The organism is Paenibacillus puldeungensis (assembly GCF_042678945.1).
Taxonomy (GTDB): domain Bacteria; phylum Bacillota; class Bacilli; order Paenibacillales; family Paenibacillaceae; genus Fontibacillus; species Fontibacillus puldeungensis.
Genome location: NZ_JBHTLM010000008.1, coordinates 56,820 through 114,490 on the forward strand (window position 1 = coordinate 56,820; position 57,671 = coordinate 114,490).

Below are 57,671 nucleotides of genomic sequence, written 5' to 3' on the forward strand. Positions count from 1 at the left end.
TATTTCCGGCATGATCGATCATACACTGCTGAAGCCTGAGGCAAGACGGGAAGCGATTGTAAAGCTGGCCGAGGAAGCGAAGCAGTACGGTTTTGCTTCCGTTTGCGTTAACCCGGTGTGGGTGGAAACGGCGGCAGAAGTACTTAAGGGGACCGAGGTTAAGGTATGTACTGTCATCGGTTTTCCGCTCGGCGCCTCGGCGCCCGAGGTAAAGGCCTTTGAAGCGGCGCACGCCATCTCTCAAGGAGCTGGCGAAGTCGATATGGTCATTAACATCGGCGCACTGAAGGATGGAAACGACGAACTGGTCGCTAACGATATCAAGGGAGTCGTTGAAGCGGCTTCCGGCAAAGCGCTAGTGAAGGTTATTCTGGAAACCTGTCTGCTTACGGAGGATGAAATTGTGCGTGCTTGCAAGCTGTCGGTTTCGGCCGGGGCTGATTTCGTCAAGACTTCAACCGGTTTTTCAAGCGGCGGGGCTACTGTAGAAGTGGTGGCACTTATGGCCAAAACGGTAGGCCCAGGCACCGGGGTAAAAGCCTCCGGCGGAGTTCGGACACTGGCGGATGCCGAAGCGATGATCCAGGCTGGAGCAACGCGTCTTGGCACGAGCGCAGGTGTTGCGATTGCCAAAGGCCAAAGCGGGCAAAACGATTATTAAGCGAATGAGCTAAACATAGGTTAGCAATGATCAAAGGACCATTCAGGCGTAAAGCGCGGAGTGGTCTTTTTTTGCATATGAAATAGTAAAAATAGTTTTCACCCGAAACTAAACTTTTTAGCTGCCGGTTCCGTTACAGGTACAGAAGCAACCGCGCGGGTAGCTCTAAAAAATCGGGAAAGAGGAAGCTTATGATTCAAATCGATCATTTATCCAAAAAATATACGCGTGGAGGCCTTGCCCTTGACGATGTGACGCTGACTCTTCAGGAGGGGATGGTCGGATTGCTCGGGCCGAACGGGGCCGGCAAGTCATCGCTCATGAGAATCTTGGCGACGCTCACTGCACCCACTTCGGGCGGAGCATCCATCTTTGGAGTTCCGTTAAAGAATGCAGAGGAGATTCGGCGAATGATCGGATATTTGCCGCAGCAATTCCAAGTCTATCCCCAGCTTACCGCGACGGAGTTTCTAGATTATGTAGGAGTCATGAAAGGGATTAAGGATGCAAAAAAACGCAAATCGGAGATTAGCTCTCTGCTAGAAGAAGTGAATTTACAGGATAAAGCTAATAAACGTGTTCGCACGTATTCCGGCGGCATGAAGCGGCGTCTAGGGATTGCTCAGGCGCTGCTTGGATCGCCGCAGGTATTAATCGTAGATGAACCGACTGCAGGTTTAGACCCTGAGGAGCGGGTTCGATTTCGCAATCTGCTGACCCGGTTCAGCCTTGGTCGTATCGTTCTGCTGTCGACGCATATCGTGGCTGATATCGAGAGCAACTGCCGGCAAATCGCCGTGCTGGATAAAGGCAAGGTAAGAATGTCCGGCGAGCTGTCCGAACTGCAAAAATGCGGGCGGGGCAAAGTGTGGGAGGCTCACCTGAGCGAAGCGGAATTTGCCTCCCTCGATCCGATGGCCGTTGTCTCTACGCGCCGTACCGAGGAAGGACTGCTGTGCCGGGTCATCGGCGACAGGCCTCTCTCGGGGGCAGCGCTTGTTCAGCCAACGCTGGAAGACGGCTATTTAGCGCTGCTGAGATCGGAACACGCGAAGGGAGTGGCCAAGTCATGAGCAAATGGCTTCGCCAATTCAGCTTTGAGCTGCGGCTGATTTTTCGGAATCCGTGGTATATGGCTTTACCCGTTCTATATGGATTGATGTACGCTTGGGTGTCCAGGGAGCCCGAGAAGCAAGTAGATTTTTATCAGAATAGTTACATTTTTCTTTCAATCGTTCACACGATGACATTAGGCATCGTCATGCTGCTCGGCACTTTGACGATTCGCAGGGATATTCGCCGTTCCTCATATGAATGGAATGCAGCCCTGCCCGTGCCGTACACAACAAAAATTTCGGCAAAATATATCGCAGGACTGCTGTACTTCATGATGTTCACCGTTCTCGCGGGAGTCATTTTTGCCTGGTCTTCCTCGAAAACGGGTGTGGACGCTTCATTGACCTGGGAGAATACACGGTATTATGTCATCAATTACGAAGTCTCTTATATGGTGACACTCGCGCTAGCCATGCTGCTTGCGATTTCCATACCTAATCGAATCGTCTACTTAATCGCTTTTTGTGCATGGATGTTCGGCACATTTTTTATGGACTTGTTCATCTTGGACCGGTTCCATTTGTACTTTCTCCGTACGTTTCACCTCAGTCAGTTATATATCACCAGCGATATGGACTTGAATACCTGGGGGTTTCGTCTCATTGCGGATGAGATGATGTACTCTCACCTGTTTGTGCTGGCATTTGCTATATTGCTGCTGGCAGCTGGGGTGCTGATCTTGAACAGCTTACGGCCTACTCGGCGTAAAGCGGCTACCTGGATGGCCGGTGGACTCGCCTTGCTGCTCGCGGTGGGTACCTTTACGCCATACGGCTTGATTTGGCAGGAGCGGTACGCCAAGTATCATGAGAAGCTTCGGGATCCCTCTATTGTAAAGCTGGATGCCTTAGAGAAACATCAGATTAAGGATTTTAAAGTGACAAGTTACGACATCAACTTGGCCAAAGAAAGCAATGATACGCTTCAAATCAAGGTTGGCATGCAAGTACCGACTGAATCGATAAAAGGGGAAACCAAGCTTCCTTTCACGTTGAACCGAGCTTTCCGCATCGACGGGATTACGATTGACGGGGTCCCTGCAAAATATACCCGGCAAGGCGATGAGTTAACCGTGGCGTTGGCTGATTTGACGTCTGCTTCACTGCGGGTGCAGATCGATTATAACGGAAAGATCATGGACTACGAACCGACGGCTCAGGGACAGGGAGCCTTTCGTGCCTTTGTCAAAGACAAGAACGTGTATTTGCCCAGCAAAATCGCTTGGTACCCGATGCCCGGGCATCGTTTCGTATACGTTAAGGAGATAGATGGAAAAAGCCTGTATCCATATTCGGCGAATCAAGAATGGTTTTTTCGCTACCCCTCAGATATTCATTTAGCGGTCAGCGGATTTGATACACCATTGTATACGAGTTTGAATGAGACAGGTCATGCGGCAGGTAAACAAACTTTTGAAAGCAAGTCGTCCGGGGCAATCAGTCTATATGCCGGTACATTTACACAGCTTGAGCATACAGGCTTTCCGGTTGGGCTTGTTACAACCCCATACAATGCTCGCTCAGGTAATGAACTGCTAACGGGCCTTACAGAGATGTATGCTTACTTTGATTCCTGGATCGAAGATTTTCAGCCTAAGGTAGACCAGGTTTTACTTCTGCCGATGACGAACTACCTCGGCACAAACATGGAGAATCAAACGTATATGATGTCTTGGATTGAAATGAATATGGATTATACGGTGCAGATGATTATGCACTCGGCACTGTTTGGATCGGATAGAAACATATGGATTAAGAGTACGAAAGAGGATGTTAAGCCGCAGATCCGGAGTCTGATATGGTATGTGTATTACCGTGAGAAAAAGGGCTTAACGGATGAAAATTGGGTAGAGGGAGCAAGCAGCAACATGCTTTATGATCTGTCCAAGACTGCAGAAGACGACCCGGGTCGTTTGGGACCACGTATGGTGAAGCAGGTAGAGAAAGCGCTGGATGACGGCAAAATACAGCAGGTGAAGCGAGTGCTAAGTTATTTTTACAGTCAAGGCCTCGATATAAGCGAATTTCCTATTGTAGCCGACTCTCTCAAACCGATAACTTATGAGCAATGGGAGCAGCAATGGAAGAAGGTGATGGCGGATGAATAATGTAATCGACCGCTCAATCCGGGGGCTTTCCTTCGATGTAAAACTACACAAGCAGCCGATGATGTTCATCGCTCTGGTGTTGTTCGGGCTGTACCTGCTTAACATTGTGACCGGGGACCCTGCTAGACCACGAACGGTGTACTATCTTTCCGAAATGGGCATGTTCCCGCTTGTCATCATTGTTACGCTTCTGATGTACCAGCGCGAAATCGGAGGAGGGGGCATGGAAATTATCGCGACGTATCCTATATCGCTGCGTGTTATGGTCGTTCGCAAATGGGTGATTGCTATCCTTATTTCAGTGCTTTTTAGCTTGGGCTGGATGACTGCTTACCTGTTGAAGTATGGGGAAATCATAACAACTCACTTTTTATGGAGTGGGGCAACACCGATAAAGGGTAAGCCGATTGGCGTCGTTCCGCTGCTGCTGCAAACATTGCCGGCTTATCTGTTATTCGCTTCGTTAACCGTGACAGGGATTATTGTTTTTCGTAAAATTTACGGCGGGCTCATCCTCGGATTTAGCGTTTGGGTGCTGGATACGATCAGTGGCGGCAGTGTGTTTAATAGCTGGACGTTATACACCGCTTATTTAGGAAAAGAGGATTCGTTTCCTGCGAACCGCATCGTCCTTTTGATAGCCTCCATATTGCTGCTGATGTTTTCGGTGTGGCTCGTTGGAAAGAGGGAACGCTGGATTGCCGTGGAAGAAGAATAGCGATAACTTGTGCGATATTGAAGAAAAACCGATTGATGATAGGGGAGGGGGGATGAGATGATTTCGGATCAGCAATTGGCGGATAGAATGGCCCAAGGGGACCAGGAGGCTTTTGAAATGCTTATAACCAGATATCATGGACCGCTGCTTAGCTATGTAACTACTCAGCTCAGGGACCGTGGAAAAGCAGAGGATATTGTTCAGGAAACCTTCGTACGGTTGATTCGGCATCTAAAGCGGTACGGCGAATTGGAGCAGTTGCGTCCATGGCTGTACAAGGTTGCGCTGAATTTATGCCGGGATTACTGGAGGAGTGCCTCCTATCGGTCAGAGCTCACGCCCGCCGATGAGCTGCCCGACGATGCCGATCCCTCTCCCCAAGCGGAGGAACTGCTTGAAAGGCAGGAAACGGTGGAGCAGCTCAAAGAGTCGCTGGCTTGGCTGCCGGAGATTCAGCAGGAGGTCGTCCGCATGCGATTTTTTCATGAGCTTAAGCTACAGGAAATCGCCGATGTTCTGGATCTTCCACTGAGCTCGGTTAAATCGAACCTTTACGGAGCTCTGCGCAAATTGAAAAGGGTGCTTGCCAAAACAGCGGAATTTTCATCCTTTGTAACTGGAAATCGTCCGAAATCACAACAGGAAAGTGAGGTGCCGATTCATGAAACCGTCCATTGACCAAGAGTTGGAGCAGCTGGAGCAAGAGCTCCGAAAGCCGCTTCGGCAAGCGCTGCAGCCGCCGCCTGCGCCTTCGGAAACCGCGGCACTGATTGAGGCACTGCAGTCTGAGTTTAATGCACTCCAAGCTCAAAATGCGCTTCAAACGCTTGATTTTAATCCTCAGGTCGAAACACCTTCGCTTCGCAGGCTGATGTGGAGCCAGTTTCGGCTGAACCGCAAATCGCTCATATTGGCGGGAGCCGCTGTGTTTCTGATGCTAATTTTTCTGGTGGATCCAAAGCGTCCATTTACCAATATCGTGGAGGGGGATTCGGTGATGAGTTTATTTCCCGTCATCACACCGCTCATGCTCGTTGCCTCGATGCTGTTTAGTTATCGCTCCTGGGATCCTGGGATGAGAGCCGTAGAGAGCATCACTCCTTATCCTCCAGCGTTGGTGATTTACTGCCGAATGCTGATGGTTGTCGCTCTCATTATAGGATGGGCACTTATCAGTTCAGTCGTGGTCGATATCAGGGTATCCTCCGCTGGCGAAACGAATCTTCCGTTCATCCCCTTTCTACTGCAATGGCTGGGGATTTCTCTGTTAACCGGGGGAGCGGCAATGTATATGTTGTTTCGAAAAGGAATGAAGGTAGCACTGGTGTCCGCTTCTCTGATCTATATACTTTGGTTTATTTTCCAAAACCAGATTTTTGTTTCTAGCTTGTCACCTAGCTATAGAGTTACCATTGATGGCGTGCTGTTCGTGATTGGGGCGGTACTGGTTCTGCGTTCATATTATCGAAGTCGGAGCCTTAAAGTTCGCAGCGCGGGAGCGGGGAACGACCATGATTACCATTGACAACCTGCAGCATCCGATGGGTAGTTTCTCTTTACTAGTTGGCTCACTTCGTCTGAAGCCGGGGCTTACATTGCTTGTAGGCCCTAACGGGGCGGGGAAAACGACGCTTCTGGAGCTTCTTGCCACGGTTCAGATGCCAAAGAGAGGAACGATTATGTATCAGCATCGTTCCTCGGCCGAAGACCTGCCGCTTATTAGAAGCCAAATCGGCTATTTGCCTGCTGAAATTGAGCTGTATGAGGACATGACTCCATTGAAGCTGTTGGCTTATTTGTCTGAACTCAAAGGTGTGTTCCGCCTGGATCGGGCCAAGGGGCTTCTGCATGATTTCCGTTTGGACGATTGGCAAAAGACGCGAATCAGTCATTTATCGCAAGGCATTCGCCGGAGGCTCGCAATTGCTCAGGCTTTGCTTGCGGCACCGGTTTTTCTGTTTCTCGATGAGCCGCTGAACGGAATGGATTCCGGCGAGCGGAAGCTCGCGATCTCCTATTTGAATCGGTATGCTGCGGGTCGAACCGTCATAGCGGCCGTTCACGAGATGAATGAATGGGAGGGGGCGGCTGATCGCGTGATTTGGCTTGATGGCGGAAAAATTAATTTTGAGGGCAGAACCTCGCTTTGGACGGCAGATTTGCCGCATCGAATTTGGGAAGGAACGATCACCATAGAGCAGTTTAAGAGCTATCCTTCGCAAGGGTTGATCGTGTTCAGAGAGGTCGAAGAAGGGATTTACGTCAAACTGGTAGCGGATACGCCTCCGTTCTCCGGTTTGACAGAGGTCTCTCCAATGCTGGAGGATGCTTACTTTGTTCGAAAGTACAACAGCTTACCAGGAGTGCCAGCAGGATATGAAACAGACCGCAGATAAGCGAATATTCGGCATTTTATATAATTCATATAAAATTTATCGGATTTCCTATTTTCAAATCACGCGAGATGTGAGAGAATATGAAAAATACATTCATAAGTCTCTTAATGATTTTAACATCTCATACGATTGAAGGAGGAGTTATCCATGTCTGAAGAGCGTCAATACGCCCCGGAAACCCTGGCCGTTCATGCGGGGCAGGAAATCGATCCCACTACATATTCCCGGGCGGTACCGTTGTATCAAACGACATCCTATGGCTTCCGCGATACCGAGCATGCTGCGAATTTGTTTGGACTGAAAGAGTTCGGCAACATTTATTCCCGCATTATGAACCCAACGAATGATGTGTTTGAGAAACGGGTTGCGGCGCTTGAAGGAGGAGTCGGCGCACTGGCGACAGCTTCCGGCCAGGCGGCGATAACTTTCTCCATCTTGAACATAGCCGGAGCGGGCGATGAAGTCGTATCCTCCTCCACGTTGTATGGGGGAACCTATAACCTGTTTTCTACGACGTTGCCCAAGCTCGGTATTCATGTGAAATTCGTCGATGCGGCAAATCCGGAGAGCTTCCGGGCAGCGATTACTGATAAGACCAAAGCGCTTTATGCTGAAACGATCGGCAACCCGAAGGGAGATGTTCTGGACATCGAGGCTGTGGCTGCCATTGCACACGAACATGGCATCCCGCTCATCGTCGACAACACCTTCCCAAGCCCTTACCTGCTCCGTCCGATTGAATTCGGGGCTGACATCGTTGTCCATTCGGCTACGAAGTTTATCGGAGGCCACGGTACCTCCATCGCCGGTGTAATTGTAGACGGTGGCAAGTTCGACTGGAAAGCAAGCGGGAAGTTCCCAGGACTGACAGAACCCGATCCGAGTTATCACGGCGTGGTGTATACCGATGCGGTCGGGCCACAGGCATACATCACCAAGGCTCGCGTGCAACTTCAGCGAGATCTCGGCGCGGCTCTATCTCCATTTAATGCCTGGCTGCTGATCCAGGGGCTTGAGACACTGCACTTAAGGGTAGAGCGCCACAGCCAAAATGCGCTGAAGGTTGCGCAGTACTTGGAGGCTCATGATAAGGTGGAATGGGTAAGCTATGCAGGTCTGCCAAGCCATGCATCCTATAAACTGGCGCAGAAATATTTGCCGAAAGGGCAGGGTGCTATTTTGACTTTTGGCATCAAAGGCGGCGTTGAAGCTGGGCGCAAGCTGATAGAAAACGTGAAGCTGTTCTCCCACCTGGCGAATGTCGGGGATTCTAAATCGCTTATTATCCACCCGGCCAGCACAACGCATCTGCAGCTGACGGAAGAGGAGCAGCTCGCCGCAGGCGTGAATCCGGAATTGATTCGCTTGTCCGTGGGCACGGAAAATATCGATGATATCATTTACGACCTGGAGCAGGCCATTGCGGCCAGCCAGGCCTAACCAATAAGGTAGCTTATATAAAAAACGCTGTTCAGGCCAAGATGGTAAACCGGCCCGGACAGCGTTTTTTTAAGTGCTGATTACTGAATGCTGAAGTCCCCTGTCGTTGTGTTCGCTTTGATTTCATATTTGCCGTTTCCGGTTTGTCCGATGATTTCTTGATCCTCATGTTTGCTGAATTTCATCCCGGGGAGCTCTACTTGTCCTTCTCCGGTTACGGTATCAAATTTCAGCGAAACAGCCTGACCTTCTTTGAGGGTTATCCCGACATCGCCAACAGTAGATTTCACGTTCATATCGCCGTTCAAATTAATGGTATGCTGGTCGATTTTGACGTCACCTGCGGCTGAGGTTGCGGTGACGTCCCCTTGAATCGCGGATGCTTCTATGCTTCCACTGCTGCTACGCAAGTCGATTTCGGCTGCCTTGGCGCCGTCCAGCTTCATATCGCCGTCTGAGTTATGCAGTTCAATGCGATCCTTGGCCGTAAGGTGGGAAGCCATAATGTCTCCGACACTCGTCGACACGGACAGCTTATCGAACGTTACATTAGGAATATGAACCGTTAGTGTCAGGTCTAAGCGAATGTTGGGCATATTTAATTTTTTTTCTGCCTCGATGTAGAGGATATTGCCTTTCTTTTTCAGCAGCGGAGTCAAATCTTTATCATTGATATTTTTACTAACCTTGCCCATTAGATTCACGCTAATCTTATCTGAGTCGCTTGGTACGATGTTAATGTCAGAAACTGCTGTCCGAATAACAATTTGGCCGATTCCGCTTACCTGGGCACTGTCTGTTAAAGAGAGGCTTCTTGCACCTTTGTCCGGCCAACTCGAGTCTAGTCCGTCATCAGTGTCAAATTCACCGTTTTCTATGTTTAGGCCCATATCAGGGATTTCGCTGGATATTTCATCCAGAATTCCGCCGACCATGTTGGAGGTGCCCTCCATGATGTCGGTTTCAAAGTCGTCGATGGCTTCTCCGAAATCGTGACGTTCTTCCTTTGGTTCAGCTGTACTGTGGCTGTTGTCTGGAGCTTCCTCCGGTTTATCCTGGAACATGCCGATCGCTTCCAGGGTATTCGTTTTTGGAACGGTGATGGCTGTGCCGATCAAGCCGACGACCAGCAGCACTGCGGCAAACATTACGATTTTTTTCACAATAGCACTCTCCCTTGGAATCCCGCTTTATTTTTTACCAATTGCAAAATAACGCCGTAGAACCGCTCTACGAGCCGCTTCAAACCGATTCCGAGCAGCAATCCCAAACTAAATAGCGTCATAGTCGCAAACAAATGGAAGAAGAAAAGTTCGAAGCCTTGCTGAACGAGCCCTACAATTATTAGTAGCGGACTAAGCAGCAGAGCGACGCAAATCACGCATAGGGATGCCAAAAGCAAAAGTAAAAGGAGGACGGGGAGGGCGACCAGCACCATGTTAAGAAAATTCATGCCGGCAACCTTCAGAACGGCGCGCATCATGTTGCTAAAGCTCTTTTTATTTTCAGCCTCCGTTATGCTGTAGTCTAGTAGCAGGTCTTTAGCCAAGAGAGCAGGGCTTCCTAATTTCTCAATGATCTCTTCCTCCATTTTTCCGGCGCTTTGACCCGCTTCGAAATGCTCCTCGAAATCGTACAATATTTCCTTTCTTTCCTCATAGGGTATTGTTGCAAGCAAGTTGTCCAGATCAAGCAAAAATTCAGTTCTCCCCATCTATACTCGTCCCTTCCTCAATAAAATCATTAACGGCACTGGCAAAAGGTACCCATTGCGCGATGAGTTCCTCAAGTTGCTGTCGCCCTGAATCGGTAATGGAATAATATTTACGCGGCGGACCCTCCGACGAATCAGAGAGATAACAGGTCAAAAACTTATCTTTTGTTAATCTTCTGAGGATTGGATAGAGTGTACCTTCTGCAAGCTCAATTTTTTCGGTTATTTTTTGGGCCAGTTCATACCCGTAGCGGTCTTTTTTGGATATTAAAACTAGAACACAAAGCTCAAGAGCGCCTTTCTTCAACTGCACATTCATTCGCATCACCTCACTGGATAAAGTCGTATCAATCTAAGGGGGTAGGTGTTATTCAGTACTGTACATTAACCACTAGATAATCAAAGTATAATGTTCTGTACTGGATAATGCAACATAGTGTTTACATGCTCAAATTTTTAGATTAAAATGAAGGTAAAGTTTACCATGACCAACAATATTGTCCTAATACAACATTGATTATCGTTCTCACTGCATGCTGCTCCGGGGGCTTACCCCAGAGCAGCATGTGCCATTTTCAGGAGAATAACAACAATATTCATTCTCAGGATGAGTGTAATCAAAGAGGAGGAGATCTCATGGAAGCGATTCAGAAAACTCGGCCTGCCGCACCTAAGCAGGCTAACCTACCGGATCCGGGAGGACGTCGTCGTTTTTCATTGCTTCGGATGCTGCGCCATCAAGAGATGCTGCTCGCTTTATGCAGCGGAGTACTAATGTTGGCTGCTTGGGGGATTAACTTCTGGCTCCCATGGCTTTCGGTACTTCTCTATGTAGGGGCTTACGTTGTAGGGGGATATATGAAGGCTCGGGAAGGTCTGATCACTTTATGGAAAGAGCGGGACCTGGATGTCAATCTGCTGATGATCGCCGCCGCTCTGGGAGCCGCTTGTATCGGTTATTGGAATGAAGGAGCTATGCTGATTTTCATATTCTCGTTTAGCGGTGCGTTGGAGTCGTTTGCCAGCGAGCGAAGCCGCAAAGATATTTCCGAGCTGATTGCGCTGAAGCCGGAAACCGCCTTGAAAATAGACGGTGGTACCGTTAAAGAAGTAGGAGTGGAGACACTTGTTGTCGGCGATTTATTACTCGTTAAGCCTGGAGGGATCATCCCGGTTGACGGGCAGATCCGCAGCGGGTCCTCCGCAGTGAATCAAGCGAACATCACTGGGGAGTCGATACCGGTGGATAAGCAAATGGGCGATGATGTTTATGCTGGAACTGTAAATGGTGAGGGTGCTCTTTATGTCGAGGCAACCAGCCCGGCGGAGGGGACATTGTTTGCCAAGATTGTTAATCTGGTGGAGCAGGCTCAGGTAGAAGTACCGGAAACACAGCGATTTATCAAGCGGGTAGAGGGCTTGTACGCGAAGACTGTTGTTGCAGCTACCATTTTGCTCATTGTAATGTTTCCCTTGCTTTTTAGCTGGAGCTGGGAGGATGCCTTTTACAAGGCGATGGTATTCCTCGTTGTTGCGTCACCCTGTGCTATAGTGGCTTCGGTTATGCCGGCGATGTTGTCGGCGATGTCGAAAAGCGCTAGGGTCGGTGTACTATTTAAGGGCGGGGCCCATATGGACAATATGGGGGGCACGAAAATGGTGGCTTTCGACAAGACCGGGACGTTAACGGAGGGCTCTCCGGTTGTAACAGAGCTGCTCGTAGCCGAGGGCTTCGAACGTCTTGAGGTGCTTTCCGCCTGTGCGGCTGCAGAGAGCCTATCGGAGCATCCCCTCGCCCGGGCTATCGTAAGCAAGGCGGAGAACGAAGGAATAGTGGTCCGCAGCGCCGATGAATTGCGGGCTTTGCCGGGTTGGGGAATTGAGGCTGTGATCGAAGGCAGGGTATGGCGAGTTGGTAAGGTGAATGAAAATGATCCGAGTCTGCCTGAAACATTGGCCAGCCATGTTCGTTTGTTGATTGAGGAAGGCCATACCGTATCCATGGTTCAATGCGACGAAAGTTACGCCGGGATTATTGCGCTGCGTGATGAAATCCGCACGGAGGCCAAAACGGTGATCGAGCAGTTGCATAAGCTTGGCATTAAGGCGGCGATGCTGACCGGGGATCGCAGCGGGACGGCGTGGGCCGTTGCCAATGAAGCGGGGATTGATCTTGTATTCGGTGACCTTCTTCCCCAGGATAAGGTCGAGCATGTCAAGGCGCTGCGGGCCCAATACGGAGATGTTGTGATGGTTGGCGACGGAGTTAACGATGCCCCGGCGCTCGCTGCCGCTTCGGTAGGAGTCGCGATGGGGGCAGGCGGAAGCGGAGCGGCGCTGGAGGTGGCGGACGTTGTACTGATGAACGACAGCCTGGAGCGAATATCGAGCACTCTACAGCTGGCCCGGCGAGCACGGCGGATTGTGAAGGAGAACCTCATTTTTGCTGGTGCCGTGATACTGCTGCTCATAACCAGCAACTTCGTGCAAGGGTTACCGCTACCGCTCGGCGTCGTATGGCATGAAGGGAGTACTCTGCTCGTCATTCTGAACGGTTTGCGGCTTCTGCGATAATGTACTGAAGGTAAACGCGAGGCTTCATCATTCCTTCATTTAAACTTCACAGAACCTCGCCGATACGATTGTTGACACGATGCTGTCAAATTAACATAATTAAAGCAGATAAGAAAATTATATTTTGCGCTATCAAATCATATAAACTTTAATGCTCACGATGTAAGTTTTATACGAAGCAAATTCGTAGAAGTAATGCTCACAAAAACTAAGCGGATGCTTACGATGTAAGTTTTGTACGAAGCAAATTTGTAGAAGTAACGCTCACAAAACTTTTAGGAGGACTAATCATATGTATAAATCAATCATTATCGGCACAGGACCGGCGGGACTGACGGCAGCGATTTACTTGGCGCGGGCCAATCTGAACCCATTAATCATTGAAGGGCCTCAGCCTGGCGGACAGCTTACAACAACGACGGAAGTTGAGAATTTTCCAGGCTTCCCTGAAGGGATCATGGGACCGGAATTGATGGACAATATGCGCAAGCAAGCGGAGCGCTTTGGGGCGGAATTCCGTACCGGCTGGGTCAACAGTGTCGATTTGAGCAATCGCCCGTTCAAGCTGCAAGTTGAAGGGCTCGGTGAACTTGTTACCGAAACCCTCGTGTTGTCTACCGGTGCTTCGGCCAAATACCTAGGCATTCCGGGCGAACAGGACAATGTTGGCCGCGGGGTGAGCACATGCGCTACTTGCGACGGATTCTTTTTCCGCGGTAAAGAAATCATCGTGATCGGCGGAGGAGACTCTGCCTTGGAGGAAGCTGGCTTCCTGACTAGATTCGCTTCGAAGGTAACGCTGGTGCATCGTCGCGATGAGCTTAGAGCATCGAAGATTATGCAGGATCGCGTTCATCAAAATGAGAAGGTTGCGTGGGCACTGAATAAAACACCGCTTGAAGTCGTTGCAGGAGAAAACGGCGTGACTGGTCTCAAGGTACGAAACAATGCTACGGGTGAGGAGGAAGTCATTCCTGCAAATGGTGTGTTCGTGGCTATCGGCCATCATCCGAATACTGGCTTCCTTGGCGGTCAAATCGAAACTGATGCGAACGGCTACATCGTGGTGAAACCGGGGACATCAGAAACAAACGTACCGGGCGTGTTCGCCTGCGGTGACGTACAGGATACACGTTACCGTCAAGCGATTACTGCTGCAGGAAGTGGCTGCATGGCAGCATTAGACTGCGAGAAATATATTGAAAACCTCGAGCATGAGGCTTCGGTATCTGCTGCAAAATAAACGGGAAGGCCTTCGGGCCTTCCCTGAATTTTTTTAAGTGGCATATAAGAGGGGAACGACTTATCATGAATAATATTATCGTCTATACAACAACCAATTGTTCGCATTGCCGCCAAGTTAAAAAATTCCTTTCCGAGAAAGGAATCGCTTTTGAAGAGCGCAACATCGAGCAAAACAACGAGTATGCAAAGCAGGTATGGGATTTGGGGGCGCGTGCCGTTCCGGTAACGCTGATCGGGGGGCACCGGATCATGGGCATGAACAGAATGCAATTCGACAAAGTCCTTGCGGAGCTGGCTTAACGGCTTGAAGTGTACTGGAGTAGGTTCAATAGATTGTACGGAGATTGGGCATATAGCAGAGGGGAGAACGGATGAGATTGTCCGGTCTCCCTTTTTTGCGGTCAGAAATGCCTACCGTCCATGCTCTATTAAATGTATCTTTTACTTTGTAACAACCACCATCAATCAGTTTATCAACTTGATAACAAGCTGGAAAACAAAGTACCCTATGACCCCTCCGCCGATCAATGAGAAGCCGGACTTTTTTCGCCCCTGGAACAAGCGAAGCACCCCTAAACTTAATAAGGGGGTTATTATCAGTAAGAAAAACATCACGGCAACAAAGACTTGAACGGAAATATCCGAAAGATCCACAATGGTCATATGTTGTCTTCCCCGTTTCTAAAAATTATACGCGTATGTATGCGCAATGACATAAGTCACAATCAAGTATTTTTATTATACCGAAGCCATCAGTTGTTTTGTAGAAGAAGTTTGGAAAAAATAAGTCGATTTTATTTCATTTTAGCGAACATAATAGCTTCTCTCTTTTTGCTTGATCGTTCGCTAAAATGATCTATGATATTCGACAAAACTAGAATCCTTTTGCGGCCAAGCCTGTGTTACAATGGGCTTGAAGAGCGCTAAAGGTCTCTAACACTAACCTCGCTCACGAGTCTATGGGAAACTGAGAGATGGCATAACTAGCAGAAAGGCTCGGACATGTAGGCAGTTAGCGGATGTGCACCAAATAGGATGTTGCCGAAGCTTAGGTGGTCTACGATAAGGGAGGAAGCCATATGGGAAAGAAACTGGAACTTTCTAAACGATGGCTAGTTACAGGGATGGTTTGCGTTCTCATTCTGGGAGCAGAATCGTCCGGTTGGGGAACCGTTCATGTCAATGCTGCGTCTGATCGGACCACTGTGAGCTCCCTTCAGGAAATCCAGCAAAGATTTGCGGAAGGTTTGGCTGCTCGAAAGTTAATGATCGCTCTCAAATACAAAGGGACGACATTAAACTTGGAACAGTTGCTGAAAAAAGCGCTAAATAATGCACTTGATGGAGACCCCTATACCAAATACGTTGTTGATCGTTACGTGTACAGCTGGCGGGGAACGACGGGTTCCGCTAAGATTACCCTGCGGGTCAATTACCGGGAGTCGGCGGAGCAGTCTGCTTATGTCCGTTCAAAGGCAACGGGTATTTTAAAGCGGATTATCAAACCGGATATGAGTGGGCACGAGAAGATTAAGGCGATCCACGACTATATTGTTACGAATTTGCGCTACGACACCGATTTTCACAACTATACCGCCTATGAAGGTTTACGTACGGGGGAGGCAGTGTGTCAGGGATATACACTACTGGCCTACCAGCTCTTAAAGGGAGCGGGCCTTGAGAATCTAATCGTTGAAGGAAAGGCGGGCGGACAGCTCCATGCCTGGAATCTCGTGCGGATCGACGGATTATGGTACCATCTGGATACGACCTGGGACGATCCTCAGCCGAACTATTCAGGTGGGATAAAATATACGTATTATCTACGGTCTGATACACAAATGAGGAAGGACCACATATGGCAGGAGAGCCGTTACCCTAAGGCTGCAGTTCCTTACTTAACGACGCTGCGAGCGCTAATTGATCAAGGGGGCGTTAAATCGAGCGTTTTTCAAAGCCTGAAAATGCAGCTTGGCTACCAGCTGTACGACGCCGGATCAGCAGTAACGGATAACAAGGGACTTACAGAGAGCGTGAAGGGAGCACTCCAGGAGGATAAGCCCATGATCACGGTGCGATATGCAGGGACGGAACGAAAACTGCTTAGGGACCTGAGTTCTTTGTATGATCTCGGCATTCAAAATGTCCGTTATACGCTGGAGCCTTTGGAAGCAACCAAGGACCTCAAGGTACAAATTTTTTGGGATTCCAAAAAATAATATAAAAAAGCAGGGACTTAGAGGTGAGCCTTCAAGTCCCTGCTTAGCATTTACGGCGATAATACGAGTAAAATTGGTCAGAAATGCTTTACTTTTGATTTGCGTGCGGAACATCAAGTTCGCATTCTTCCAGCGGGATGAGCTTCGACTTTTTCGCCCATTTGTAGCCGAGCCAAATGGCCAGGAACAGCGGAATGGTGATATAAGAAACGACGAGGCCGTACCAGTCAATTTTGTCACCCGCAAAGGCGGACAAATTTTGCCCCAAAATGACGATCGTGCAGAGAACGAATGCAAAAATCGGACCGAACGGGAACCAGCGGGCTTTGTATGGCAGGTCGTTTAGATCACGGCCTTGCGCTACATAAGCGCGGCGGAAACGATAGTGGCTGATGGCAATGCCGAGCCAGGTAATGAAGCCGCACATACCGGAAGCGTTAAGCAGCCAGGTGTACACGACACCGTCACCGAACAGTGAGGCGAAAAATGCCAACATTCCGACCAGCGTCGTCAGAAGCAGCGCATTCATCGGAATGCCGCGACGGTTAAGTCTCGCCAGGAATTTAGGCGCTTTGCCGCGTTTGGCAAGAGAATAGAGCACCCGCGAGGAGGCGTACATTCCAGAGTTGCCGGCGGATAGAACCGATGTCAAAATGACAGCATTCATAGCAGAGGCTGCAAAGGCAAGCCCTGCTTTTTCAAATACGAGCGTGAAGGGGCTGACGCCGATGCTGTCGATGCCGCTTTCGAGCAGGTTAGGATTAGTGTATGGAATAAGCAAGCCGATTACGAGAATCGCCAAAATGTAAAATACGAGAATACGCCAGAACACTTGGCGGATAGCCTTAGGCACATGTTCACGCGGATTGTGGCTTTCGCCAGCGGCTACACCGACCATCTCCGTTCCTTGGAATGAGAACCCGGCAGCCATAAATACGCCGAGGAAGGTGAAGAAGCCGCCGTGGAATGGAGCGTCACCGATCGTGAAATTGGAGAAGCCAACGGCTTTGCCGCCCATAATACCGAAAATCATCAACACGCCGACGATAAGAAAAATGATAACAACAGCTATTTTTATAGCGGCGAACCAATATTCAGACTCCCCGTAGCCTTTAACCGACAAAATGTTGAGCGCGACGATCAAGGCTAGGAACAGCATGCTCCAAAGCAGTGAGGAGGTATCCGGGAACCAGTATTTAATGATTAGCGTCGCAGCAGACAGCTCGGCTGCAATCGTGATTGCCCAGTTGTACCAGAAGTTCCAGCCCATGGCGAAGCCGAGCGAAGGGTCGACGAAACGGGATGCATAGGTTTCGAAGGAACCGGAGTCCGGCATGTAGGTAGCCAGCTCGCCCAAGCTTGTCATAAGAAAATAAACCATAATGCCGACGGCCACGTAGGCAAGAATTGCGCCACCCGGTCCGGCGGAAGCAATCGCACCACCACTTGCTAGAAAAAGACCAGTTCCAATGGAACCGCCGAGAGCGATCATCGTCATGTGGCGAGCTTTTAGGCCAGGTTTGAGGTGATCCTCCGTGACTCTATTGTTGTTGCTGCTCATGTATATTTCACTCCTTCTTTTCTGTTTACCCGAGATGCAATGAAAATCTGTAAGGCCGGAGCTACGCATAAAAATAGGCCGCGGAAAGGACTCCGCGGCCATATATATACCGTGAATCCCACCATTTCATGAAGATAGCTCAACACGTGTTTCTCGGGTTTGAAACAACGTGACAGTTCTGTCCCTTTCGGAAACAGCCCCAGCCTGCCTGCCAATAGAAGCTGGCATACAAGCTTCGGCGACGGTGCCTTTTCACCGGAATCTGCGGCGGCTTCTAGCGCCTCCTCCGGTGTACTCATCACAATCGCGACCTCTACCTCACCGTAATGATGAGGTTCAAATATTCACTTTAGTTACATGCAGCTTTAATACATTTTCATAGTATAGCTTATGCAGTTAGGGTGAGCAATGTCAAAAAATTGACAACTGGTTCGTAAAAAGTCCATACAGGGTGGACAAAGCACAGCTAGCTGCGGTTCCGGTTGGCCATCTGCTGCCAGACAGTGCCCGCGGCCTGCTCACCAGATTCGATGCGCTCTACGGCCATTCTGGCCTGCAGGCTGACTTCAAATTCAGGATCGTCGGCCGCCTTCCGCAGCGCTTCGAGCGCTTCATCGGTGCCTACCTCGTACAAGAACCGGGCGGTACGCCAACGGACCAGCTTGCTGGTATCCTGCAGTGCCTGAATCATTGGACCCGTCGCGGCGGGATCGCCGATGTCGGAGAGGGTGTCGCCGGCCGTGCGGCGCACCGCCGGCGAAGCATCGCGCAAGGCCTCGTACAGCAGCTCCATCGCTTCCGGCGTGCGAAGATCGCCAAGGTAGACGACCGCGAGCCGGCGGAGCTGCATCTGACGATCGCGCAGCGCTTCCGCCAACAGCTGCAGCAGCTCTGGTCCTGGCTGCTGCAGTGCCTCGAGCGCGGCGTAGCGCACATGCCAATCCTCATGCTGCAGCATCTCGCGGATTTCGTCCAAGCTAAGCTTCCGCCGCTGCTCGACAAATTCGGATTCATTGCGGCCGTGTGCGATCGCTTGAGAGACAATCGCCTTTAGCCGCTCCGGCGGATAAGCAGCCCCCAGCTCCTGCTCGACTTCGCGAGCAATGTCGGCCAGCTCGCCATAACGGACGCCGTAATCGGTCAGCTTCCGCTCCTTAATTAACGTAGCGCTGGCGACCTCTGTCACCGCAGAAACGAAACGTTCGGACAAGGAGATCCGCTCCTCGCGGCCGCCTGCTTTGACCCGGATTTGCATCGGGATGCCTCGGAACACCTGTACGAACACTTGCGCTTCTCCGTATCCGGCTGCCTCCCCGTTATCTGGCTGCCATGCCGATTCAACGTCTTCTTGTCCAAATTGCTGCTGTACCTCGGAAAGGATAGCCGCCCAGTCGGCATTCCCTTTCCGGTCCAGCGCTACAAAATCGGCGGTGTGGAACACGCTTTTTACTCCGGATATATGGAGCAGCCCGCGGATCCAGGCTGGGGCGGACCGTTCATTGTCTAGCGTATATGTTTTGCGAATGCCGGGTTCCAGGCTCTCGTCCAAATGAAGCTTCATCGTATTAGGGCTTGGGGTTGGTTCGATAAATACGAGTTTCATAAAAAGTTCACAACTCCTTTCGTATTCATTTTACCTCAACGATCGCAATTTGCCCAAGCTTTATAGTAGAAGCCAATAAGTACATTTGGAGAAATAAGGCATATTCAAAGTGCAATGCGGAATAAAAAGGAAACTGTTGTGGAAACCTATCTTCGAAGGGGGGCGCATATTTTTTTGCATCAGGGCAACCGCCTTTTTTTCATGAAACAGCTAAACTTCGGGCCTTTCATTCATAAGCTGAATGTGTCTATGATTGTTTTGCCGAATTTGGAATTGCCGGGACTAATGTTTTAAAATATAAGAAAAGCTGGAGAGGAGCACCTCGAGAATGCCGAGAACGCGCTACAACAATATTGATAATGTGACCACAGACAAAACGTTGAAGCAGTTCAGACAGTGGCGGGAGGAGCGTCGCAGAAAAAATAAGGATTATTCCTTTGTAATTCCTCATTCGCCGCCGCAGCTCGATTATTTGCGAAAAAATCGCCGGGAGACCTCGATAACCTGGGTCGGACATTCGACTTTTTTGATTCAGTATAAGGGTCTGAATATCGTAACGGACCCGGTTTGGGCCTTACGATTGGGCGTTCAGCGGCGGATTACGGCACCGGGAATCCCTATTGAGGACATACCTAACATAGACGTCATACTAATTTCGCACTCTCATTATGATCATATGCATATCTCATCCATCCGGCGTTTATACGGGCAAGATACACAGATTTTCGTTCCTGTTGGCCTTGGTCAGAAGCTGATCCGTAAAGGATTCAGGCGGACCCATGAACTAAGCTGGTGGGAGCATACACAAATCGGAAGTGTAAAAGTTTCGTTCGTACCGACCCAGCATTGGACGCGCAGAACCTTGTTTGATACGAACACATCCCATTGGGGCGGATATGTGTTGGAGCCGGCGCATGCCAAGGAGGGCGAAAAGCCGCAGGTGATTTATTTTGCCGGGGATAGCGGCTATTTTCGCGGGTTTGCGGAAATTGGCGAGCGTTTCGATATCGATGTAGCGCTGCTGCCAATCGGTGCCTACGAACCTGAGTGGTTCATGACCTCTCAGCATACAACCCCGGAAGAGGCGCTTCAGGCGTTCGTTGATGTCAAAGGAAAGCTCATGGTTCCGATGCATTTCGGTACTTTCCGGCTGGCCGATGACACGGCTCGGGAGGCGTTGGACCGTCTGGAGGCGGAGCGAAAGCGCCGCGGCATTTCCATGGATGCCATACGGGTGCTTCATCATGGGGAGACGCTGCGTCTGCCAAGCTTGCAGGAAGCTCGCAGCCGGGTATAATTAATCTCTCTAACTGATCATCGAGCCAAAACCAGGCGCTGCTAATCAATATGATTGAGCATTCTCCGAAGAATCGTCTCGGCAAACTTCCTTTACCTAGATGATTTTTCGGGGAATTTCGTTTTGCCTCCCACTAGTTTCTACTTCTACCATATAAATAAAGCCTGCCAATGGGTAAAACTAGAGAAAATTCAGTTATCAACTTACAGTGCATTATATGTTATAATGTTTAGCCAGTGATGCGATTTAATAATAAAGGATGGTATGCCTTATATGATTAGTACAAACGGTGTAACGCTCCGCTATGGAAAACGGCCACTATTCGAGGATGTTAATATAAAATTCACGCCCGGCAACTGCTATGGTTTGATCGGTGCGAACGGAGCCGGAAAATCGACGTTTCTGAAAATATTGTCCGGTGAAATCGAGCCGAACCAGGGCGAGGTATTCATGACTCCCGGCGAAAGAATGGCTGTGCTCAAGCAGAACCATTTTGAATATGACGAGTATCCGGTTCTGGAGACCGTTATTATGGGCCACATCAGACTCTACTCTATTATGAAAGAGAAGGATGCTCTTTACGCGAAAGCAGATTTCTCCGAGGAGGACGGCATGCGGGCTGGGGAACTCGAGGGCGAGTTTGCCGAGCTTAACGGCTGGGATGCTGAGCCGGACGCAGCTGCACTCCTGATCGGTCTTGGAATTCCGCGCGATTTGCACGATAAGAAGATGGCGGAGCTTAGCGGCAACGAGAAAGTCCGTGTGCTCTTGGCACAGGCTTTGTTCGGGCGCCCGAACAATTTGCTGCTTGACGAACCTACCAACCACTTGGACTTGGAATCGATTGGGTGGTTGGAAAACTTCCTGATGGATTACGAAGGCACTGTCATCGTGGTATCCCATGACCGGCACTTCCTGAACAAAGTATGTACGCATATTGCGGATATCGATTTCGGAAAAATCCAAATGTATGTCGGCAACTACGACTTCTGGTATGAGTCCAGCCAGCTCGCGTTGCAACTACAACGGGATGCCAACAAGAAGAAGGAAGAGAAAATCAAAGAACTTCAGGCGTTTATTCAACGGTTTTCTGCCAACGCTTCGAAATCGAAGCAGGCGACTTCCCGGAAGAAGCAGCTTGATAAAATCACGCTGGAGGATATTCGTCCATCCAACCGGAAATATCCGTTCCTGCACTTTAAGGCGGAGCGCGAAGCCGGCAAGCAGCTGCTGACGGTCGACGGGTTAACTAAATCGATCGATGGCGATAAAGTGCTGGATAATGTAAGCTTTGTCGTGAACAAAGGGGATAAAATCGCGTTTGTCGGCCCGAACGGATTGCCGAAGACGACGTTATACCAATTGGTGATGGGTGAACTTGAGGCGGATGCAGGAGAATACAGCTGGGGCGTGACGACGTCACAGGCTTATTTTCCAAAAGATAACTCGAGCTACTTCGATGGCGTTGAATTGAATCTGGTCGACTGGCTGCGCCAATATTCAAACGATCAGGATGAGACGTTCCTGCGCGGTTTTTTAGGACGGATGCTGTTCTCCGGAGAGGAAGCCCTGAAGAAAGCGAGCGTGTTGTCCGGGGGCGAGAAGGTGCGCTGCATGCTGGCTAAAATGATGCTTAACGGCGCTAACGTGCTGGTATTAGACGAGCCGACTAACCATCTGGATTTGGAGTCGATTACGGCATTGAACAACGGGTTGATCGATTTTGACGGTACGATTCTGTTCACGTCGCATGACCATCAGTTTATCCAGACGATCGCGAACCGCATTATCGAGATCACGCCGAATGGCATTATCGATCGTGTCATGACTTATGACGAATATCTCGAGAGCGAAGAGATCCAAAACCTGCGGAAGTCGATGTATCCGGAGGAAGACCTCGCTTAGGCATTCGGGATGTCTTTTGGAACAAGGAGCCCTTATTTGCTCGCTTACCTTGAAGCTGGTTAAGGCAAGTAAGTGCAAAAAGTGCAGCTACTCATGCCAAATGCACCGAAACTCAGGCTGCACCCTAACGTGCTGCTCCATAAAAAGGGGGCCTCTCAAAGTCATAACATGACTTTGAGAGGCCCCTTGTTTTTGCGTTTTACGTGTGTGTTCTACGATCCGCCGGTCCGGCGACGTTGATTGTTCGGTTTTTTGTTATTCTGGCTTTTGAGCGCTTTGGTTTGAAGGCTATCCTTCATTCCTGGTTTGCCGGCAGCCTGCTGCTGTTGTTTTTTTTGCTGCAGTTTCTGCCGCATGGCCTCAGCCAAATCGATTTTTCGAGGTTCATTATTATCAGTCACCGATATCATCTCCTTTGGGTGAAAAAAGGGGCTGTCCCTATTTTAAACGTTTTTAAAAGAGCGTACAACGGGAATAATGATAAAGCTGCTTTTGCCACGGGCAACACTGTTTCTCTAGACTTACATGGAGTTTGTTTGCTACGATGAGTAAACGGTTTGAAATTGTTTGTAACACATAGATACATGGGGGAGAAGTCTGGAGGTGCGTGACTTGAATGTTTACGACAACATACGCAAAGGGGAGCGCGGAGCGTGGGTTAGCATTTCCGCTTATTTGCTGCTGTCTGCGTTTAAATTAATTAGCGGCTATTATTTTGCATCGAGCGCTCTATTGGCGGACGGGTTCAACAACTTAACGGATATTGTGGCGTCAGTGGCGGTATTGATCGGCTTGAAAATTTCTCGAAAGCCACCGGATTCCGATCATGCCTACGGACATTTCCGGGCGGAGACGATTGCTGCACTGGTCGCATCGTTTATCATGGCAATGGTGGGTATCCAGGTTATCATCGGAGCAGTTCGTTCTCTGATGGAGGGAGCAAAGAGCGAGCCGGACATTATCTCAGCGGCAATCGCAAGCGTGTGCGCGGTAGCGATGTGGGGAGTCTACTGGTATAATCAGAGATTGGCCAAGCAGATTAACAATCGTGCGCTCATGGCTGCGGCGAAAGATAATTTGTCGGACGCCATGGTCAGCGTGGGGGCAGCAATTGGTATTATCGGAGCTCAGTTCGGCTTGCCGTGGCTGGATATCGTAGCCGCCATTGCGGTTGGTTTATTGATTTGCAAGACAGCCTGGGAAATCTTCCGCGAGTCAACGCATAATTTGACGGACGGGTTCGATGAGAAAGACCTGCGCGATCTTCGCAGCTCCATCGCTCGCATATCCGGTGTTGAGGGAATTAAAGATTTAAAGGCTCGGGTCCACGGAAACCACGTTCTTGTTGACGTTGTTATCGAAGTTAACCCGCATCTGACGGTTACGGAAGGGCATGACATTAGCGACCGGGTTGAGGAACAGATGCGACGGGTGCAAAATGTCATGCATGTTCAAGTTCACGTTGAACCGAAAGAGGAAATTTGATCTCTCCTACAAGTTCAGAATAAGACTTCATTTTTAAAGACCAAAGTTGTTGGATCGAAGTATTGCATCCAGCGACTTTGGTTTTTTTTCTCAATTTATCGGGTGTCGGCAAAATGCAGTTTTTAATTATATAGGAAATAAGACCTTTGTTTGGTGCTTTTTCTAGGTAAATGGATCGAAGAAAAACCTTGTACATATGTGAGAATCGACCGATTTAGACATATTTCGACAAAAGCTATAATGGAGCTAAGTCCTAAGAAAGGAGAATTGAACCAACCATAGGCGGATGACACCAAGAACACCTACAAGGAGGCAACACCTATGAAAAAAAGCATAGTTATAGCATTACTCGGCGCCATTCTTCTCTCTTCCTATACAGCATTGCCAAATCAAGCGGCTGCATCTGCTACAACTGCAGTTCAGTCTGAAACAAAAGGTTTTATTGAAAGCGGAGTTAATTTCCGTGATAAGCCATCTCTTTCGGGTAGGGTCATCGGCTTTTTGAAGAAAGGGTCCGAAGTGATAGTGCTCGCTGAGAGCAATCCTTATTTTTATAAAGTGAAAACTCAAAATGGAACGATCGGATACGTTAGCTCAGCGGACAATTATATATCTGTTACGGCCAGTACCGACGCGCCTGCCGCCCCTGGACAGAGCTTGCCGGCAACTGTCATTTATGGGGTGAATCTGCGCAATTTGCCTTCGACTTCCGGCGATGTCGTGGCTATGCTGCGTCAGGGAACACAGCTGACGATCCTAGAAAAGAGTAATGCCTATTTCTACAAAGTACGAACGACGGACGGTAAGCTGGGATACGTCACTACCGCAGACAAGTACTTGGAGATAGGTGGGCAAGCTGCCGCACCAGCACCTGTACCGGTTCCATCGCCAGCACCTGCGCCCGAAGCAACGCCTGTAAGTCAGCAAATCGAGCAAGTCATTCAAACGGGCATGAAGTATTTGGGTACGCCGTATGAATACAGCTCTGATCGAAATACGACAGCGACGTTCGACTGTTCGGATTTCGTAAGACAAGCCTTTAAAGAAGCTGTGAATTTGGTTCTGCCTGCTGATTCACGTGGACAAGGCGACTGGATAAAAAATAAGGGAACAGCCGTGTACAGCATCAGCAGTCTCAAGCGGGGAGATCTGGTTTTCTTTATGAGCTATAAAGGTTCCTCCGCCTCCGCATATGCAGGAATCGACAAAGCAAATGAACGTATAACGCATGTCGCGATATATTTAGGCAACGGACAACTGTTGCACACGTATTCGACCCAATCCGGAGGAGTTAAAATTTCAAAGCTGGAAGGATCCTGGGTAAACCGCTTCCTGTTTGGGGGCAGTGTTATTCAATAAGATAGGTAGTGAAACCAAGGCGGGAGCGAAAGCTCCCGCCTTTTTGAAGCTATTTACCTTTACCCCGCATCGGCTTGGGTGACCCGTAAGTGGCAAAGTAGCGTCATAGGGGTCCGTTAGGTTGGGAAATACTCGGAGCGAAGTATTCCTCGTTGTTTAATGATGTAGTAAAGTGGGGGGATTCTCGAAGTAGAACAGAAGAGGGAATGGGTATGGGGTGGAAAGTTTACGGCCCGCCTTTAAAGTCGTGTTCTGACCCTATATCCATTCCATAAGAACACGACTTTAACAGCGGGTGGAACCCCATACCCATCCCTCCCATTGCTCCAATGTAGAAGTCAAAGCCGTATCAGAGGACGCCGTCAGGCGTTTTTCTTGCGAGAATCTGAATTATTCACCCGTTCACCATCCCGTAATATTTCGATAAAAACTTAAGCAATCAAGCTGATTAACCATGATGATTAACTTTTTTTCATAGTAAATTAGTGTATAGTTAGGTAAGAAGAAAATGTTACCTTTCAGGGATGCATACAGAAGTACATAAGGACAGAAAGAGAGGAACTTAGATGATCTGGGAGATCAGTGTTGCTTGCATTGCCATAGCCTTTATTGTGCTAGTCATTTTTGTCGTGAAGACGCTTAAGGCGGCAGAACAATCACTGCACAAAACGACGGAAACGCTGCAGGACGTCCAAAAGACCATTGAGGAGCTAAGCTCGGAGGTTAAACAGGTCGTGAGGCAAACGAGTGAGCTTACGGGGGATTTACAGCACAAAATGAAACAAATCGATCCGGTGCTGGAATCCGTTAAAAATGCCGGGGAAATCATCAATGAAGTGACGCTGGCAGCCAAGCAGGTATCCACTGCGCTTGCCGGGAGAATCAAGGGCCGACAGAAAGCGGTCAAAGCCTATCGCTTGAAGTCTAAGCAGGAAGTGCAGAAGGTAGAGGAAGAAGCGCCGGTGGAGCGAAGCGAATCGCAAGGGAGCAGAAAACCGGTAAGATGGGTCAAATGGGTTGATATGGCCGCAGATATGTGGCTTAAGTACCGCGGTTAATTATCGGGCCTTATCATAGGGAATGGGGATTTCTTCCTCATTCCTTTTTGTTGTTTTTAGAGGATTGCTTGGTTGCTTGTCGAAATAAAAAGTGGATGTATTTGCCATAGTCCTATTTTAAGGAGAATTTTATGAGAATCCTAATCGTGGACGATAATCCTACGAATACAATTATTGTTCGGGAGATTTTAAAAAAGGAAAATTACCGCAATACCGTAGTGGTATCTTCGGCCAAGGATATGCTGGAAAGGCTGGGGATCAATAATACAGAGGAGCTGGCGGAAGTCGGTCCCTCCGATATCGATCTGATATTACTGGACATGATGATGCCAGAGATTGACGGCATAGAAGCCTGCCGTATTCTACAGCGCTACGAACAACTAAAGGATATTCCGGTAATCATGGTCACTGCTGTCGGGGACTCCAAGAAGCTTGCTGAGGCGCTCGACGCCGGGGCGGTCGATTATGTAACGAAGCCGATCAATAAAGTAGAGCTGATGGCCAGAATTCGTTTGGCGCTTCGCTTAAAGCTCGAGAAGGACTGGCACCGGAAAAGGGATCAGCGGATTCAGGAGGAATTGAAACTGGCAGCACTGGTCCAAAATGCTGTACTGAGCGCCCCGATCCGTGATCCTCATTTTGAAATTGACGCGATTTATAAACCTTCCTTTGAATTAGCCGGGGATTTGTATTCCTGGTACTCACTCGGTGAGGGGAGATACGGCATCATATTGCTGGATATGATGGGCCATGGCATCTCCTCCTCTTTGTTCTGCATGTTTATTTCCTCTGTTTTGAAGGACACAGTCAACACCTATGTCGAGCCGGAGAAGGTCATTCAGGAATTGAACCGCCGCTTTAACCAGCTGCATATCGAAAGTAAACTGATTCAATACTATTTTACGGCTATTTATTTGGTTGTAGATACGGCATGCAAAAAAATAGATTATGTCAACGCTGGACACCCTCCTGCACTCTTTTACCAGAGCGATGGTTCCATGGTGAAGCTGGACAGGATCAGCCCGCCTGTAGGGGTGTTTGATCAAATCGAGGTTGAGACGCAAACGCTGTACTACAAAGGTGAAGGACATCTTGTCCTTTACACAGACGGTTTAATTGATGCGGCAGAAGGGACATTGACATTGGAGGAACGGCAGGCTTGGCTTATGGCACAACTTCAAGGGTGTGACCATCATTTTGATAAAGAGAAGCTGAGACGACTCTTTTTTGACAAGCACGCTCCCCGTGAGCGAGAGGATGACAAGTGCCTCGTTTGGATCGCTTTGTCCTAGGCAAGCATTGATTCATTGCTGGATATCATGGGTTATGTATTAAGAAAACAAATTTCAGGAGAGAGTATCTATGAATACGAGAAAAAGTGAGAAATTTGTAGCAATTCCTGAGTTGGAAAATGGAGTCCGCACCGTTTATTTGCGCGGGGAACTCGATTTATCCGTAGCGCCTGACTTTCGTCAGGTGATGGAGCCGCTCGCTCTAAACAACGAAACTGATTTAGTAATAAATTTGAAAGAGCTTAAATATATCGACAGCACCGGTATCGGAATTCTGCTGTCCATCCTAAAGGCGAGACAGGGAATGAGCGCTGGTTTTTACGTCAGTGAAGTGCCGGATCAAATCCGAAAATTGTTTGAAATGACCGGGATTGCGAAATTTTTTGCAGAACAGGAGAATTCCCAATAGGAAAGGATCGAATTTCAATGATTGAGGGAGTAGAAAAAATCGTCATCAACTTGCCAGCAACCGCGGAATATGTGGATATAGTAAGGTTGAATTTATATGGCATTGCCTCCAAAATGGGTTTTTCTTATGAGGAAATCGAGGATATGAAGGTAGCCGTTTCCGAAGCCTGCAACAATTCCGTTCTATATGCTTATAAAGAGCCGGGCATGATCGAGGTGACGTTTGAAATATTAAATGATGCTTTGTCCATTACGGTCAGAGATGAAGGGGAGAGCTTTGAACCGTGGGGGGCGTCCGGAGAGCGCGTTACATTGCATGAGAAGGAGCTAAGTGAAGCTCCTATCGGAGGATTGGGATTCTATCTGATGCAGGCGCTGATGGATGATGTGAGTGTGGAGAGTGATGCTGGGCGGGGAACGAAGGTGATGATGACCCGTCGGCTTCAAAATAGCGGGGAGAACGTATGACCGATCAAGTGACTCCCCCCGAGTCCTCTCAAGATTCCATGGAGCTCATAAAGCAGTACCAGCAAACCAATGATAATGAAATCGCGACACAGCTCATACTTAAATATGATCCGATGGTTAAGGTAGCTGCGGCGAAAATAGCCCGAAATCGGCCTGATCTGTACGAGGATCTGTATCAAGTTGGTGAAATGGCCTTAATCCGGCTGCTGCAGCAATATGATTTCGGCATGGGCATTCCATTTGAGCCCTATGCGATGAAAAGCATGATTGGCCATATGAAGAATTATTTACGGGACAAGTCCTGGTACATTCAGGTTCCACGCAGAATAAAAGAAAAAGGCGGATTAGTACAGCAGGCGATAGATGAACTAACCGTGAGACTGGAACGCTCGCCGGATGTCAAGGAGATTGCCGCTTACTTGGAGCTTTCAATTGAGGAGACGGTAGAAGTGCTCGCCGGGCGGGAATGCTACCATTATGTATCGTTGGACTCGCCGTTGTCCCAGGATGAAAGCGCCGCTACCTTAGGTGAATTGATTAGTTCGGAAGATAATGATTATGAGCTTATTGAGAAACGAATGGACCTGCAGCAGGCTCTTCAGCAGCTTCAGTTACAGGAGCAGCAAGTTTTGCTGTTAGCCTTTCAGGAGGGACAGTCCCAGAGAGCTATTGCACAAAAGCTTGGGATGTCGCAGATGAGCGTTTCACGGATTCAAAAGCGGGCGACCCAAAAATTGAAACAGATTATGAATCAGTTGAATTCAAATTAAATTATAAAGAAACGCTGCCTTGTTGGGTTGAGGCAGCGTTTTTTGTCTGGACAGTCGTTAGTTAAGCGTGAAGCAAGCTGCTCATTCTAAGGGGTCTGGCTTAAATCCGTCGTCCAGTTCCTCCGGCTTTATAGCAAGCTCCTCCATGTCCTCTCCTAGGTGAATTAGGTCCTCCATATCGTTCACCATTGAACCGTTTTCCGCCTCAGCGATGTCTTTATGCTTAGGAGCTCTTTGAGCGGCGCGTATCTGTTTGGCGACATAAAGCTCCTGCTTCTCTTCGGGCGTAGACATTCGGCAAAAACCTCCCTTCTCGAAAGAATCAGGGCTAGTTTGCCGTGAATAGTCTGATATCATGTAAAGAGTTCTCAAATAACACAGCGATTAATAGGATATCTAGCGGGTTCTATAGCCTTTACTCGGCCACTGTACTATACTTTAGTGATGGAATCCGGATGAAGGGAAGTAGTAAAAAATGGATAATATGCTGGTTAAGGAATTCCGCGGGGGGTTACTGGAATGTGCTCACTTCGGACATATTTGCATCGTCAATGAGGAAGGAAAGATCGTGAAGCAGGTAGGTGATCCGCATACGGTTATCTTCACGCGTTCTTCAGCTAAACCGTTTCAGGCGATTCCGGGAATTCGGGCGGGAATTAAGGAGGCATACGGGTTAAGTGATGCAGAAATTGCTGTCATGGTTGCCTCGCATCGAGCTGAAGAGGACCATGTGGGAGCTTTGGAGCATCTACTGCAAAAGGCTGGCCTCATGGAGGATAGCCTGGTTTGTGCGCCAAGTCTGCCGCTCAACGAAGCAGCGAAAGAAAACCTGCTGCGCAGAGGGGGAATGCCCAGACGGCTGTATCATAACTGTGCCGGCAAGCATTTAGGGGTGCAGGCCTACTGTAAATTAAAAGGGTATCCGTTAGCGAGCTACAATCATCCCGAGCACCCTGTGCAGCAAGAGATACTCTCCACCTTATCCACGCTTGCGGATTATCCGCAGGATAAAATTTCACTTGGAACGGACGGCTGTGGTTTCCCTGTTTTTGCTTTGCCTTTGTCCGCTTTAGCGACGGCGTATGTAAAGCTGGCTTGTCCGGATCTGATCAAAGACCCTGCTACAACTCAAGCGGTAACAACGATTACAAGCGCGATGAACAGCTACCCTCACTTGGTCGCAGGCACTGGAATCGTGGATTCTATTTTGCTGGGAGATTCCAATATTGTGGCCAAAGGTGGCTTTAAAGGAGTATATGCGTTTGCTTTACGGAAGGAACGCCTGGCGATCACCTTTAAAGTGCTGGATGGATCGGAAGAAGAGTGGGGTATGATTGTACTTGCGATTTTAGAGCAGCTGGGGTACGAAAATGAAGAAACGCTCCGTAAGCTCCGGAGCGCATTTCCAATGACGATAACAAATGATGAGGGCTGGAATGTAGGAAGCTCTGAAACAGTCTTCACCCTTGAAGCTCCACAAAACGCCTAAGGGCGGATTATGATTTGGTCCGTAATCTACCAAGCTCCTGGGCCAGTGCTTCGACTTCCGATATACTGAGGCGCTCCTTGCTCATCACGATATCGTATACGTCGCGGATATCATCATACTGATCAATATGGAAGGCAGAAGCCGACATGGCGGCACCGGAGGCCATTCTTAGTTTTGTTTTAATCGCTTCAATCATATATTCTACATTGGCTTGGCTCTTTATTGATAAATCCATAGCTTTCATCCTTCCCGGGATTGTTTGTAGCTATTGTACCATGCTTAGGGGTTGTTCATGAAGTTTTGCGGACGGCAGGCGGGATGCGTTACAATCAGGTTACATAAATCTGGAGGGGGGCGATCGATGTTAATGGAAGATGGGAAGGAGTGGCCAGCAGCCGGCGTAGAACGGAAAAAGCTGAACGGCTATGAACTGGCCGATTTTTTTCTGAATATCCGTCAAAAACATATACGGGATAACGTCACCTTCTTGTGCATTGGCACGGACCGCTCTACCGGAGACGCGCTTGGTCCGCTCGTGGGGACCAAACTTGTACAATTAGGATTTACTAATGTCGTCGGTACGCTTAAGGAACCTTGCGATGCAGTGAATTTAGAGGCACGAATGACGATCATCCCCCAGGGACAGGTCATTGTAGCTATCGATGCCTGTTTGGGGACGTCCGGATCAGTGGGCTTTTATCTAGTATCCGGAGAGCCTTTGCAACCAGCACAGTCGGTGGGCGGCAGTCTTCCGGCGGTGGGACATTACAGCGTGGCAGCTGTCGTAAACGTCAAAGGGCCGAAACCATATTGGACGCTGCAGATGACGTCACTGTACAAAGTGATGCAAATGGCGGATGAAATTGCGGATGCCGTAGCATCTGCGTTCGGAAAAGAATAAATTTATGAACGAAAGAAGGAAGCGCTATGGACAAGATAACGGTTAACGGATCAACGATCGCCTACGAACAACAGGGACAGGGCGAAACTGTAGTTTTGCTGCATGGCTTTTGCGGCAGCTCTGCATACTGGGAGAAGGTTCAGCCGCTGCTTGCCGGACAATACCGGGTCATCGCCCCTGATCTTAGGGGACATGGCTCCACGGATGCTCCGCTTGGCTCATATACAATTGAACAAATGGCCGATGATGTCGCAGGACTGCTTGAAGCCTTAAACATACCAGAGTATACTCTGCTCGGACATTCGATGGGCGGTTATGTGACATTGTCCTTGGCTCAGCGTTATGCCTCCCGTCTTAACGGATTCGGGTTAGTTCATTCCACAGCCTATCCGGACAGTGAGGAAGTCAAGGAAAAGCGGCTGCAAGCCGTATCAGCGATCCGCGCCGAAGGAATCACTTCATTTGTGGACGGGCTTGTACCTGGCTTGTTTGCAGCGGATGCATTAGAAAAGCATAAGGCAGATTTGGATCGTGTGAAGGAAATTGGGTATCGAACACCACCTCAAGGTGCGGCGGGAGCGGCGATGGCGATGCGTGCACGGGTTGACCGGCGAGATGTGCTGGCGGAAGCGACGCTCCCTCTGCTGCTGGTAGCCGGGGAGAACGATCCGATCTTTCCTATGGAACGATTGTTTACGGTCGATGGACCCAATGTCACTAAGGCGGTAATTAAAGGGGCTGGGCATATGAGTATGTTTGAAGCCCCGGAACAGCTTTCGGCCGTGATTCACGATTTTCTGCATAAGATTTCATCGACTTCTGAGCAATCTTAAGTTTAATCAATAATTAATTCGCATAAAGGACCTGAAACCGGAGATTCGAAAAGAAGCTCCGGTTTCAAGCATTCAGAAGAAGACGGCATTATGGGGACAAGCTCTGGCTAGAAAGGAGTGGGCTAAGACATGCTGCGAAGAGATTACCTCGTTCGGATGATTGAAGAAATGACGGAAATAATAGGGAAAGTGTTTGGACTTAAGCAGCAAAAAAAATATATCGAAGCCCTATGGGAGCTGGATGATCTGTACAAAGGGCAGTTCCGTCTCAGCTCGCAGCTCCTGGGTACACTCTCTGCGAAGGATATCGTCAAATTGTTTCAAAACGGTGGAGAGCTCGAGTCCAATAAGCTGCAAAGCCTTGCCAAGCTGTTAAAGGAAGAAGGGGAAGTATATATTGCTTCTGGCGAATCTGATGAAGGATTGTCGCGTTGGATGAAATCACTGCATCTGTATTTGGAGGCCTCTCTAAATGGCGCGGATCGTTCGCTGTGGGATTGGGAACAACGAATTCGGGAGCTGCAGCTGGAGCTGAAGGAATATCGTCTTCCCGGGGACACGGAAATGCTGATCCTGCGTTTTGAGGAGCGGGAAGGAAGATATGATCTGGCGGAAAATGCTCTTTATCGGCTGCTCCATGACAAGGAGATACCTAAAGAGGAGGCGCAGGCATTCTATATTAGGCTGCTTGCGCTTACGCCCGCGCAGCTTGAGGAGGGAGGGCTTCCTCTCGAGGAAGTCAAGGAAGGGCTACAGGAGCTGGAGAGCTATTTTTAAGGACAGACGGCAACGTGTGTGATTCTTCCCGTGATAGCGGAAGGTTGGCCGGATTTTACGGCTTCAGGGTCATTTTATTTAGGAAAGGCAGCTGTGTTAGCTATGGAATCGCTTCAGAATTTATTGCGCCAATTGGCGGAACAAAGATCGCTCATAACGGCGACGATCAGCGGACGGCGGAAGCCGGGGCAAACGGAATTTGAAAAAATTCAAATCAAACCGGTGGCACTAAAAAACGGTCTTCATTACCAATTTGCGTTTCATTACAGTAACAAGGTTATTCATCAGAACGTACCGGAGTCTTCGTTTGAAATGGAACTGATGAAGGTATTTCCGGAATTCCGTCAGGGATTATTATGTACGGCGGATGCGGATTATCAAGTCTTGATCAGCAAAAAGCTCAAGGTAACCATCTTGAAAAAAACGCCATCCCGTAAGTCGGTGGATACCCTCTCTCATAATCGGCAGAAGCAGTATGTGCTCGAGGAGGGTACTCCAGTGCCTTTTCTAGTCGAACTGGGCATCATGAATGCGGAAGGGAAGGTTCTTACCAAAAAGTACGACAAGTTCAAGCAGATCAATCGCTTTTTGGAAATGGTGCAGGATGTCCTCCCTCATTTGCCGTCTGATCGGCCGCTGACGATCGTTGATTTTGGCTGCGGCAAATCCTACCTTACGTTCGCGCTGTATCATTATTTGTCGGTACAGCAGCAAAGAAAGCTGAATGTTGTCGGCCTTGACCTCAAGGCGGATGTCATCGAACACTGCGGAACGCTGGCGAGAAATTTGCAGTATCAGGATTTGCGGTTCCTTGTCGGCGATATTGCCGATTATGACGAATTGAGCCAGGTGGACATGGTCGTCACCCTGCACGCCTGCGATACAGCGACGGATGCCGCCTTGGAAAAGGCGATTCGCTGGAATGCTTCGGTCATTTTGTCGGTGCCATGCTGTCAGCATGAGCTGTTTAATCAGGTGCAGAGTCCGGTGCTGGAACCTCTCCTGAGCCATGGAATATTAAAGGAGCGTTTCTCGGCGCTGGCCACGGATGCCATCCGCGCCAAACTGCTCGATCTGATGGGTTACAAAACGCAGCTGCTGGAATTCATCGATATGGAGCATACACCAAAGAACATTCTTATTCGGGCAGTAAAGTCCACGGGTGGAGATAAGGCCGCTTTATGGCGGGAATACACGGCATTTCGTGATTTTCTGAATGCCTCGCCATATTTGGAGCGAGCCTGCCGGGATCTGCTGCCAACTGGCGCCGAATCATAAAGTTTGAAGCATATGAGAGAAGTCAACACTATGGGTGTTGGCTTTTTTTGTTAAGTATGTCCGGTGCTTGACCTTTAAGTGTACTTTGTACATTTATTTTTCACGTTTACGATGCATTCAAGAAAATAAATGTAAAAAGTACAGCTAAAAGAGGCGGGAGGGTCGACAGTCAGGAAATGGACTATTATTAAATGCAATATTTACATCTATTACTAAAAAATGAGGGATATCCGTGATATTAGATGTACTAAATGCATTTAGTTCCCCGTGGGGACTGGAAATGAACTGAACAGAGTGTAATGGACATGAGCAAAACTGGGAAGGGCACGTCATGAGAGTGCTATGACTCTATATCAAAGACTGTTGTTGAGAGTAGATTATGGGGGGCTAAGATGGGCGGCGAGGCGAAAAGGATATGGCTAGCTGCGGCAGCCGGAGGAACACTATTGGCGGTATGCCTGCTTCAAGGTATGTTTTATATGGATACGCCAGGCTCGCTGATGCTCGTTTCGATGTGGCTTGTCCTTGCGGCGATTGCGGCTCTTAAGTTTGTGGTTCGGGGGCTGCCGCCCATGTTTTATATGGGGGATATGGGGCGCAGTCCGTTTATGCTGCTCCTCGGACCATTTTTGCTGGCCGCTTTGTATGGCGTTCATCTGCAGTTTAGTCCTTTATCCATACAGGCAACGCTGGAGGCGTGGCTTAGATGGACGTTTTATGGCGTCTTTGGGGTCGCTTTTTTAGCGATCTCCAATTATGAGCATGGCCAAAAATGGCTCAGGGCTTGCTGGGGGATCGGGGGCGGATTGTTGGCCTTGTCTGCACTGGCTGCTGTTTACGGCTTGCTTCCTTTGCCTGAGGCGATACTTCGAACGGAAGACCCCGAGATCACTGCGTCAGGTGCGAGGTTGGGTGGCCTGCTGCAGTACCCGAACACATTTGGCGCCGTTATGGCGGCCTTTGCGCTGGAACGCCTGGTCGCGCTCGCCCGTTATGTTCCTTCGAATTTGGAAGGGGCAGGGAAATGGCGCGCCTACCGAGCAGGCGCTGCGGTTTTGCTCTTTGGCTTGTGCCTGCTGTTGTCCGAGTCACGCGGGGCTTATGCCGCCGCGTCAGTCGGCTGGGCAGCGGGCCTATGGCCGCGCCGGGAGAGGCGCCTGCGCCGCTGCTGCGTGAAGCAGCGGCAGAGGGCGGCGGCACGGCACGTACCGGTGCCGTCGCCGACAAGCCCGCAGGCGCGCCCGTAGAAACGGCGCGCTCTGCGGCGAACGCGGTGCTGTCCCATGGCGGCGCGGAGGAGCCCGCAGTAGCCGCAAGCTCCGTTCCCGGAGCAGTTGCGCATGCCGCTAGCTCCTCCTCCGTCACCGGAAGCGGGACAGCACACGAAACGCTAAAAAGCCTGCTGCTGCAGGTCGTCGCAGCAGATGATCTGCCAGCACCGCTTCAGGAAGCGGCGCGGCAGCTTGTGCAGCAGCTGACCGGACAACAGCTGCTGTTAAATACCGACCGAACCACGCCGTTTGCGCAGGTGACCATGTTTTTGCCGTTTATCGGTCCAGACGGAACGCAAACCGCCTCCGTGCATATCGAATCCCGGCGAGGACGTAAAGGCGAGCTTGACCCCGCTAACTGCCGGCTGTGGTTTGACCTGCAAATGAAAACGCTGGGAGAAATTATGGTGGATGTACAGGTTGCCGACAAGAAGGTACTACTCAAGATCTACAGCGAACAGGAAGCGACCGGGGCTTTTTTGGAATCCCGGCAGGACGAAATCGGCGAAGCGCTAGAAAAGACAGGGTACCGTCTGCTCTACATGAAGTCGAAACCGCTTATTCCTAAGATAGATCCGGAGGCTGGAAGCGGAGAAACCCATTTCAGCCAGCCTCTGTCATATGCTCCAACTCCGTATAAAGGAGTGGACTACCGCGTATGAGTGAGAAGCCGAAAGACACTTCACTCGCTTTAAAAAAAGCAGTAGCTCTCAAATATGATCCAGGTCAAGGAGAAGCTCCGGTCGTCGCCGCCAAAGGGAGCGGGCTGCTTGCCGAAAAAATTTTGGAAACAGCCAAGGAGCACGGCATTCCTGTACAGGAAGATGCTGCACTTGTGGAGGTATTATCCAAGCTGGATTTGGACCAGCATATCCCAGCGGAATTGTATGACCTTGTTGCCGAAATACTTACCTTTATATACCGATCGGACAAACTGGCGGAAAGAGGGCTCTTGCTTGAGAAATTTAAAGTTGAGTAAACCGGACATCAACCAGAAGCAAAAGGATAGACGCAAGGAGAGAGGGAGAAGAGCCGAGCAGCTCGCATGTGATTATTTGCTCGAGCAGGGCTATTCTATCCAGGAGCGGAACTGGCGCTGTCGATCAGGGGAAATCGATCTGATCGCTGCGCACGGTGAACTGACTGTGATCATCGAAGTACGCAGCCGCAGTCGTGGGGCCGCAGCCTTCGGCACACCTGCTGAGTCCATTACGGCCCGTAAAATCAAACAGGTGCGCGACACCGCTGCCGTATACCTTTATCAAACGGGAAAACCCGAGGCGAATATTCGCTTTGACGTGGTGGCGGTGACGTTTGGAGTTGGTGATGAATACACCTTTGAACATATTCAGGGCGCTTTTTAAGACATGATGTCTTACAGCTTGACAATTCATTTGAAAGCTTCTAAAATACGGTCAAAGATAATAAATATTAAATTCAATATAAAATGCAGGAATATAAGGAAGCACCTTTTTCCCAAACAGGCTTGATCCATTTAGAAGGCGGCCTAGACTACAGGGAAAGGGTGTTTTTTGTTATGTACGGGAAATTGTACAGCTCATGTTTGTACGGCATTGACGGGGTGATGATTGAGGTCGAGGTTGATCTGGCTAGCGGCATCCCTCAGACGAATATCGTTGGATTGCCTGATTCTGCGGTCCGGGAAGCGGTAGAGCGGGTACGCGCAGCGATCAAAAATTGCGGATATACCTTTCCACTGCAAAGAGTTACCATCAACCTGGCTCCTGCCGATCTACGCAAGGAGGGAGCGGCATTTGATTTGGCGATTGCACTTGCTTTGTTGTCGGCTAGCGGGCAGGTGATTCTTCCTCCGGAGGAGCGGCTTCTAATCATTGGTGAGCTCTCACTTGACGGAACGCTTCGTCCTGTACCAGGCGTTCTCTCTATGGTGGATCGCGCTCGACGGGAGGGCTTTACTTCTGTTCTGCTGCCGCAGGAAAATGCGGAGGAAGCCCTATTGCTCGGCGACATAAAGGTATATGGCATTACCCACCTTAATGAACTGGATCCAGCGTCAAAGGATGGCAAAGGACAAGAAATTAAGGAGAAGGAAGCTCCGCTTTGCCTGCCGTCACTTGGACATCTGGAGATTAAGCCAAAAAACGGTACTATAGCTGAGTCCGCAAAACCGCTGGAAAATTACAGCGACGTATTAGGCCAGCGGCACATCAAACGGGCGTTATCAATTGCTGCCGCCGGCTTTCACAACATTGTGCTGATCGGACCGCCAGGAACCGGGAAAACGATGCTGATCCGCAGGCTACCTACGATACTTCCCCCTTTAACCCCGGAGCAATCGCTTGAAGTCACCAAAATATACAGCTCCGCCGGAAAATTTAGCGATTCTGCCCAAGGGCTTATGACGCGTCGGCCGTTTCGCTCGCCTCACCATACAATTTCGTCCGGTGGCCTGATTGGCGGCGGCGGTATCCCGAAGCCCGGCGAAGTCAGCCTGGCCCACCACGGCGTCCTATTTCTGGACGAACTGCCGGAGTTTTCGCGGGGCGTACTCGAGGTACTGCGCCAGCCGTTAGAGGAACACAAAGTGACGATAAGCCGTTCCCGGGCATCGTTTACGTTCCCGGCTCATTTTCTGCTTGCAGGTTCGTTAAATCCTTGTCCGTGCGGATACCTCGGCGCACAACCTCCACTGCCGCAGTGTACATGCAGCCCTTGGCGAGTCGCCCAGTACCGCGAGAAAATCTCGGGTCCCTTGCTGGACCGTATCGATATGCACGTCGAAGTTCCGCGTCCGTCTGGCTGGCACGAGGATCATCATCCACTCAGCTCGGAGGAGATGCGGGAAAGCATTGAGCAGGCTGAAGTGATGCAGGATAGGCGGTATCATGGTACCGGGATACGCCGAAACAGTGAACTATCAGGTAGTTTGCTGAGAAGATTTTGTCCTCTTGATTCAGATGCGCAAAAGCTGCTGCTTTCTTCCTTCGAAACGCTCGGTCTAAGTATGCGAGCGTATGATCGCATTATCAAGCTCTCTAGAACGATAGCTGATCTGGAGGGTCATACGAACATTCAGGCGAGCCATGTGGCTGAGGCGTTTTCATACAGGCATCTCGACCAAAGGCCACAGTTGTGAATAGGAGATAAAATTAACTGTGGTATTTGTAGCAAATGCAAGAATATATATCACACCGCGGATCGTTGCATATTTGAGCTAAATTTGTCGTAAAACATTCTTAAATCGAGATTTATTGTGACAAAATTCGATAAAAATGAACCGATAGCCGACCACATTTTAAAAAGAAAAGTAAATTCATACATTCTATGAAAATATATCTGAAATGAATGCCATATGATGTAAATAATTCATCTCGCTTTGAGATGAAAATGATATAAAAAAGTTGTGTATAAATGATGAACTTTTTAAGGAAAGCGTTTTAAAAAAGTGTTACAATATTCTGGGTTTCAGCTAGGTGTTTTGAACCTCTAAATACCGCCTGTTGATAGGAGGATTTTTACGCATGAATATCCATGAATATCAAGGAAAAGAAGTCCTGAAGAAGTACGGCGTTGCCGTTCCAGAGGGACGAGTGGCATTTACGGTAGAAGAAGCCGTGGAAGCAGCGGTAGCGCTAGGAACTCCAGTAGTGGTAGTTAAGGCGCAAATTCATGCCGGCGGCCGCGGAAAGGCTGGGGGCGTTAAAGTAGCGAAAAGCTTGGATGAAGTTAGAACTTATGCGCAGGAGCTTCTCGGAAAAGTGCTGGTGACCCACCAGACCGGTCCGGAGGGTAAGGAAGTCAAACGTCTCTTAATTGAACAAGGCTGTGATATTAAGAAGGAATACTATATCGGTGTCGTAGTAGACCGGGGAACCGGCCGCGTAGTTATGATGGCCTCAGAGGAAGGCGGCACAGAAATCGAAGAGGTAGCTGCCGCAACGCCTGAGAAGATTTTCAAGGAAGTGATCGATCCGGCAATCGGATTGCAAACGTATCAAGCTCGTCGATTGGCTTATGCGATTCATATTCCTAATGAACTGGTCGGTAAGGCCGTTAAATTCATGATGGCGTTGTACGAAGCGTTTGTGGACAAGGACTGCTCGATCGCGGAAATTAACCCGCTTGTCGTTACCGGAGACGGTGAAGTGCTTGCGCTTGACGCCAAACTCAATTTTGATTCGAACGCATTGTTCCGCCATAAGGATATTTTGGAGCTGCGTGATTTGACGGAGGAGGACGGGAAAGAAATCGAAGCCTCCAAATATGACCTCAGCTACATTGCTCTTGACGGCAACATCGGGTGCATGGTTAATGGGGCTGGCCTTGCTATGTCAACGATGGACATCATCAAGTATTATGGCGGCGATCCTGCGAACTTCCTGGACGTAGGGGGCGGTGCAACGGCCGAGAAAGTGACGGAGGCTTTTAAGATCATTTTATCGGATGCCAAGGTGAAAGGAATCTTTGTTAACATTTTCGGCGGCATTATGAAGTGTGATGTCATTGCTTCAGGTATCGTGGAAGCGGCAAAGCAAGTTGGACTTGACCGTCCACTGGTCGTGCGACTGGAAGGAACAAACGTTGAGCTCGGCAAGCAAATTTTGACCGACTCCGGTCTTGCCATCGTATCCGCCGACTCCATGGCTGATGGTGCACAGAAAATCGTTGCACTGGTTTCATAATAGATTCACCGATATCCACGTTAGGGGAGGCTCGAAATATGAGTATTTTGGTCGATAAACATACAAAGGTCATTACCCAGGGGATTACAGGAAAGACGGCCCTGTTCCATGCAAAAGGAGCCCTGGACTATGGCACGCAAATGGTCGGGGGTACATCCCCGGGCAAGGGCGGGACGAAGGTCGAAATCGTGCTTGAAAGTGGTCAAACGGTTAGTTTGCCGGTGTTCAACACGGTGTTAGAAGCCAAAGAAGCAACGGGTGCTACAGCGAGCGTCATTTATGTACCACCGGCTTTTGCCGCCGATTCCATCTTGGAGGCTGTTGAGGCGGAGATGGATTTGGTCATTTGTATTACAGAAGGCATTCCTGTGCTGGACATGGTAAAAGTTAAACGTTATATGGAAGGAAAAAAGACCGTATTGATTGGCCCTAACTGTCCGGGTGTCATAACGCCTGGGGAATGCAAAATCGGTATCATGCCGGGTTACATTCACTTGCCGGGCCATGTTGGCGTCGTTTCACGAAGCGGTACGCTGACGTATGAGGCGGTTCATCAGCTGACTACGCGGGGTATTGGACAATCTTCTGCGGTAGGTATCGGAGGCGACCCGGTGAAGGGTTCGGAATTTATCGACATTTTACGCCGCTTTAATGAGGACGAAAATACGCATGCGGTCATTATGATTGGTGAAATCGGTGGAACGGCCGAAGAAGAAGCGGCTGAGTGGATTCGCGATAATATGAAGAAACCTGTCGTTGGCTTCATCGGTGGTGTTACGGCTCCTCCAGGCAAACGGATGGGGCATGCGGGTGCGATTATTTCCGGCGGAAAAGGCACAGCCAAAGAGAAAATTGCCAAACTTGAGGCCTGCGGCATTAAAGTAGCACCTACGCCTTCGGAGATGGGCTCCACACTTGTTGGTGTGCTCGAGGAGCGGGGTATTCTGGAGCGCTGCACAACTCACTAATAGCTTTTCTCAGTAGTTAGATATAGTGCAAAGGTAAGCAACCTTCTAGCCAAAAACGGCGGGGAGGTTGCTTTTTATTTTTATTAGGGAATGGGGAAGTGTAATGGATAAAAGGTGTATTTTAATCGGTCTCCACGAAAGTCCTGGATTAGGGTGGAAAAAAATTCATAATATTTTATCGCAGGAAGGGTGGGAGTATGCATTAGGCTTTAGTGCGTCCGATTGGCTGGAACGAGGATTGGATTCTGAGCTTGCGCTAAATATGTCAAAACATTTTACTACAGCGTGGCTTGAGTCTAGGCTAGAACTCCTTGAGCGAAAGGGAGTCCAAACGGTGACTTATTATGATTCACAGTACCCTGTATTAATGAAGGAAACCGCTCGCCCTCCTTGGGTAATGTATTGCTTAGGCCGCAGCGAACTACTCTCAACCTTATCGGTTGCGATTGTTGGTACACGCCTACCAACGGCATATGGCCGCAAAGTAACCATGATGCTAGCCGAAGAGCTAAGCGGCCGGGGAATTACGATCGTAAGCGGCTTGGCCCGCGGCATTGACGGAGCCTGCCATGAGGCCACGTTAAATGCCAGGGGCGCTACCATTGCTGTTTTGGGTACGGCAATCGATGTCGCTTATCCGAAGGAGCACACGTCTTTGTACCATCACATACAGGAACGTGGACTTGTTGTATCCGAGTATCCTATCGGAACGCCGGGTCATCCTGGGTTGTTTCCACAGCGCAATCGAATTATTGCCGGTATTAGCCGCGGAACGGTGGTTGTAGAGGCGGATACTCGAAGCGGATCACTAATTACTGCAGACCTAGCTCTCGAAGCGGATCGAGATGTATTCGCCGTCCCAGGCCCCATCACTTCACCTAAAAGCAGGGGAACCTTAGCGCTTCTTAAGCAAGGAGCCAAAATCGTAACTGCAGCAGAGGACATTTGGGAGGAATATGGGCCTTTCCTCTCATCCATTGAGGAGTCGGTCCTTGAAAGTAAAATAGGAAACGAGTTGACAGATGAGGAGCAGCACATATACCATATGTTGGAGCAGGGAATCGCCAGTTTTGATGATTTGCTGGTACGGACAAACTGGAATTTTGGACTTTTACATTCAGTTCTGTTATCTTTAATCATGAAAAAAACGGTGGTTCAACTGCCCGGCTCCTTATATGAGCTAATATAGTCCATTCCTATCTGTGAGTGGCCCTAATATATGACTATATAAGAATGAAGTGTTGAGAAGTATTGTATTGTTCGAGAGGAGGACGAACCTGTGGCGGATTCACTCGTCATCGTGGAATCGCCTGCCAAGGCGAAAACGATTGGCAAGTACTTAGGCAGTAAATTCATCGTGAAAGCCTCAATGGGCCATGTTCGCGATTTGCCCAAGAGCCAAATTGGGGTTGAAGTAGAGAACGACTTCAGTCCAAAGTATATTACGATCCGTGGGAAGGGTTCTATTTTAAAAGAATTGAAAGATGCCAGTAAAAAGGTCAAAAAGATCTATCTGGCAGCCGACCCCGATCGCGAAGGAGAAGCGATAGCCTGGCATCTCGCCCATGTCCTGGACGTGGATAAAACGGAAACATGCCGCGTCGTGTTTAATGAAATTACAAAGCAGGCCGTGAAGGACGCCTTTAAGACTCCGCGGAAGATCAATATGGATCTTGTTAACGCCCAGCAAGCCAGACGGATTTTGGATCGGCTTGTCGGCTATAAAATTAGCCCGCTTTTGTGGAAAAAAGTGAAAAAGGGCTTGTCAGCCGGCCGGGTGCAGTCGGTAGCGGTTAAAATAATTTTGGACCGTGAGAATGAAATTTCCGCGTTTGTGCCAGAGGAATACTGGAGCATCACGGCGAGGCTCAAAACGGGGGATATCCCGTTCGAGGCAAAGTTTTATCAATACCGGGGCGAAAAGCTGGAGCTAAGCAGCGAACAGCAGGTCCAGGCAATTTTAAAAGCTATTAAGCAGGTTCAGTTCAAAGTTACCGAGGTAAAAGAGAAGGAACGTCTCCGTCATCCGGCAGCTCCGTTTACGACAAGCTCGTTACAGCAGGAAGCTGCACGTAAGCTGAACTTCCGGGCAGCCAAAACAATGTCGGTTGCGCAGCAGCTTTACGAAGGCGTCGACCTTGGTAAAGAGGGAACGGTCGGTCTCATTACTTATATGCGTACAGACTCGACTCGGATTGCCTCCTCTGCACAAGAGGAAGCGAAAGAATATATTTTAGGTAAGTATGGTGATGCTTTTTCGCCAGAAACCCCAAGGCAGTATTCGAAAAAAGCCGCGGGTGCCCAGGACGCGCATGAAGCGATTCGTCCGACCTCGGCGATGCGGGATCCTGAATCCGTGAAAGAGTTTACGACACGGGATCAATATCGTCTATATAAACTGATCTGGGATCGGTTTATGGCTAGCCAAATGTCCTCCGCCGTGCTCGATACCATGTCGGTCGACATCGCCGCAGGCGATGCTACTTTTCGTGCAGTAGGCTCTAAGATTCGCTTTCCAGGGTTTATGAAGGTGTACGTTGAGGGCAATGACGATGGAACGACGGATGATGAGAAGTTTTTACCGCCTCTTAAGGCAGGAGATGTGCTAACGACCGAAGAGATCGATCCTAAGCAGCACTTCACCCAACCGCCTCCACGGTACACTGAGGCTCGTCTGGTGAAAACGCTGGAGGAACTTGGCATAGGACGTCCAAGTACTTATGCGCCTACGCTGGAAACGATCCAGAAGCGCGGCTACGTGGCGATAGAAGAGAAAAAGTTCATGCCTACTGAGCTCGGTGAGCTCGTCATCGAACAGATGGAGCAATTTTTCCCGGAAATCCTTGACGTTGAATTTACCGCACACATGGAGGAAGACCTAGACCATGTGGAGGAAGGCTCTGAGGATTGGGTCCGAGTGCTTGGTCAATTTTATGAGTCCTTCGAGAAGCGGCTCGTTGTCGCTGAGGAAGAAATGAAGGAAATTGAAATTGAAGATGAGGTCTCTGATGAAATTTGCGAAAAATGCGGAAAACCGCTCGTATACAAGCTAGGACGTTTCGGCAAATTTCTGGCCTGCTCGGGATTTCCGGAGTGCCGGAACACCAAGCCGATCATCAAAGATATCGGGGTGACCTGTCCGAAATGCAAAGAGGGACATGTGGTCGAACGGCGCAGTAAAAAAGGCAGAGTATTCTACGGATGTGATCGCTACCCGGAATGTGATTTTGTGTCATGGGATAAGCCATCACCGAAGCCCTGCCCGAAATGCGGCTCCTTAATGATTGAGAAGCGCAACAAACAAGGGGGAAAATTACAGTGCACGGCCTGCGATCATACAGAGGCCATCGAGGAGAATGATGAAGGAACAGATTAACTTCTGAGAAGGCTACATCAGGGTATTTTTGGGGGGATTTGATTGACTAACAGCAATAAAGTAACCGTCATAGGCGCCGGTTTGGCCGGCAGCGAAGCGGCCTGGCAAATAGCGAGCCGTGGTATCCCTGTGGTATTGTATGAAATGCGTCCGGTCGTGAAAACGCCGGCGCATCATACGGATCAATTTGCCGAGCTGGTGTGCAGCAATTCGCTGCGTGCTAACGGATTGACGAATGCCGTCGGTGTTCTTAAAGAGGAAATGCGGCTGCTAAATTCGCTTGTACTCGGCGCAGCGGACCGCAATGCGGTACCGGCCGGGGGGGCGCTAGCCGTCGATCGCGACGGCTTCTCAGGTGAGATTACGCGCACTCTTCGAGAGCATCCACTTATTGAAGTAATCAACGAGGAAATTACCGAGATTCCGCAAGATGGCATCGTCGTCATCGCAACGGGCCCGCTCACGTCTCCGGCACTTTCGGAGCAAATCCGGCGGCTGACCGGCGAAGACTATTTCTATTTCTATGATGCCGCCGCTCCGATCGTGGAGAAGGAGTCCATCGATATGAACAAGGTCTATCTCGCATCCCGTTACGATAAGGGCGAGGCGGCCTACCTAAACTGTCCGATGACAGAGCAGGAGTTTGACGCATTTTATGAGGCATTAATATCTGCAGAGGTAACGCAGCTTAAGGAGTTTGAAGAAGAGGTCTATTTCGAGGGCTGCATGCCGATCGAAATCATGATGCGCAGGGGCAAACAAACAGCGTTGTTCGGGCCGATGAAGCCGGTGGGCTTGGTCAATCCGCATACCGGAGCACTACCGTATGCCGTCGTACAGCTCCGTCAGGACAATGCAGCGGGGACGCTGTACAATCTTGTGGGTTTCCAGACTCACCTGAAGTGGGGCGAACAGAAACGCGTATTCTCCATGATCCCAGGTCTGGAGAATGCCGAATTTGTCCGCTATGGCGTGATGCACCGCAACACGTTCATCAATTCTCCAAAGCTGATGCTCCCGACGTATCAACTGAAAGCACGGCCGCAGCTCTTTTTTGCCGGTCAAATGACAGGCGTCGAGGGCTATGTCGAGTCGGCCGCTTCCGGCCTGATCGCCGGCATCAATGCTGCACGCTCCGCAATGGATCAGGAGGGAATCGTATTCCCAGAGGATACGACGTTCGGCAGCATGGCGCGGTACATTACGACCGCTGATTTTGAACACTTCCAGCCGATGAACGCCAACTTCGGCTTGTTCCCTAAGCTGGACACTCGCTACCGTAAAAAAGCAGAGAAAAACGAAGCGCTCGCAAAGCGCGCCCTTGATAGCTTAAAATCCTTTATGACAGAAGAACGGTTGGGATAACGACCGTTTTTTTGCCTTTATTCCGCGAAACGGAATCCGGCCACACACGTAAGTCATAACATAGAACTAGCGTCAAAAAGTGAGTCCAAAGCACCGAAGCCCAGGCGCATTCCCGAAGGGAACAGCCCTCCAAGCACGAAGCTCGGGCGCATTTCCCGAAGGGAAACAGCCCTCGCAGGAGCGTCTCAGTAACTCTCACGTTATCTAAGCTTTCCAGGTAACCCGGGAGCGCCAAAAGTAAGACGTACCCGAAGGGGGAAAAGCGTTCCACGCACGAAGTCCGGGGCGTATTCCCCAAAGGGGAACAGCCCTCGCAGGAGCGCCTCTCCCCCTCTCACGTTGGTCCAGTTTGCGGGTATCCAAAGGGCAGCAGGCCCTTGGGGCCCTCCCTTACAGTAAGGGAGGGTTTGGGAGGGTTGAGACCACCACAAAATTGAAAGGAAGCGAAACCATGATTCCTACATTTCATGCAACAACCATTTGTGCGGTCCGCCACAATGGTAAAGGAGCCATAGCCGGTGATGGCCAAGTTACGTTTGGCGAAAGCGTCGTCATGAAGCAAACCGCTAAGAAAGTTCGTCGATTGTATCGTGGGCAGGTGCTGGCCGGATTTGCCGGTTCTGTTGCCGATGCCATAACACTGTTCGAAAAATTCGAAGGCAAGCTAGAGGAGCATCATGGAAATCTGCAAAGGGCTGCCGTAGAGCTGGCTAAGGATTGGCGGCAAGACCGTGTGCTTCGCAAGTTAGAGGCACTTATGATTGTAATGGACCGTTCCGGCATGCTGCTTATTTCTGGGGGGGGAGAAATTATCGAGCCGGATGACGATATTTTAGCGATCGGATCGGGAGGCAATTTCGCGCTATCCGCCGCTCGGGCGTTAAAACGACATTCCCAAATGGAAGCCAAGGATATCGTGCGTGAATCTTTGCAGATTGCTTCGGAAATATGCGTTTATACAAACAGCAACATTATTGTGGAGGAGCTTTAATAAAGTATTTTTGATGAAGCAAAGATGGGAAAAATATTTCTCGGGAGGGACGTATCTTGACTGACATAAATCTAACCCCAAGACAGATTGTTTCCGAATTGGATAAATATATCGTTGGACAGAAGAAGGCGAAGAAATCCGTTGCCGTTGCCTTAAGAAACCGATATCGGCGCAGCCTTCTTACCGAAGAAGTCCAGGATGAAATCGTACCTAAAAATATACTGATGATTGGTCCGACAGGGGTCGGCAAAACGGAAATCGCACGTCGCCTCGCAAAACTTGTAGGAGCCCCTTTTATAAAAGTGGAGGCGACTAAATTTACAGAAGTGGGGTATGTGGGCAGAGATGTAGAATCCATGGTCCGGGATTTGATCGAAACCGCAATTCGTACTGTTAAGCTAGAACGTACCGAGAAAGTGAAGGATAAGGCGGAAGAACTAGCTAATGAACGCCTTGTCCAAATTCTTGTTCCGTCTGCCAATAAGTCTAAAAATGGGCGTAATCCCTTTGAAATGCTGTTTGGGGGAGGGAACCAAAATCCTTCAAACACGGTTCAGGAAGAGGAGGAAGACAGCGGACTCACAGAACGACGCCGTCAAGTTCGTTTTAAGCTGCTGGCAGGTCAACTCGAAAATGACATCGTTGAGGTTGAGGTGGAGGATACCGCACCAACCATGATGGATATGTTCGCTGGTCAAGGCAATGATCAGCTGGGTATGAATATGCAGGAAATGTTCGGAAATCTTCTACCACGGCGGACTAAGAAAAGAAAGCTGTCAATTAAAGAAGCACGCAAGGTACTAACCCAAGAGGAAGCAGCAAAACTCATCGACCAAGATGATTTGATTCAAGAAGCGGTTACACGTGCGGAACAAACAGGAATCATCTTTATCGATGAAATTGATAAGGTAGCTAGCCGTGGTCAAGGCTCTGGACCTGATGTCTCACGTGAAGGTGTACAAAGAGATATTCTCCCGATCGTGGAAGGCTCGACGGTGATGACGAAATACGGGCCAATTAAAACGGATTACATTTTATTCATAGCTGCCGGAGCATTCCATATTGCCAAGCCGTCTGATCTCATTCCAGAGCTGCAGGGACGGTTTCCTATACGGGTAGAGCTAAGCAGCTTAACGCTGGAGGATTTCGTATCGATCTTAACGGAACCGAAGAACGCTTTGACTAAACAATACATCGAACTTCTGCGAACAGAGGATGTGGAGATTGAGTTTTCGGATGAAGCCATTCGGGAGATCGCTAGAATAGCCGCAACTGTGAATACGAATACGGAGAATATCGGGGCACGAAGACTTCATACCATTTTGGAAAAACTGCTGGAGGACTTATCCTTCGAGGCACCGGAACTGACGCTAGAGAAGATGATCATCACTCCAGAGTATGTTAGGGAAAAATTAGGAGATATTGCCCAGGATCGAGATTTGAGTCAATTTATTTTGTAGAGATTATTCATTTTAACAAGACAGGACCCAAGGTTTGTTTTTGGGTCCTGTCTTTTTTTTCACAATTCCGACAAAACATTTACCTCTAACCTAGGAAAAAAGGGTCGGTTTTGATTTATTCCGACAAATTACATAGTTATTGATTTGATTGAAATTTGTCGAATCTTGGGGGTTTTATAGAAAATATTTCAAAATGAGCAATAAATAACGTAAATATCTGTAAAGATAGGGCTTTTTTCTTATTGTAATAATGTCGAATCTCCTTGAAACTTAGGATATATGACATTACAAACTTGTTTCCAAACCTAGGACGTTAGAAAGACAATTATTAGCAATATTTTGTCGAAAAAAGAGGGATTATTAGCTTTTTGTTGAATAATTAATCATTACATAGTCTATAAGTTCAAGGGGGGGAATTAAGTGCAATTGTTGAATGGGTTGGGGTACCAAAGACTCGAAACGGCAATACAAGCCTCCAATCTTCGAAAAGGGGTTATTACCAATAATATCGCGAACAATGACACCCCTTATTACAAGCGTTCGAGCGTCTCTTTTGAAAGTCTGCTGCAAAACGAAATGAATGGTGATATGCCTGAACTCCAAGGAAGAAGAACTGATTATAGGCATTTTGTCATAGGCCCTTCGATGGATGTTCCGGAGCCTAAAGTCACCACGGATCAAACTACAGCGATGAACAACAACCAGAATAACGTTGATATCGAAAGTGAAATGAGTCAGCTCGCAGAAAACCAACTACGCTATAACTCCTATATCGAGCAGCTCAACTATATGATCAAAATGAAACGTACTGCAGTAGAAGGGAGATAATCGACATTGAGTATTAGCGACAGCTTCAGCATTAGTTCCTCTGCATTAACCGCGCAACGGCTCCGTATGGACGTCATTGCCTCAAATATTGCCAATGCCGACACAACTAGAGCAAGAGTAGAGAATGGCCAGGCAATACCGTACCGACGCAAGGTTGTCGTTATGGCCCCTAAGGAATTGGATTTTGAAAGCACCTTAAGCAACGCGATGGACGGCTACAAGGGTCAAGGTGTCAAAATCACAAAAATCCAAGAAGATCCTGCTCCACTTGTACCTGTATACAACCCTACGCATCCTGATGCTGATAGCAAAGGTTACGTATACATGCCAAATGTTGACAAACTAAAAGAAATGGTAGATATGATGTCAGCCTATCGATCCTATGAAGCTAATGTCACAGCTTTAAATACAACCAAAGCGATGATAACTAAAGCACTGCAAATAGGTAAATAGACCTTTATAATTTTGTTGCTAGGAGTGTTGACCATTGATAGAAAGATTGAATTTTGATACTACTAAGTCACTGGGGGGGGTTGACTCCCTTAATAAGACGACTCAGTCGCCCACCCCTGCAGAGTCAATTAAGCAATTCAGCTCTTTTCTTAACGATGCATTAGACGGAGTAGCCGCACAGGAGACGAACGCACAACAAGTTAATAACCAGTTTATGCTGGGAAAAGTGAATGCCGACCAGATGATGATCGCCTCGGAGCAAGCTTTGTTAAGTTTGCAATTGACTACGCAAGTCCGTAATAAAGTGATAGAAGCTTATCAAGAGATTATGCGTACGCAAATTTAATGACTTTTAATGCTTCGGATGAGGTGACATTGTGAATGAGAGAATTGCACAGTATCGGGATCGAATAACCGGGTACTGGAACCAGTTTAGCAAAAAACAGAAAACATTATTGATATCGACAATAGCTATTATCCTGTTAGCCATCATTTTGCTGACGATCCAGTTTTCCAAAACAGAGTATGATGTGGCATTTACGAATTTGGATTCCACTGATGCAGCGGGTATCGTCAAATATTTGGAATCCGGAAGTATTCCTTATAAGCTGGGTGAAGACGGGAAAACAATATCCGTTCCTACCAAGGATGTATCTCGCGTGAAAGTTGATGTTGGTTCGCAAGGAATAGTAAAGAGTGGTTCCATCGGTCTCGAATCATTTGATGAAAGCTCATCGCTTATCGGTATGACGGATAACGAATTCAATGTTAAGTATAAAAATGCCCTTAACGGTGAAGTGGAACAGTTGCTTAAACGGATGCAGGGTGTAGATGATGCCAAAGTCCTAATCAATCTACCGTCCGAAAACGTATTTGCGAGCCCTGATGAACAAGAGAAGGCTACCGCTTCGATCGTCTTAACCTTCAAGGCTGGTTATCGACCAGACCAGGAAGCAATTGATGGATACTTCAACTTGGTAAAGACATCAGTTCCGAACCTGCCAATCGAAAATATCTCGTTGTCTTCCAGTGATGATACTGTATTGCTAGCAACTGGACATGGCGGTAAATCAGGCTCATTAACTACGGCGGTTCAAGAGAACATGGCTCTTCAGAAAAAATTTGAAAGTGATGTTCGTCAGAGTGTGAAACAATTCTTATCCAAATTAACGGGTCCTGAGAAAATTGAAGTTTTGGTTGCCTCCAAACTGAATTTTGATCAAGTAACCCAAAAGGATAATCTTGTTCAGCCGGTTGATACAGACAATATGAAAGGGATTGAAATCAGCGCCCAAAAGGTTCAAAAAAGCTATACCGGCGCTGCAAACCCGACTAGCGGTGTGCCAGGAACCGGCCAACAGGACGTAGTTAACTATCCTTCAGCGGAATCGTCCGGAGGTTCTTCCTCAGAGGAATCATCCTCAACAATTAATTACGAGGTTAACCGGATTACTAAGGATATCGTAGCTAGTCCATATGTTATAAAAGATTTAACCATTAACGTAGCCGTTGAACCACCTGCAGGTCAACAAACTTTAGATGAAACAACGCGATCGGCCATCGAGAATATATTGAAGAACATCGTTGGTTCGTATTTGGCAGATTCCGGAACTACTTATACAGACGCAGATCTACAGAAAAAAGTTTCGGTTTTCTCGCAACCTTTCCAAAATAATATAGAAGAAGCTAAAGGGCTAACTCTTTCGAATCCGCTAGTATGGGGAGTCGGCGCTGCGGCATTGCTTGCACTAGCTGGCATCGGTTTTATTCTGTACCGTCGCCGCCGCAAAAACATGGTAGAGGAAGAAGAAATTCCGTTGCCTCTTACACCAGAATTTCCGTCCATTAATTTGGATTCTGTCACTAATGAAAACCAAGTGCGCAAACAACTCGAAACACTGGCCAAGAAAAAGCCGGATGAATTCGTCAACTTGCTTCGCACCTGGCTGGCTGACGAATAGAGGTGAATGCATTGTCAAAATCAACAACTAGCCCTGGATTAACTGGAAGACAGAAGGCAGCTATTTTACTAATCACATTGGGCCCTGAAGTGTCTGCTCAAATATTTAAGCATTTACGTGACGATGAAATCGAACAGTTAACGCTGGAGATTGCTAATGTCCGCAAGGTGGATAATACGGAAAAAGAAATGATTATGGCTGAGTTTCATCAGATCTGTCTAGCGCAGGAATATATCACTCAAGGTGGTATTAATTACGCTAAAGAGATTCTGGAGAAAGCTCTTGGACAAGCCAAAGCGTTCGACATTATCAACCGTTTAACCGCAACTTTGCAGGTCAGACCGTTTGACTTTGCACGGAAGGCCGAACCTAATCAAATTCTTAACTTTATTCAGAATGAAAATGCCCAGACTATTGCTCTCGTCTTATCTTACTTACAGTTTGAACAAGCGGCGACAATTCTGTCCTCGTTGCCTCAAGAGAAGCAAGCTGAAGTTGCTAGAAGAATCGCTGTGATGGACAGTACTTCCCCGGAAGTAATATCGCAAGTGGAACGAGTTCTGGAACAAAAGCTTTCTGCTACTGTAACGCAAGATTATACGAGCGCAGGCGGTATCGAGTCGATCGTACAAATCTTGAATGGTGTTGATCGTGGTACGGAAAGAACCATCCTTGATTCTTTGGAAATTCAGGATCCGGAACTTGCCGAAGAGATCAAAAAGCGCATGTTTGTGTTCGAAGACATTGTCAATATCGACAACCGTTCTATTCAACGAATTATTCGCGATATCGAAAATGCCGACCTACAGCTTGCGCTCAAAGTGGCCAGCGAGGAAGTGCGCGAAGCCGTTTTCCGCAACATGTCGAAACGGATGTCCGAGACTTTCAAGGAAGAAATGGAATACATGGGACCTGTTCGGCTGCGTGATGTTGAGGAAGCACAGACTCGCATCGTAGCTACGATACGCAGACTGGAAGAAGCTGGTGAGATTATTATCGCTCGCGGCGGAGGAGATGACATTATTGTCTAACTTGATAAAAGTATCGCAATATGTCCCAGTCGAAATATTGAAGCAGCTAAACTTGGCCAAAAATCATGTGCCTTTTGCGGAACGCCAATCTTATGAATCTTTTAGTGAAGAAAATAACTTACCTTCTCCCGAAGATACCGCCGCTGAGGAGACAAGACGTCAAATGCTGGAAGATGCCAAAGAATTTGCGGAACGGCAAATACGTGAGGCGTCGGAACAAGCAGAGAACATTCTTGCCGAAGCCCGTGAGCAAATTGAGGCTTGGTGGCAAGAACGTCGCCAGCAAGACGAACATCTGATAGAGGCAGTGAAATCGGAAGGCTTCAATCAAGGGTTTGAAGAAGGTAAAGTACAAGCGGAGCAAGACTTGCAGGTAAAGATCGATGAGATGATGGGTGAGGCTGAGGAAGTGCTTCAGCAGGCTTATGTAGAAAAACAACGCATTATTCAAGAAGCTGAGCCCTTTTTGGTAGAGTTAAGCTGTGCGATTGCTGAAAAGATAATTGATAAACAGTTGGAATTAGAGCCAGGCTACGCAACAGAGCTCATTAAGAAAAGTCTGGCTAGGAAACGGGAGCAAGGTGTGCTCACACTTTGTGTAGCTCCAAGTTATTTCTCGTTTGTGCAAGCTGCTAGAGAAGAACTTAGTTTGTCGATTGATTCTCAGGCTGAGTTGCAAATTTTGCCGGACCCGACGGTTAAAGACCGCGGCTGCGTGATTCGTTCAGCCTTTGGAAGCATTGATGCTAGGATCGATACCCAGCTAACGGAGATAAAAAAAGAACTGCTGCGGATTTCACTGCAGGCCGAGGAGCGGGGACAGCTGAATGACGACACTGAACGCTGAACGTTACAAAGATTATCTGAGGCAGCTTGACCCCGTTCGGATTAATGGCAAGGTCACACAGGTTATCGGCCTCATGGTAGAGTCGGAAGGCCCTGATGCAAGCATAGGCGACGTTTGCTACATATATCCCAGCAAAGCTTCGCAGCCCTTGCAAGCGGAAGTCGTTGGATTTCGGGACAATAAAGTCCTCTTGATGCCGCTTGGTGACCTGCAATCGATCGGCCCGGGATGCGATGTGGTTGGTACAGGGAAACCTTTAACGGTACAAGTTGGATCCGAGTTGCTAGGAAAAGTACTTGACGGGCTTGGACAACCGCTTGATGGTTCTTTGATACCGTCCCGAATGGGACATTATTCTACATCTAATAAGCCGATGAACCCTCTAAATCGGCCGAGGGTTTCTGAACCGATAAGTATTGGGGTAAGAGCCATCGATGGACTATTAACAATCGGCAAAGGGCAACGAGTTGGGATATTTGCAGGTTCTGGCGTAGGGAAGAGTACGTTGATGGGGATGATTGCCCGAAACACCTCTGCTGACGTAAATGTCATTGCACTGGTTGGTGAACGTGGCCGTGAGGTTCTCGATTTCATCGAGCGAGATCTTGGACCAGAAGGGTTGGAAAGGTCTGTGGTTATTGTAGCTACCTCTGATCAGCCGGCGCTCATTCGGATTAAAGGTGCTCTTATTGCCACTTCAATCGCGGAGTATTTTCGGGACAGAGGCTTGAACGTCATGCTGATGATGGACTCCGTAACCCGTTATGCGATGGCGCTGCGTGAAGTTGGGCTCGCTATAGGTGAACCTCCTGCTATGCGAGGTTACACACCATCAGTCTTTGCAGCACTTCCAAAATTAATGGAAAGGGCTGGAACTGGCCCGACAGGTTCGATTACTGCTTTTTACACCGTACTGGTTGACGGCGATGATATGAACGAGCCGATAGCTGATGCGGTGAGGGGGATATTGGACGGGCATATCGTTCTTAATCGGAGTATCGCGAACAAAGGTCATTTCCCGGCCATCGACATCTTAGCCAGTATTAGCCGGGTAATGAAAGATATCGTGCCGGAGGAACTAAACGACGCTGCCGAAAATTTAAAACGGTTGCTCGCAGTATACAAAGATTCAGAGGATTTGATTAATATCGGTGCCTATCAGCAGGGCTCTAACGCAGATATTGATGAAGCCATCGGTTATATCGGAAGTATATGGAATTTCACAAAACAGAAAGTGAATGAGAAGGTAACGCTAGCTGAAGCGCAACAACGTTTAATTTCCGAATTTTCAAGGAGATGACCTTTAAAGGATGAAGTTCCGTTACGTCTATCAAAAAGTCGTTGATTTAAAATCTAACGAAAAGACGCAGGCTGAATGGATGCTATCTGCCGCTGTGGGGCAACTACAGTTGGAGCAGCACTCACTGGATCAATTGTTTGAGGAGCAGTCCAAAACCGCTTCCGTGATTCAGTCACAAATGGAAAATTGTGCGCCGATGAACAAGTTGCAGGAACTGCAGCGGTATATGGAAAGTATTGAACAAGCCATAACCCGCAAAATCAGTGATGTAAAACGTGCGGAAATAAATGTAGAAAACAAAAAAATGATTTTAAACGGCAAGATGCTGGACGAAAAGGTTTGGTTAAAAGCGAAAGAAAAAGCCAGGGATAAATTTCAGCACGAAATGCTTCTTCGGGAACAAAACGAGCTGGATGAAATGGCTACTGTCCGGTTCGCCATGAGAGCCCGTTAAAGCGGGTGATTAAAATGGGCTTTTCGAAGGAGGGATAGGAATGGCTAAAACCGAACTGGATGACGAGTTGGAAGAAGAATCAGGTGGGGGATTCTCAAGATTTCTTTTCTTTGTAACACCGATTCTTTTTACGGTAGTTCTTCTCGGAGTTCTGCTGACTTTGTTTAACATCAATTTTCGAAACACACTGATTAGTATAGGAAATGACATTCCGATTATTAAGAACCTTGTTCCTGATCCTGAGCCTTCAGGGGCTAAAGATCAGAAGACTGGAAGTGAGAAAAAGCAGGAAGAAAGCACAGATGCAACGGTAAAGAAGCTTAAAGACCAATTAGCTAAGCAGTCGGCAGATTTGCAAGCATCTAATAAGCTGGCAACTGATCAAGAAAGCAAAATGAAGAAGCTTCAGGATGATCTTAACGCGGCACAGCAGCAGAAGAGTTCCGAAGAACAGGCTACCCGAGCGGAATCATATCAAAAAGAAGTCAAAAAACTTGCACAACTATATTCAGAAATGAGTCCGAGTAAAGCGGCGGCAATCTTTGATAAATTGACTGAGGACGAGACCCTGCAAATGTTAAGCATTATGAGTAGCGAAAGTAAAGTTGCGATTCTTGAGAAGATGGATCCGCAAAAGGCTGCTGATATCTCTATCAAACTGAAAGATGTTAAGCCAGCAGATGATTTGGCAATCGCAGCATTGCAATCCCGGCTCAAAAAAGAAGCAGCTTCTAGTGCAGTTACATCTACCGGGGGAAACGGGTTGGACGAACAACAATTAAAACAGACATTCTCCACCATGTCGGCCGAGGCAGCAGCAAAGCTTGTCTTGCAGACCTATAAGGTAAGCCCGGATAAGGCGTTAAAAATTATGAAATCGGTTGATGATTCTACTCGGTCCAAAATTTTGGCATCTATGACTGAAAGTGATGAGAAGGCATCTGTAAAAATTTTGAACCTGCTTTTAGCAAAATAAATTAAGAAAAGCAATAATACGGAGACTTGAAGGGAGGTGAAAAAGATATGAGTCAAACAGTACCTAGTTTATCAACGGGGAAGGCTTCTAACGGCCTTTGGTATGGCTCTGCCGGGAAGGCAAATTCTGGTCAAAAGGCTCAAGCTTTCGACCAGACACTAATTTCCATGCTTTTAGGAAATGCCAAACTACAAGAAGGTCAGGTTTCTGTACAACTGCTGGCACTATCAGGTATGCAAGGGGCAAACGGCAACGCTGAAGAAGAAGGAACTTTGGAAACTTTGACTTCACTGATTGAGGGTTTGCTGCAGAAGCTTCCTGAATTGGATGATGCGCTTCAAGATAATTCCTCTCTACTTGCTGCGTTACAAGGATGGCTTCAAAACTTTCAAAATTTGATGCAGCCAAAAGCTGGTGTAGAAACTCAGACAAGTGGTGAGCAATCAACAGAAGTTCCGGAACTTCCAGCTCTAGCGCAGCATTCAGAAACGATTCGTTTTGCCTTGCAAGATGCTCTGGTGCAATTACTTGCTGCGGTTTCTTCCGGTGAGCAGGCGACGGTCGCAGCTACATCAAGCCAAACAGGCTCCTTACTTGAATCGTTGCAAAGTTTGCTTCAAGATCTTCCAGATACCAAAGACGCCAAACAAGCTGATAGCAAAAATGAATCCAAAGCTGTTCAACAAGCCATAACGGTTGTGGAAAAAGGAGCACAAAGCGGTAGCAAAGGAAATCTTGAGACAAACGGCGATTCTCAGAAAAATAACAACACACAGTCCGTACTTGCAGCAAATCAGAAGTCAAATGCAATGGAAGGCAAATTTACTGTTGTTGATGCGGCCCAGCTCACTGAGGATGGGATTGCTACGGAAGGCAAATTAAACGACAATGATAGCCCTCTTCAAACAGGAAATGTGGTAACTGCAGGCCAACTGGTGCTACGTGATAATGGAACTGCTCCAGTGAAACATGCATCCCAACCAATTCCGGTTGAAAATTTTGGTAAGGAAATGAGCGGCTTTCTCGTTAACAAGCTGGAAATTGTTAAGCTA

At 48.5% G+C, this 57,671-nt stretch carries 56 protein-coding genes and 1 riboswitch (1 of these 57 only partly in view); of the genes, 47 read left to right on the top strand and 9 right to left on the bottom strand.

Translation table 11 applies throughout. From position 1 onward, the window contains the following. The first annotated feature begins 10 nt into the window (after nt 1-10). From deoC to ACFQ3W_RS12675, 8 genes are all read left to right on the top strand, one after another. Nucleotides 11-661 carry a deoxyribose-phosphate aldolase gene (deoC, locus tag ACFQ3W_RS12640; RefSeq protein WP_379319756.1) on the top strand — a complete coding sequence of 217 codons (651 nt, stop codon included), beginning with the start codon at nt 11-13 and terminating at the stop codon, nt 659-661. A gap of 191 nt (nt 662-852) precedes the next feature. Next, nucleotides 853-1,734 carry an ABC transporter ATP-binding protein gene (locus ACFQ3W_RS12645; protein WP_379319586.1) on the top strand — a complete coding sequence of 294 codons (882 nt, stop codon included), beginning with the start codon at nt 853-855 and terminating at the stop codon, nt 1,732-1,734. After that, nucleotides 1,731-3,884, top strand: coding sequence for an ABC transporter permease/M1 family aminopeptidase (locus tag ACFQ3W_RS12650; RefSeq protein ID WP_379319587.1), 2,154 nt, complete (start codon nt 1,731-1,733; stop codon nt 3,882-3,884). Before ACFQ3W_RS12645 ends, ACFQ3W_RS12650 begins: the two co-directional genes overlap by 4 nt. Further along, nucleotides 3,877-4,602, top strand: coding sequence for a hypothetical protein (locus tag ACFQ3W_RS12655; protein WP_379319588.1), 726 nt, complete (start codon nt 3,877-3,879; stop codon nt 4,600-4,602). Before ACFQ3W_RS12650 ends, ACFQ3W_RS12655 begins: the two co-directional genes overlap by 8 nt. 57 nt (nt 4,603-4,659) lie before the next feature. Beyond that, nucleotides 4,660-5,280, top strand: coding sequence for an RNA polymerase sigma factor (locus ACFQ3W_RS12660; RefSeq protein WP_379319589.1), 621 nt, complete (start codon nt 4,660-4,662; stop codon nt 5,278-5,280). Then, nucleotides 5,264-6,127: a hypothetical protein gene (locus ACFQ3W_RS12665; RefSeq protein ID WP_379319590.1), complete on the top strand. Its 864-nt coding sequence runs from the start codon at nt 5,264-5,266 to the stop codon at nt 6,125-6,127. Before ACFQ3W_RS12660 ends, ACFQ3W_RS12665 begins: the two co-directional genes overlap by 17 nt. Next, nucleotides 6,114-6,998 (top strand): ATP-binding cassette domain-containing protein, encoded by an 885-nt coding sequence (locus tag ACFQ3W_RS12670; protein ID WP_379319591.1) that lies wholly within the window; start codon nt 6,114-6,116, stop codon nt 6,996-6,998. Before ACFQ3W_RS12665 ends, ACFQ3W_RS12670 begins: the two co-directional genes overlap by 14 nt. 147 nt (nt 6,999-7,145) lie before the next feature. Continuing rightward, nucleotides 7,146-8,438 (top strand): homocysteine synthase, encoded by a 1,293-nt coding sequence (locus ACFQ3W_RS12675; RefSeq protein WP_379319592.1) that lies wholly within the window; start codon nt 7,146-7,148, stop codon nt 8,436-8,438. 80 nt (nt 8,439-8,518) lie between these two features. Here ACFQ3W_RS12675 and ACFQ3W_RS12680 read toward each other — a convergent pair whose 3' ends face one another. Genes ACFQ3W_RS12680 through ACFQ3W_RS12690 form a run of 3 tightly spaced genes read right to left on the bottom strand, consistent with a single transcriptional unit; the run spans nt 8,519 to nt 10,471 of the window. Continuing rightward, complete coding sequence (locus ACFQ3W_RS12680; protein ID WP_379319593.1) at nt 8,519-9,601, bottom strand: DUF4097 family beta strand repeat-containing protein; 1,083 nt, start codon at nt 9,599-9,601, stop codon at nt 8,519-8,521. Continuing rightward, complete coding sequence (locus tag ACFQ3W_RS12685; RefSeq protein WP_379319594.1) at nt 9,598-10,152, bottom strand: HAAS signaling domain-containing protein; 555 nt, start codon at nt 10,150-10,152, stop codon at nt 9,598-9,600. The genes ACFQ3W_RS12680 and ACFQ3W_RS12685 overlap by 4 nt, the downstream gene beginning before the upstream one ends. Next, nucleotides 10,139-10,471, bottom strand: coding sequence for a PadR family transcriptional regulator (locus ACFQ3W_RS12690; RefSeq protein WP_379319595.1), 333 nt, complete (start codon nt 10,469-10,471; stop codon nt 10,139-10,141). Before ACFQ3W_RS12690 ends, ACFQ3W_RS12685 begins: the two co-directional genes overlap by 14 nt. A 317-nt stretch (nt 10,472-10,788) precedes the next feature. On the opposite strand from ACFQ3W_RS12690, the gene ACFQ3W_RS12695 reads away from it, so the two are divergent. The 3 genes from ACFQ3W_RS12695 (at nt 10,789) to ACFQ3W_RS12705 (ending at nt 14,271) form a co-directional block, all read left to right on the top strand. Continuing rightward, nucleotides 10,789-12,726 carry a heavy metal translocating P-type ATPase gene (locus tag ACFQ3W_RS12695; protein WP_379319596.1) on the top strand — a complete coding sequence of 646 codons (1,938 nt, stop codon included), beginning with the start codon at nt 10,789-10,791 and terminating at the stop codon, nt 12,724-12,726. Nucleotides 12,727-13,018: 292 nt separating this feature from the next. Further along, nucleotides 13,019-13,969, top strand: a complete 951-nt coding sequence (trxB, locus tag ACFQ3W_RS12700; protein ID WP_379319597.1) for a thioredoxin-disulfide reductase — start codon at nt 13,019-13,021, stop codon at nt 13,967-13,969. A gap of 65 nt (nt 13,970-14,034) precedes the next feature. After that, the gene (locus ACFQ3W_RS12705) at nt 14,035-14,271 is read left to right on the top strand and encodes a glutaredoxin family protein (protein ID WP_379319598.1); all 237 of its coding nucleotides are present in this window, start codon (nt 14,035-14,037) and stop codon (nt 14,269-14,271) included. Nucleotides 14,272-14,436: 165 nt separating this feature from the next. On the opposite strand, the gene ACFQ3W_RS12710 is transcribed toward ACFQ3W_RS12705, so the two are convergent. Next, nucleotides 14,437-14,634 carry a hypothetical protein gene (locus tag ACFQ3W_RS12710; RefSeq protein WP_379319599.1) on the bottom strand — a complete coding sequence of 66 codons (198 nt, stop codon included), beginning with the start codon at nt 14,632-14,634 and terminating at the stop codon, nt 14,437-14,439. Nucleotides 14,635-15,050: 416 nt separating this feature from the next. On the opposite strand from ACFQ3W_RS12710, the gene ACFQ3W_RS12715 reads away from it, so the two are divergent. Next, entirely contained in the window at nt 15,051-16,190 is a 1,140-nt protein-coding gene (locus tag ACFQ3W_RS12715) for a transglutaminase domain-containing protein (RefSeq protein ID WP_379319600.1), read from the top strand. Nucleotides 16,191-16,278: 88 nt separating this feature from the next. Here ACFQ3W_RS12715 and ACFQ3W_RS12720 read toward each other — a convergent pair whose 3' ends face one another. Both ACFQ3W_RS12720 and ACFQ3W_RS12725 read right to left on the bottom strand, forming a co-directional pair. Continuing rightward, nucleotides 16,279-17,751: an amino acid permease gene (locus ACFQ3W_RS12720; RefSeq protein WP_379319601.1), complete on the bottom strand. Its 1,473-nt coding sequence runs from the start codon at nt 17,749-17,751 to the stop codon at nt 16,279-16,281. 127 nt (nt 17,752-17,878) lie between these two features. Further along, nucleotides 17,879-18,075, bottom strand: a riboswitch (Lysine riboswitch). Between the two features lie 142 nt (nt 18,076-18,217). Further along, nucleotides 18,218-19,354, bottom strand: a complete 1,137-nt coding sequence (locus ACFQ3W_RS12725) for a virulence factor (protein ID WP_379319602.1) — start codon at nt 19,352-19,354, stop codon at nt 18,218-18,220. Nucleotides 19,355-19,682: 328 nt separating this feature from the next. Between ACFQ3W_RS12725 and ACFQ3W_RS12730 the strand changes: the two genes are divergently transcribed. Next, nucleotides 19,683-20,651, top strand: coding sequence for an MBL fold metallo-hydrolase (locus tag ACFQ3W_RS12730; RefSeq protein WP_379319603.1), 969 nt, complete (start codon nt 19,683-19,685; stop codon nt 20,649-20,651). A 273-nt stretch (nt 20,652-20,924) separates the two neighbouring features. Next, a complete protein-coding gene (locus ACFQ3W_RS12735; RefSeq protein ID WP_379319604.1) occupies nt 20,925-22,556 on the top strand; it encodes an ABC-F family ATP-binding cassette domain-containing protein in 1,632 nt (543 codons plus the stop codon). Nucleotides 22,557-22,768: 212 nt separating this feature from the next. Here ACFQ3W_RS12735 and ACFQ3W_RS12740 read toward each other — a convergent pair whose 3' ends face one another. Continuing rightward, on the bottom strand, nt 22,769-22,957 hold the full coding sequence (locus tag ACFQ3W_RS12740; protein ID WP_379319605.1) for a hypothetical protein: 189 nt from the start codon (nt 22,955-22,957) through the stop codon (nt 22,769-22,771). Between the two features lie 211 nt (nt 22,958-23,168). Between ACFQ3W_RS12740 and ACFQ3W_RS12745 the strand changes: the two genes are divergently transcribed. From ACFQ3W_RS12745 to ACFQ3W_RS12775, 7 genes are all read left to right on the top strand, one after another. Then, complete coding sequence (locus tag ACFQ3W_RS12745; RefSeq protein WP_379319757.1) at nt 23,169-24,041, top strand: cation diffusion facilitator family transporter; 873 nt, start codon at nt 23,169-23,171, stop codon at nt 24,039-24,041. Nucleotides 24,042-24,362: 321 nt separating this feature from the next. Beyond that, on the top strand, nt 24,363-25,400 hold the full coding sequence (locus ACFQ3W_RS12750) for a C40 family peptidase (protein ID WP_379319606.1): 1,038 nt from the start codon (nt 24,363-24,365) through the stop codon (nt 25,398-25,400). Between the two features lie 566 nt (nt 25,401-25,966). Continuing rightward, a complete protein-coding gene (locus tag ACFQ3W_RS12755) occupies nt 25,967-26,458 on the top strand; it encodes a DUF948 domain-containing protein (RefSeq protein WP_379319607.1) in 492 nt (163 codons plus the stop codon). Nucleotides 26,459-26,589: 131 nt separating this feature from the next. Further along, nucleotides 26,590-27,750 (top strand): SpoIIE family protein phosphatase, encoded by a 1,161-nt coding sequence (locus ACFQ3W_RS12760; RefSeq protein ID WP_379319608.1) that lies wholly within the window; start codon nt 26,590-26,592, stop codon nt 27,748-27,750. A 70-nt stretch (nt 27,751-27,820) separates the two neighbouring features. Further along, entirely contained in the window at nt 27,821-28,159 is a 339-nt protein-coding gene (locus tag ACFQ3W_RS12765) for an STAS domain-containing protein (protein WP_379319609.1), read from the top strand. A 17-nt stretch (nt 28,160-28,176) separates the two neighbouring features. Continuing rightward, the gene (gene rsbW, locus ACFQ3W_RS12770; protein WP_379319610.1) at nt 28,177-28,626 is read left to right on the top strand and encodes an anti-sigma B factor RsbW; all 450 of its coding nucleotides are present in this window, start codon (nt 28,177-28,179) and stop codon (nt 28,624-28,626) included. Next, entirely contained in the window at nt 28,623-29,396 is a 774-nt protein-coding gene (locus ACFQ3W_RS12775; RefSeq protein ID WP_379319611.1) for a sigma-70 family RNA polymerase sigma factor, read from the top strand. The genes rsbW and ACFQ3W_RS12775 overlap by 4 nt, the downstream gene beginning before the upstream one ends. 81 nt (nt 29,397-29,477) lie before the next feature. On the opposite strand, the gene ACFQ3W_RS12780 is transcribed toward ACFQ3W_RS12775, so the two are convergent. Next, on the bottom strand, nt 29,478-29,690 hold the full coding sequence (locus ACFQ3W_RS12780; RefSeq protein ID WP_379319612.1) for a hypothetical protein: 213 nt from the start codon (nt 29,688-29,690) through the stop codon (nt 29,478-29,480). Nucleotides 29,691-29,871: 181 nt separating this feature from the next. On the opposite strand from ACFQ3W_RS12780, the gene ACFQ3W_RS12785 reads away from it, so the two are divergent. Continuing rightward, nucleotides 29,872-30,885, top strand: coding sequence for an asparaginase (locus tag ACFQ3W_RS12785; protein WP_379319613.1), 1,014 nt, complete (start codon nt 29,872-29,874; stop codon nt 30,883-30,885). 7 nt (nt 30,886-30,892) lie between these two features. Here the strand turns inward: ACFQ3W_RS12785 and ACFQ3W_RS12790 are convergent, their stop codons facing one another. Beyond that, entirely contained in the window at nt 30,893-31,120 is a 228-nt protein-coding gene (locus tag ACFQ3W_RS12790) for a DUF1128 domain-containing protein (protein WP_379319614.1), read from the bottom strand. 132 nt (nt 31,121-31,252) lie between these two features. Here ACFQ3W_RS12790 and yyaC point away from each other — a divergent pair, with 132 nt between their 5' ends. From yyaC to ACFQ3W_RS12915, 25 genes are all read left to right on the top strand, one after another. Further along, nucleotides 31,253-31,786 carry a spore protease YyaC gene (gene yyaC / locus ACFQ3W_RS12795; RefSeq protein ID WP_379319758.1) on the top strand — a complete coding sequence of 178 codons (534 nt, stop codon included), beginning with the start codon at nt 31,253-31,255 and terminating at the stop codon, nt 31,784-31,786. 26 nt (nt 31,787-31,812) lie between these two features. Then, complete coding sequence (locus tag ACFQ3W_RS12800; RefSeq protein ID WP_379319615.1) at nt 31,813-32,619, top strand: alpha/beta fold hydrolase; 807 nt, start codon at nt 31,813-31,815, stop codon at nt 32,617-32,619. Nucleotides 32,620-32,748: 129 nt separating this feature from the next. Next, nucleotides 32,749-33,396, top strand: coding sequence for a DUF6483 family protein (locus ACFQ3W_RS12805; protein ID WP_379319616.1), 648 nt, complete (start codon nt 32,749-32,751; stop codon nt 33,394-33,396). A 102-nt stretch (nt 33,397-33,498) separates the two neighbouring features. Next, entirely contained in the window at nt 33,499-34,674 is a 1,176-nt protein-coding gene (locus ACFQ3W_RS12810; RefSeq protein ID WP_379319759.1) for a class I SAM-dependent methyltransferase, read from the top strand. A 1,069-nt stretch (nt 34,675-35,743) separates the two neighbouring features. Then, nucleotides 35,744-36,607, top strand: a complete 864-nt coding sequence (fliK, locus tag ACFQ3W_RS12815; RefSeq protein ID WP_379319617.1) for a flagellar hook-length control protein FliK — start codon at nt 35,744-35,746, stop codon at nt 36,605-36,607. Beyond that, a complete protein-coding gene (locus ACFQ3W_RS12820) occupies nt 36,604-36,924 on the top strand; it encodes an EscU/YscU/HrcU family type III secretion system export apparatus switch protein (protein WP_379319618.1) in 321 nt (106 codons plus the stop codon). Before fliK ends, ACFQ3W_RS12820 begins: the two co-directional genes overlap by 4 nt. Beyond that, the gene (locus ACFQ3W_RS12825; RefSeq protein WP_379319619.1) at nt 36,902-37,309 is read left to right on the top strand and encodes a YraN family protein; all 408 of its coding nucleotides are present in this window, start codon (nt 36,902-36,904) and stop codon (nt 37,307-37,309) included. Before ACFQ3W_RS12820 ends, ACFQ3W_RS12825 begins: the two co-directional genes overlap by 23 nt. Before the next feature lie 173 nt (nt 37,310-37,482). Beyond that, complete coding sequence (locus ACFQ3W_RS12830; RefSeq protein WP_379319620.1) at nt 37,483-39,063, top strand: YifB family Mg chelatase-like AAA ATPase; 1,581 nt, start codon at nt 37,483-37,485, stop codon at nt 39,061-39,063. 385 nt (nt 39,064-39,448) lie between these two features. Beyond that, on the top strand, nt 39,449-40,609 hold the full coding sequence (gene sucC / locus ACFQ3W_RS12835; RefSeq protein ID WP_379319621.1) for an ADP-forming succinate--CoA ligase subunit beta: 1,161 nt from the start codon (nt 39,449-39,451) through the stop codon (nt 40,607-40,609). 38 nt (nt 40,610-40,647) lie between these two features. Beyond that, entirely contained in the window at nt 40,648-41,577 is a 930-nt protein-coding gene (gene sucD, locus ACFQ3W_RS12840) for a succinate--CoA ligase subunit alpha (protein WP_379319622.1), read from the top strand. Between the two features lie 103 nt (nt 41,578-41,680). Further along, nucleotides 41,681-42,766, top strand: coding sequence for a DNA-processing protein DprA (dprA, locus tag ACFQ3W_RS12845; protein ID WP_379319623.1), 1,086 nt, complete (start codon nt 41,681-41,683; stop codon nt 42,764-42,766). 90 nt (nt 42,767-42,856) lie between these two features. Continuing rightward, nucleotides 42,857-44,953: a type I DNA topoisomerase gene (topA, locus tag ACFQ3W_RS12850; protein ID WP_379319624.1), complete on the top strand. Its 2,097-nt coding sequence runs from the start codon at nt 42,857-42,859 to the stop codon at nt 44,951-44,953. A gap of 42 nt (nt 44,954-44,995) precedes the next feature. Continuing rightward, the gene (gene trmFO / locus ACFQ3W_RS12855) at nt 44,996-46,318 is read left to right on the top strand and encodes a methylenetetrahydrofolate--tRNA-(uracil(54)-C(5))-methyltransferase (FADH(2)-oxidizing) TrmFO (RefSeq protein WP_379319625.1); all 1,323 of its coding nucleotides are present in this window, start codon (nt 44,996-44,998) and stop codon (nt 46,316-46,318) included. 451 nt (nt 46,319-46,769) lie between these two features. Then, complete coding sequence (gene hslV / locus ACFQ3W_RS12860; protein WP_379319760.1) at nt 46,770-47,309, top strand: ATP-dependent protease subunit HslV; 540 nt, start codon at nt 46,770-46,772, stop codon at nt 47,307-47,309. 56 nt (nt 47,310-47,365) lie between these two features. Then, complete coding sequence (gene hslU / locus ACFQ3W_RS12865) at nt 47,366-48,769, top strand: ATP-dependent protease ATPase subunit HslU (RefSeq protein ID WP_379319626.1); 1,404 nt, start codon at nt 47,366-47,368, stop codon at nt 48,767-48,769. A gap of 420 nt (nt 48,770-49,189) precedes the next feature. Then, nucleotides 49,190-49,597: a flagellar basal body rod protein FlgB gene (gene flgB, locus ACFQ3W_RS12870; RefSeq protein WP_379319627.1), complete on the top strand. Its 408-nt coding sequence runs from the start codon at nt 49,190-49,192 to the stop codon at nt 49,595-49,597. Between the two features lie 6 nt (nt 49,598-49,603). Further along, nucleotides 49,604-50,050, top strand: coding sequence for a flagellar basal body rod protein FlgC (flgC, locus tag ACFQ3W_RS12875; protein WP_379319628.1), 447 nt, complete (start codon nt 49,604-49,606; stop codon nt 50,048-50,050). Between the two features lie 34 nt (nt 50,051-50,084). Continuing rightward, complete coding sequence (fliE, locus tag ACFQ3W_RS12880; RefSeq protein ID WP_379319629.1) at nt 50,085-50,396, top strand: flagellar hook-basal body complex protein FliE; 312 nt, start codon at nt 50,085-50,087, stop codon at nt 50,394-50,396. A 31-nt stretch (nt 50,397-50,427) separates the two neighbouring features. After that, nucleotides 50,428-52,011, top strand: coding sequence for a flagellar basal-body MS-ring/collar protein FliF (gene fliF, locus ACFQ3W_RS12885; protein WP_379319630.1), 1,584 nt, complete (start codon nt 50,428-50,430; stop codon nt 52,009-52,011). 11 nt (nt 52,012-52,022) lie between these two features. Next, complete coding sequence (gene fliG / locus ACFQ3W_RS12890; RefSeq protein WP_379319631.1) at nt 52,023-53,042, top strand: flagellar motor switch protein FliG; 1,020 nt, start codon at nt 52,023-52,025, stop codon at nt 53,040-53,042. Next, the gene (locus ACFQ3W_RS12895; protein ID WP_379319632.1) at nt 53,035-53,889 is read left to right on the top strand and encodes a FliH/SctL family protein; all 855 of its coding nucleotides are present in this window, start codon (nt 53,035-53,037) and stop codon (nt 53,887-53,889) included. Before fliG ends, ACFQ3W_RS12895 begins: the two co-directional genes overlap by 8 nt. Further along, entirely contained in the window at nt 53,870-55,189 is a 1,320-nt protein-coding gene (gene fliI / locus ACFQ3W_RS12900; RefSeq protein ID WP_379319633.1) for a flagellar protein export ATPase FliI, read from the top strand. Before ACFQ3W_RS12895 ends, fliI begins: the two co-directional genes overlap by 20 nt. 10 nt (nt 55,190-55,199) lie before the next feature. Beyond that, nucleotides 55,200-55,643 carry a flagellar export protein FliJ gene (gene fliJ, locus ACFQ3W_RS12905; protein WP_379319634.1) on the top strand — a complete coding sequence of 148 codons (444 nt, stop codon included), beginning with the start codon at nt 55,200-55,202 and terminating at the stop codon, nt 55,641-55,643. 40 nt (nt 55,644-55,683) lie between these two features. Further along, entirely contained in the window at nt 55,684-56,619 is a 936-nt protein-coding gene (locus tag ACFQ3W_RS12910) for a MotE family protein (RefSeq protein WP_379319635.1), read from the top strand. Nucleotides 56,620-56,666: 47 nt separating this feature from the next. Beyond that, on the top strand, nt 56,667-57,671 hold the 5' portion of the coding sequence (locus ACFQ3W_RS12915) for a flagellar hook-length control protein FliK (protein WP_379319636.1). 411 nt of this gene lie beyond the right edge of the window; the window shows 1,005 of its 1,416 coding nt (coding positions 1-1,005); the start codon lies at nt 56,667-56,669; its stop codon lies beyond the right edge, outside the window.

Bases quoted from the DNA above. Each gene is read 5' to 3' on its own strand.
- deoC (WP_379319756.1), top strand. From the start codon at position 11: ATGATCGATCATACACTGCTGAAGCCTGAGGCAAGACGGGAAGCGATT.
- ACFQ3W_RS12645 (WP_379319586.1), top strand. From the start codon at position 853: ATGATTCAAATCGATCATTTATCCAAAAAATATACGCGTGGAGGCCTT.
- ACFQ3W_RS12650 (WP_379319587.1), top strand. From the start codon at position 1,731: ATGAGCAAATGGCTTCGCCAATTCAGCTTTGAGCTGCGGCTGATTTTT.
- ACFQ3W_RS12655 (WP_379319588.1), top strand. From the start codon at position 3,877: ATGAATAATGTAATCGACCGCTCAATCCGGGGGCTTTCCTTCGATGTA.
- ACFQ3W_RS12660 (WP_379319589.1), top strand. From the start codon at position 4,660: ATGATTTCGGATCAGCAATTGGCGGATAGAATGGCCCAAGGGGACCAG.
- ACFQ3W_RS12665 (WP_379319590.1), top strand. From the start codon at position 5,264: ATGAAACCGTCCATTGACCAAGAGTTGGAGCAGCTGGAGCAAGAGCTC.
- ACFQ3W_RS12670 (WP_379319591.1), top strand. From the start codon at position 6,114: ATGATTACCATTGACAACCTGCAGCATCCGATGGGTAGTTTCTCTTTA.
- ACFQ3W_RS12675 (WP_379319592.1), top strand. From the start codon at position 7,146: ATGTCTGAAGAGCGTCAATACGCCCCGGAAACCCTGGCCGTTCATGCG.
- ACFQ3W_RS12685 (WP_379319594.1), bottom strand. From the start codon at position 10,152: ATGGGGAGAACTGAATTTTTGCTTGATCTGGACAACTTGCTTGCAACA.
- ACFQ3W_RS12690 (WP_379319595.1), bottom strand. From the start codon at position 10,471: ATGAATGTGCAGTTGAAGAAAGGCGCTCTTGAGCTTTGTGTTCTAGTT.
- ACFQ3W_RS12695 (WP_379319596.1), top strand. From the start codon at position 10,789: ATGGAAGCGATTCAGAAAACTCGGCCTGCCGCACCTAAGCAGGCTAAC.
- trxB (WP_379319597.1), top strand. From the start codon at position 13,019: ATGTATAAATCAATCATTATCGGCACAGGACCGGCGGGACTGACGGCA.
- ACFQ3W_RS12705 (WP_379319598.1), top strand. From the start codon at position 14,035: ATGAATAATATTATCGTCTATACAACAACCAATTGTTCGCATTGCCGC.
- ACFQ3W_RS12710 (WP_379319599.1), bottom strand. From the start codon at position 14,634: ATGACCATTGTGGATCTTTCGGATATTTCCGTTCAAGTCTTTGTTGCC.
- ACFQ3W_RS12715 (WP_379319600.1), top strand. From the start codon at position 15,051: ATGGGAAAGAAACTGGAACTTTCTAAACGATGGCTAGTTACAGGGATG.
- ACFQ3W_RS12720 (WP_379319601.1), bottom strand. From the start codon at position 17,751: ATGAGCAGCAACAACAATAGAGTCACGGAGGATCACCTCAAACCTGGC.
- ACFQ3W_RS12725 (WP_379319602.1), bottom strand. From the start codon at position 19,354: ATGAAACTCGTATTTATCGAACCAACCCCAAGCCCTAATACGATGAAG.
- ACFQ3W_RS12730 (WP_379319603.1), top strand. From the start codon at position 19,683: ATGCCGAGAACGCGCTACAACAATATTGATAATGTGACCACAGACAAA.
- ACFQ3W_RS12735 (WP_379319604.1), top strand. From the start codon at position 20,925: ATGATTAGTACAAACGGTGTAACGCTCCGCTATGGAAAACGGCCACTA.
- ACFQ3W_RS12750 (WP_379319606.1), top strand. From the start codon at position 24,363: ATGAAAAAAAGCATAGTTATAGCATTACTCGGCGCCATTCTTCTCTCT.
- ACFQ3W_RS12755 (WP_379319607.1), top strand. From the start codon at position 25,967: ATGATCTGGGAGATCAGTGTTGCTTGCATTGCCATAGCCTTTATTGTG.
- ACFQ3W_RS12760 (WP_379319608.1), top strand. From the start codon at position 26,590: ATGAGAATCCTAATCGTGGACGATAATCCTACGAATACAATTATTGTT.
- ACFQ3W_RS12765 (WP_379319609.1), top strand. From the start codon at position 27,821: ATGAATACGAGAAAAAGTGAGAAATTTGTAGCAATTCCTGAGTTGGAA.
- rsbW (WP_379319610.1), top strand. From the start codon at position 28,177: ATGATTGAGGGAGTAGAAAAAATCGTCATCAACTTGCCAGCAACCGCG.
- ACFQ3W_RS12775 (WP_379319611.1), top strand. From the start codon at position 28,623: ATGACCGATCAAGTGACTCCCCCCGAGTCCTCTCAAGATTCCATGGAG.
- ACFQ3W_RS12780 (WP_379319612.1), bottom strand. From the start codon at position 29,690: ATGTCTACGCCCGAAGAGAAGCAGGAGCTTTATGTCGCCAAACAGATA.
- ACFQ3W_RS12785 (WP_379319613.1), top strand. From the start codon at position 29,872: ATGGATAATATGCTGGTTAAGGAATTCCGCGGGGGGTTACTGGAATGT.
- ACFQ3W_RS12790 (WP_379319614.1), bottom strand. From the start codon at position 31,120: ATGGATTTATCAATAAAGAGCCAAGCCAATGTAGAATATATGATTGAA.
- yyaC (WP_379319758.1), top strand. From the start codon at position 31,253: ATGGAAGATGGGAAGGAGTGGCCAGCAGCCGGCGTAGAACGGAAAAAG.
- ACFQ3W_RS12800 (WP_379319615.1), top strand. From the start codon at position 31,813: ATGGACAAGATAACGGTTAACGGATCAACGATCGCCTACGAACAACAG.
- ACFQ3W_RS12805 (WP_379319616.1), top strand. From the start codon at position 32,749: ATGCTGCGAAGAGATTACCTCGTTCGGATGATTGAAGAAATGACGGAA.
- ACFQ3W_RS12810 (WP_379319759.1), top strand. From the start codon at position 33,499: ATGGAATCGCTTCAGAATTTATTGCGCCAATTGGCGGAACAAAGATCG.
- ACFQ3W_RS12820 (WP_379319618.1), top strand. From the start codon at position 36,604: ATGAGTGAGAAGCCGAAAGACACTTCACTCGCTTTAAAAAAAGCAGTA.
- ACFQ3W_RS12830 (WP_379319620.1), top strand. From the start codon at position 37,483: ATGTACGGGAAATTGTACAGCTCATGTTTGTACGGCATTGACGGGGTG.
- sucC (WP_379319621.1), top strand. From the start codon at position 39,449: ATGAATATCCATGAATATCAAGGAAAAGAAGTCCTGAAGAAGTACGGC.
- sucD (WP_379319622.1), top strand. From the start codon at position 40,648: ATGAGTATTTTGGTCGATAAACATACAAAGGTCATTACCCAGGGGATT.
- dprA (WP_379319623.1), top strand. From the start codon at position 41,681: ATGGATAAAAGGTGTATTTTAATCGGTCTCCACGAAAGTCCTGGATTA.
- hslV (WP_379319760.1), top strand. From the start codon at position 46,770: ATGATTCCTACATTTCATGCAACAACCATTTGTGCGGTCCGCCACAAT.
- fliI (WP_379319633.1), top strand. From the start codon at position 53,870: ATGACGACACTGAACGCTGAACGTTACAAAGATTATCTGAGGCAGCTT.
- fliJ (WP_379319634.1), top strand. From the start codon at position 55,200: ATGAAGTTCCGTTACGTCTATCAAAAAGTCGTTGATTTAAAATCTAAC.
- ACFQ3W_RS12910 (WP_379319635.1), top strand. From the start codon at position 55,684: ATGGCTAAAACCGAACTGGATGACGAGTTGGAAGAAGAATCAGGTGGG.